At 49.2% G+C, this 57,671-nt stretch carries 47 protein-coding genes, 2 tRNA genes and 1 pseudogene (1 of these 50 running past the window's edge); 31 read left to right on the top strand and 19 right to left on the bottom strand.

What is annotated here, in order from left to right; genetic code table 11:
* Positions 1 to 53: 53 nt before the first annotated feature.
* A complete protein-coding gene (gene dapD, locus R3E63_08760; GenBank protein MEZ5540014.1) occupies positions 54 to 1,073 on the bottom strand; it encodes a 2,3,4,5-tetrahydropyridine-2,6-dicarboxylate N-succinyltransferase in 1,020 nt (339 codons plus the stop codon).
* 124 nt (positions 1,074 to 1,197) lie between these two features.
* Between dapD and R3E63_08765 the strand changes: the two genes are divergently transcribed.
* Positions 1,198 to 1,623 carry a universal stress protein gene (locus tag R3E63_08765; protein MEZ5540015.1) on the top strand — a complete coding sequence of 142 codons (426 nt, stop codon included), beginning with the start codon at positions 1,198 to 1,200 and terminating at the stop codon, positions 1,621 to 1,623.
* Positions 1,624 to 1,654: 31 nt separating this feature from the next.
* Here R3E63_08765 and R3E63_08770 read toward each other — a convergent pair whose 3' ends face one another.
* From R3E63_08770 to map, 5 genes are read right to left on the bottom strand one after another with little or no spacing between them, the layout of a single operon-like run.
* Positions 1,655 to 4,699, bottom strand: coding sequence for a sulfatase-like hydrolase/transferase (locus R3E63_08770; GenBank protein ID MEZ5540016.1), 3,045 nt, complete (start codon positions 4,697 to 4,699; stop codon positions 1,655 to 1,657).
* 7 nt (positions 4,700 to 4,706) lie between these two features.
* Positions 4,707 to 5,360 carry an endonuclease III gene (gene nth, locus R3E63_08775; GenBank protein MEZ5540017.1) on the bottom strand — a complete coding sequence of 218 codons (654 nt, stop codon included), beginning with the start codon at positions 5,358 to 5,360 and terminating at the stop codon, positions 4,707 to 4,709.
* 5 nt (positions 5,361 to 5,365) lie between these two features.
* The gene (gene dapC, locus R3E63_08780) at positions 5,366 to 6,589 is read right to left on the bottom strand and encodes a succinyldiaminopimelate transaminase (GenBank protein ID MEZ5540018.1); all 1,224 of its coding nucleotides are present in this window, start codon (positions 6,587 to 6,589) and stop codon (positions 5,366 to 5,368) included.
* Between the two features lie 20 nt (positions 6,590 to 6,609).
* Positions 6,610 to 9,291: a [protein-PII] uridylyltransferase gene (locus R3E63_08785; protein MEZ5540019.1), complete on the bottom strand. Its 2,682-nt coding sequence runs from the start codon at positions 9,289 to 9,291 to the stop codon at positions 6,610 to 6,612.
* Positions 9,291 to 10,061 carry a type I methionyl aminopeptidase gene (gene map, locus R3E63_08790; protein MEZ5540020.1) on the bottom strand — a complete coding sequence of 257 codons (771 nt, stop codon included), beginning with the start codon at positions 10,059 to 10,061 and terminating at the stop codon, positions 9,291 to 9,293. The genes R3E63_08785 and map overlap by 1 nt, the downstream gene beginning before the upstream one ends.
* A 124-nt stretch (positions 10,062 to 10,185) precedes the next feature.
* Between map and R3E63_08795 the strand changes: the two genes are divergently transcribed.
* On the top strand, positions 10,186 to 10,863 hold the full coding sequence (locus tag R3E63_08795; GenBank protein ID MEZ5540021.1) for a nitroreductase: 678 nt from the start codon (positions 10,186 to 10,188) through the stop codon (positions 10,861 to 10,863).
* A 23-nt stretch (positions 10,864 to 10,886) separates the two neighbouring features.
* Here the strand turns inward: R3E63_08795 and rnt are convergent, their stop codons facing one another.
* Both rnt and pyrC read right to left on the bottom strand, forming a co-directional pair.
* Positions 10,887 to 11,555 (bottom strand): ribonuclease T, encoded by a 669-nt coding sequence (rnt, locus tag R3E63_08800; protein ID MEZ5540022.1) that lies wholly within the window; start codon positions 11,553 to 11,555, stop codon positions 10,887 to 10,889.
* On the bottom strand, positions 11,552 to 12,595 hold the full coding sequence (gene pyrC, locus R3E63_08805; protein MEZ5540023.1) for a dihydroorotase: 1,044 nt from the start codon (positions 12,593 to 12,595) through the stop codon (positions 11,552 to 11,554). The genes rnt and pyrC overlap by 4 nt, the downstream gene beginning before the upstream one ends.
* Positions 12,596 to 12,709: 114 nt before the next feature.
* Here pyrC and R3E63_08810 point away from each other — a divergent pair, with 114 nt between their 5' ends.
* The 8 genes and pseudogenes from R3E63_08810 (at position 12,710) to R3E63_08845 (ending at position 21,377) form a co-directional block, all read left to right on the top strand.
* Positions 12,710 to 14,353: a class I SAM-dependent DNA methyltransferase gene (locus R3E63_08810; protein MEZ5540024.1), complete on the top strand. Its 1,644-nt coding sequence runs from the start codon at positions 12,710 to 12,712 to the stop codon at positions 14,351 to 14,353.
* The gene (locus R3E63_08815) at positions 14,343 to 15,386 is read left to right on the top strand and encodes a PDDEXK nuclease domain-containing protein (GenBank protein MEZ5540025.1); all 1,044 of its coding nucleotides are present in this window, start codon (positions 14,343 to 14,345) and stop codon (positions 15,384 to 15,386) included. The genes R3E63_08810 and R3E63_08815 overlap by 11 nt, the downstream gene beginning before the upstream one ends.
* 71 nt (positions 15,387 to 15,457) lie before the next feature.
* Positions 15,458 to 15,889, top strand: coding sequence for a nucleotidyltransferase substrate binding protein (locus R3E63_08820; GenBank protein MEZ5540026.1), 432 nt, complete (start codon positions 15,458 to 15,460; stop codon positions 15,887 to 15,889).
* A complete protein-coding gene (locus R3E63_08825; GenBank protein ID MEZ5540027.1) occupies positions 15,876 to 16,238 on the top strand; it encodes a nucleotidyltransferase domain-containing protein in 363 nt (120 codons plus the stop codon). The genes R3E63_08820 and R3E63_08825 overlap by 14 nt, the downstream gene beginning before the upstream one ends.
* On the top strand, positions 16,228 to 17,067 hold the full coding sequence (locus R3E63_08830) for a restriction endonuclease subunit S (GenBank protein ID MEZ5540028.1): 840 nt from the start codon (positions 16,228 to 16,230) through the stop codon (positions 17,065 to 17,067). Before R3E63_08825 ends, R3E63_08830 begins: the two co-directional genes overlap by 11 nt.
* Positions 17,068 to 17,292: 225 nt before the next feature.
* The gene (locus R3E63_08835) at positions 17,293 to 17,913 is read left to right on the top strand and encodes a transposase (GenBank protein MEZ5540029.1); all 621 of its coding nucleotides are present in this window, start codon (positions 17,293 to 17,295) and stop codon (positions 17,911 to 17,913) included.
* 45 nt (positions 17,914 to 17,958) lie between these two features.
* Positions 17,959 to 18,177 (top strand): annotated as a pseudogene (locus tag R3E63_08840) (transposase).
* Complete coding sequence (locus R3E63_08845; protein ID MEZ5540030.1) at positions 18,177 to 21,377, top strand: type I restriction endonuclease subunit R; 3,201 nt, start codon at positions 18,177 to 18,179, stop codon at positions 21,375 to 21,377. The pseudogene R3E63_08840 and the gene R3E63_08845 overlap by 1 nt, the downstream one beginning before the upstream one ends.
* 12 nt (positions 21,378 to 21,389) lie before the next feature.
* Here the strand turns inward: R3E63_08845 and R3E63_08850 are convergent, their stop codons facing one another.
* A complete protein-coding gene (locus R3E63_08850) occupies positions 21,390 to 22,145 on the bottom strand; it encodes a hypothetical protein (GenBank protein MEZ5540031.1) in 756 nt (251 codons plus the stop codon).
* A gap of 167 nt (positions 22,146 to 22,312) precedes the next feature.
* Here R3E63_08850 and R3E63_08855 point away from each other — a divergent pair, with 167 nt between their 5' ends.
* From R3E63_08855 to R3E63_08870, 4 genes are all read left to right on the top strand, one after another.
* Positions 22,313 to 23,968, top strand: a complete 1,656-nt coding sequence (locus R3E63_08855; protein MEZ5540032.1) for an FAD-binding protein — start codon at positions 22,313 to 22,315, stop codon at positions 23,966 to 23,968.
* 34 nt (positions 23,969 to 24,002) lie between these two features.
* Positions 24,003 to 24,629, top strand: a complete 627-nt coding sequence (gene cysC, locus R3E63_08860) for an adenylyl-sulfate kinase (GenBank protein MEZ5540033.1) — start codon at positions 24,003 to 24,005, stop codon at positions 24,627 to 24,629.
* A 37-nt stretch (positions 24,630 to 24,666) separates the two neighbouring features.
* The gene (locus R3E63_08865; GenBank protein MEZ5540034.1) at positions 24,667 to 25,464 is read left to right on the top strand and encodes an SDR family oxidoreductase; all 798 of its coding nucleotides are present in this window, start codon (positions 24,667 to 24,669) and stop codon (positions 25,462 to 25,464) included.
* A 114-nt stretch (positions 25,465 to 25,578) separates the two neighbouring features.
* Positions 25,579 to 26,028 carry a nuclear transport factor 2 family protein gene (locus R3E63_08870; GenBank protein ID MEZ5540035.1) on the top strand — a complete coding sequence of 150 codons (450 nt, stop codon included), beginning with the start codon at positions 25,579 to 25,581 and terminating at the stop codon, positions 26,026 to 26,028.
* A gap of 35 nt (positions 26,029 to 26,063) precedes the next feature.
* On the opposite strand, the gene R3E63_08875 is transcribed toward R3E63_08870, so the two are convergent.
* Both R3E63_08875 and R3E63_08880 read right to left on the bottom strand, forming a co-directional pair.
* Positions 26,064 to 26,510: a MaoC family dehydratase gene (locus R3E63_08875; protein MEZ5540036.1), complete on the bottom strand. Its 447-nt coding sequence runs from the start codon at positions 26,508 to 26,510 to the stop codon at positions 26,064 to 26,066.
* Entirely contained in the window at positions 26,507 to 27,547 is a 1,041-nt protein-coding gene (locus tag R3E63_08880; GenBank protein MEZ5540037.1) for a hypothetical protein, read from the bottom strand. Before R3E63_08880 ends, R3E63_08875 begins: the two co-directional genes overlap by 4 nt.
* 74 nt (positions 27,548 to 27,621) lie before the next feature.
* Here R3E63_08880 and R3E63_08885 point away from each other — a divergent pair, with 74 nt between their 5' ends.
* On the top strand, positions 27,622 to 29,328 hold the full coding sequence (locus tag R3E63_08885) for an AMP-binding protein (GenBank protein MEZ5540038.1): 1,707 nt from the start codon (positions 27,622 to 27,624) through the stop codon (positions 29,326 to 29,328).
* A 5-nt stretch (positions 29,329 to 29,333) separates the two neighbouring features.
* Here the strand turns inward: R3E63_08885 and R3E63_08890 are convergent, their stop codons facing one another.
* Positions 29,334 to 30,146: an RNA methyltransferase gene (locus R3E63_08890; GenBank protein ID MEZ5540039.1), complete on the bottom strand. Its 813-nt coding sequence runs from the start codon at positions 30,144 to 30,146 to the stop codon at positions 29,334 to 29,336.
* A gap of 138 nt (positions 30,147 to 30,284) precedes the next feature.
* Between R3E63_08890 and R3E63_08895 the strand changes: the two genes are divergently transcribed.
* The 5 genes from R3E63_08895 (at position 30,285) to rhlB (ending at position 35,303) form a co-directional block, all read left to right on the top strand.
* A tRNA-Pro gene (locus R3E63_08895) sits at positions 30,285 to 30,361 on the top strand.
* Between the two features lie 38 nt (positions 30,362 to 30,399).
* A tRNA-Arg gene (locus tag R3E63_08900) sits at positions 30,400 to 30,476 on the top strand.
* 73 nt (positions 30,477 to 30,549) lie between these two features.
* Entirely contained in the window at positions 30,550 to 31,653 is a 1,104-nt protein-coding gene (zipA, locus tag R3E63_08905; GenBank protein MEZ5540040.1) for a cell division protein ZipA, read from the top strand.
* Between the two features lie 53 nt (positions 31,654 to 31,706).
* A complete protein-coding gene (gene ligA, locus R3E63_08910) occupies positions 31,707 to 33,722 on the top strand; it encodes an NAD-dependent DNA ligase LigA (protein MEZ5540041.1) in 2,016 nt (671 codons plus the stop codon).
* Between the two features lie 237 nt (positions 33,723 to 33,959).
* Positions 33,960 to 35,303: an ATP-dependent RNA helicase RhlB gene (gene rhlB / locus R3E63_08915; GenBank protein MEZ5540042.1), complete on the top strand. Its 1,344-nt coding sequence runs from the start codon at positions 33,960 to 33,962 to the stop codon at positions 35,301 to 35,303.
* Position 35,304: 1 nt separating this feature from the next.
* Here rhlB and R3E63_08920 read toward each other — a convergent pair whose 3' ends face one another.
* From R3E63_08920 to R3E63_08945, 6 genes are read right to left on the bottom strand one after another with little or no spacing between them, the layout of a single operon-like run.
* Positions 35,305 to 36,387, bottom strand: a complete 1,083-nt coding sequence (locus tag R3E63_08920; GenBank protein ID MEZ5540043.1) for an acyltransferase — start codon at positions 36,385 to 36,387, stop codon at positions 35,305 to 35,307.
* Positions 36,384 to 38,729, bottom strand: coding sequence for a 7TM diverse intracellular signaling domain-containing protein (locus R3E63_08925; protein ID MEZ5540044.1), 2,346 nt, complete (start codon positions 38,727 to 38,729; stop codon positions 36,384 to 36,386). The genes R3E63_08920 and R3E63_08925 overlap by 4 nt, the downstream gene beginning before the upstream one ends.
* On the bottom strand, positions 38,726 to 41,644 hold the full coding sequence (locus R3E63_08930) for an ATP-binding protein (protein ID MEZ5540045.1): 2,919 nt from the start codon (positions 41,642 to 41,644) through the stop codon (positions 38,726 to 38,728). Before R3E63_08930 ends, R3E63_08925 begins: the two co-directional genes overlap by 4 nt.
* Positions 41,544 to 42,968 (bottom strand): sulfatase, encoded by a 1,425-nt coding sequence (locus tag R3E63_08935; protein ID MEZ5540046.1) that lies wholly within the window; start codon positions 42,966 to 42,968, stop codon positions 41,544 to 41,546. The genes R3E63_08930 and R3E63_08935 overlap by 101 nt, the downstream gene beginning before the upstream one ends.
* Positions 42,965 to 43,987, bottom strand: coding sequence for an SGNH/GDSL hydrolase family protein (locus R3E63_08940; GenBank protein ID MEZ5540047.1), 1,023 nt, complete (start codon positions 43,985 to 43,987; stop codon positions 42,965 to 42,967). Before R3E63_08940 ends, R3E63_08935 begins: the two co-directional genes overlap by 4 nt.
* 8 nt (positions 43,988 to 43,995) lie before the next feature.
* Complete coding sequence (locus tag R3E63_08945; protein ID MEZ5540048.1) at positions 43,996 to 45,246, bottom strand: AarF/UbiB family protein; 1,251 nt, start codon at positions 45,244 to 45,246, stop codon at positions 43,996 to 43,998.
* On the opposite strand from R3E63_08945, the gene R3E63_08950 reads away from it, so the two are divergent.
* Positions 45,183 to 46,985, top strand: coding sequence for a GNAT family N-acetyltransferase (locus R3E63_08950; GenBank protein MEZ5540049.1), 1,803 nt, complete (start codon positions 45,183 to 45,185; stop codon positions 46,983 to 46,985). The genes R3E63_08945 and R3E63_08950 overlap by 64 nt on opposite strands.
* On the opposite strand, the gene gltA is transcribed toward R3E63_08950, so the two are convergent.
* A complete protein-coding gene (gene gltA / locus R3E63_08955) occupies positions 46,982 to 48,268 on the bottom strand; it encodes a citrate synthase (protein ID MEZ5540050.1) in 1,287 nt (428 codons plus the stop codon). The genes R3E63_08950 and gltA overlap by 4 nt on opposite strands.
* Positions 48,269 to 48,616: 348 nt before the next feature.
* Between gltA and sdhC the strand changes: the two genes are divergently transcribed.
* From sdhC to gspE, 10 genes are all read left to right on the top strand, one after another.
* The gene (gene sdhC / locus R3E63_08960) at positions 48,617 to 48,991 is read left to right on the top strand and encodes a succinate dehydrogenase, cytochrome b556 subunit (GenBank protein MEZ5540051.1); all 375 of its coding nucleotides are present in this window, start codon (positions 48,617 to 48,619) and stop codon (positions 48,989 to 48,991) included.
* Positions 48,985 to 49,353, top strand: coding sequence for a succinate dehydrogenase, hydrophobic membrane anchor protein (gene sdhD / locus R3E63_08965; GenBank protein MEZ5540052.1), 369 nt, complete (start codon positions 48,985 to 48,987; stop codon positions 49,351 to 49,353). The genes sdhC and sdhD overlap by 7 nt, the downstream gene beginning before the upstream one ends.
* A gap of 3 nt (positions 49,354 to 49,356) precedes the next feature.
* The gene (gene sdhA / locus R3E63_08970) at positions 49,357 to 51,144 is read left to right on the top strand and encodes a succinate dehydrogenase flavoprotein subunit (protein MEZ5540053.1); all 1,788 of its coding nucleotides are present in this window, start codon (positions 49,357 to 49,359) and stop codon (positions 51,142 to 51,144) included.
* A 40-nt stretch (positions 51,145 to 51,184) separates the two neighbouring features.
* Complete coding sequence (locus R3E63_08975) at positions 51,185 to 51,889, top strand: succinate dehydrogenase iron-sulfur subunit (GenBank protein MEZ5540054.1); 705 nt, start codon at positions 51,185 to 51,187, stop codon at positions 51,887 to 51,889.
* 68 nt (positions 51,890 to 51,957) lie between these two features.
* Positions 51,958 to 52,434, top strand: a complete 477-nt coding sequence (locus tag R3E63_08980; GenBank protein ID MEZ5540055.1) for a peroxiredoxin — start codon at positions 51,958 to 51,960, stop codon at positions 52,432 to 52,434.
* A gap of 68 nt (positions 52,435 to 52,502) precedes the next feature.
* Positions 52,503 to 52,844, top strand: a complete 342-nt coding sequence (locus R3E63_08985; protein MEZ5540056.1) for a PilZ domain-containing protein — start codon at positions 52,503 to 52,505, stop codon at positions 52,842 to 52,844.
* Positions 52,845 to 52,874: 30 nt separating this feature from the next.
* Positions 52,875 to 53,693 (top strand): TatD family hydrolase, encoded by an 819-nt coding sequence (locus R3E63_08990; protein ID MEZ5540057.1) that lies wholly within the window; start codon positions 52,875 to 52,877, stop codon positions 53,691 to 53,693.
* A 165-nt stretch (positions 53,694 to 53,858) separates the two neighbouring features.
* Positions 53,859 to 54,521: a type II secretion system protein N gene (locus tag R3E63_08995; protein MEZ5540058.1), complete on the top strand. Its 663-nt coding sequence runs from the start codon at positions 53,859 to 53,861 to the stop codon at positions 54,519 to 54,521.
* A 28-nt stretch (positions 54,522 to 54,549) separates the two neighbouring features.
* Positions 54,550 to 56,622, top strand: coding sequence for a type II secretion system secretin GspD (gene gspD / locus R3E63_09000; protein MEZ5540059.1), 2,073 nt, complete (start codon positions 54,550 to 54,552; stop codon positions 56,620 to 56,622).
* A 33-nt stretch (positions 56,623 to 56,655) separates the two neighbouring features.
* Positions 56,656 to 57,671, top strand: the 5' portion of a protein-coding gene (gene gspE, locus R3E63_09005) for a type II secretion system ATPase GspE (GenBank protein MEZ5540060.1). Its footprint extends 505 nt past the window's final position; the window shows 1,016 of its 1,521 coding nt (coding positions 1–1,016); the start codon lies at positions 56,656 to 56,658; the stop codon falls past the right edge of the window.

A 57,671-nucleotide genomic window follows, 5' to 3' on the forward strand; every position in this document is an offset into this window, starting at 1 on the left:
GACAGGTGAGGGCAAGTGTCGGCGTCATTGTTGTCATGTAAAAATTCGCGTAATTAATTTTTATGCAATGCTTCGTTTAATTCGATGGCACTTTTATTGGTGAGGCATTCAACTGCGCCATTTTTTGAATTGCGTCTGAACAATAAATCCGATTTGCCTGCCAGCTCACGCGCTTTGCAAGTGCCAGCGCCGTGACCGGCGTGGTCAATCAAGGTCACGATGGAGCCTGCGGTGATGTAGAGCCCCGCTTCAATCGTGCAGCGATCACCCAACGGAATACCTACGCCTGCGTTTGCCCCAAGCAAGCAGCCTTCACCGATAGAAATCACCACATTGTTACCGCCGGACAGCGTGCCCATCGTTGAAGCGCCGCCGCCAATGTCTGAACCTTTGCCGACAAAAACACCCGCAGAGATGCGTCCTTCCACCATGCCTGGGCCTTCAGTGCCGGCATTAAAGTTGACGAAACCTTCGTGCATGATGGTAGTGCCTTCGCCGAGATACGCACCTAAACGCACGCGCGCGGTGTGTGCCACGCGCACGCCCGTTGGCACAACATAGTTGGTCATTTTCGGAAATTTATCGACGGAGGAGACTTCCAACACGCGACCTGCAACGCGCGCCGCGAGTTGGCGCTGTGGCAATTCGCGCACATCAATTGCACCTTCGTTGGTCCACGCCACATTCGGCAGCAAACCAAAAATACCTGCGAGGTTGATGCGATGTGGTTTGACCAAGCGGTGCGAGAGCAGATGCAGTTTCAAATATACCTCTGGCACAGAAGTGGATTGTTCATCGGTACTCAGCAGCATCACGACTAGCGGTTGCTGCGTGTCTGCCAGCGCAGCGAGCCACGGCAGGTCTTGTCCACCTTCTTTAAGCTGTGCGTCGAGTTGTCGAATTTGCGCAGCTTGCACGCTTATAGCAGCGTTGTCGCCGGTGTGATGTAACGCTGTGGCAATGTTGCGAAACAGTGTTTCAGAGGGATGCAGAATGGGTGTGGGGTAGAAAACTTCCAGCCATTCGCCTTGACTGTTTTGTGTGCCGATACCGATGCCGATTGCAAATGCCATGCTTGAAAAGCCTCTAAAAACAAACCGTTAGGATAACATTTCCCACTCCTTGACGCAGGGTATGCTCAGTGAGGAACGATAATGATAGAGTGGGAACATCATTCATAGAGGCGAGTTACATCTTATGTATCAGCGAATTTTAGTGGCGATTGATCTCAGCAACGAAGCGCATCTTGTACTAGAAAAAGCGAGTGCGTTGGCAAAGCAATACAACGCAACTTTGGATGCTGTGCATGTGCTGGATTGGCCGCTGACAGGCTTTGATCCGGTGGTGGGTTTTTCTCCCATGAATGACGAGTCCATGCTGCAGGAAATGGCGAATTCCGTGCAGAACTTTGTTAAAAAGTACGAAATCCCAGCTGAGCGTGCGCATACATTGTTGGGGCAGCCGTCCGGCATGGTGGCGCAGTTGGCCGAACAGTTGCACACGGATTTATTGGTGGTGGGTTCTCACGGACGGCGCGGTTGGCGCGCGTTGTTGGGTTCGACCGCGAATGCTTTAGTGCATGTGATTCAGTGTGATTGTTTAGTGGTGCGCATTCCGTCTTGAGAAAGCGATGCATTCTTGAGAAAGGAAGGTATTACGGCATCGGCATACCGACCAATTTTTCACAGACGACGGTGTTGGGTGTTTGTTGGCAAGCGCGCGCCACATCCAGTTGCTTGCCTCCTGTGCTGTACCACCAGTGCAGCACTTCACGGCGGTATTGCTCAACGCGAATTTTGTTTTCTGCCTGCATAGAAAGATTGTTTCTTTCGTAAGGATCATCCGGCAAATAAAACAATTCTTCGTCGCCACCTTTTTTTTCCGGGTAGGGCATCACGCCTTTCTGGATGGTGAGATCAAGATTGTCTTGTTCGCGCACATCGCGCAAAAAGAAAATGTATTTCCAGTCGCCGTCGCGTACATGCAGGGCAAAAATATCGCGTTCAGGTCTGGGTAGTGGGTCTGTTTTTAATGTGAAGGCCGGGTAGTTCGCGCCAAATAATTTTTCAGCAACAGGCGGTATTTTTTGCACGATCGTGGGTAACAAGCTGCGCCCAAATTTTGGCGTAGAAGGTGTTGTTACATTGGCAATGTCCAAAATAGTTTTATACAGATCGACGGTATCAACGCCAGCATCGATGCGCTGCACGGGAAAATGTTTAGGCCAGTAAAAAATAAGCGGGGTGCGTATACCGAGTTCATACGGTGTACTTTTGGAAGCGCCGCGATTGCTGTAGCCGTTATCGGCTAAGAAAACAAAAGCGGTATTGTCGAGTTGGTTTCTTGCAGCGAGTTGCTGATACAGTTTTTTGAATTCCGCATCAAACCACATATTCATTGCTAGCAAACGCTTTTCTTGTTCGCGAAACATTTCTTGTTTGTCTACAGGTACACCTTGAATATCAATAGCCTGCTCATCAATGGCATTCATGAATTCGGCAGGAGCATCGTGCGGGCGATGCGGCATCATGGGTGCCCACGAGATAAACATCGGTTGTTTGCCTGAATAATCATCAAGAAATTGCCATAACTTCTCTTGATCTTTTCTGGCAAAGTTTTCTTTGCTGTTATCGAAACGATCAAAGCCACGCAAATCGGGTTCGTCTTCCCAGAATTTGCCACCGCTGAATGTGATGTAACCATTCTGTTGCAAGCGTGTGGCGAGTGTTGCTGTGCCTTTGGGTAGTACGGGAACACCATTGTTTGCGTGTAAACGCGTTTGGTGTGGCCATTGGCCAGTTAATAGTGTGGCGAGAGAGGGGCGACAAAAAGCGGTAGGCACATAGGCGGTAGTGAATACCGTGCCTTGCTGTGCGAGTTGATCCAATGTCGGTGTGCGCGCTGCCTTATTGCCCATGAAGCCAAAATTGTCATAGCTCACATCGTCAGCAATCACCAAAACGATATTGGGATGGTTTTTTTTCGGTTCTGGTGTGATGGCTGGAATTTTTCCATCAATATCAGCAATGCCATATTGCGCGGCTAACTCTTTGCGTATCGCAATAAATAATTGAGATCCAATACCGCGCTGTGAAAATGTGCCTTGAATGTGTCGCTGCTCGAAATACACCGTGATATAGCCGTTGTCTTGCAGGGCTTGCTTGCGCATGTCATAGCCGAGATCGTACAAAATATCTGGCTTTTGTATGCCGCATTGGCGATTTAAGACAGGTAGCAGAGCAAAAAACTCATCGTAGCTGATGATGAGGCCGTTACTGGTGCGCTTGAAAGGCTTGAGTGGTGCGCAATCGGTTAACTCGCGTGAGCTCAATGCGCGCAAATCAAGAAAGCGTAAACGCTGCGGAAATTGAATCGCTAAATGGTAGGGAATAAATCCCATCTGTATGGACGCAATATTGATTGGCTTTGGATGCGTAGCCAATTTTTCTATCAGTTGTTTGAGTGATTCCAGTTGTGGAATATCGCGCAGGGCATCTTTGCTTTGCCACTCCGCATAGCTGTATTGATTGGCAATCTGGTCAGCATTAGGAATGAATTGTTGCACAGCGGCGGAGCGCTCATGGACAGCGAATCCCGTTGATTGTTTCTGTGCAAACTGCCAGCTTTCTAGCAGAGAAAATCCAGTGAGCGTGAAAGTTGCGAGCATCAGAAGTCGCGGCCAAGGTGCAAGAAAAAAAACAGCGCTGAGTAATAATGCGGGTAGAACGGGTAGCAGGAAGCGGCCGGCATCCATCCAATCCCCGCCTGTGGCTAAAATAAAACAGATCTGTGCAATAGCGAGTGTGCAACAGGTGATGATCTGCACGCGAAAACGGTGTTTCCACAACGGTAGCGCCAGTAGTGCGCTACAGAACCCTGCAATAAGAATGATTTTTGTATTGATCGATTTGCTGCTAATGATTAAGTAGTTAATGCCATTAAAGAGATTGATAATCCAATTGGATTCTTGCTTTGCTGTAACAGGCTGCGGAAACCAATCGTGAAAATAAAAGTAGCGCCAACCGGTTATGAGTGCGGCAGCAAGCGCAGTGGCGATCAATAAAATTAACCAAGTGCTATGTGCGGTGTTTTTGAAAGACCAGTGCAGCAAATATTGCAGCGGCCAAGCAGCCACAATAAAACATAACAGCACGACAAACGCTTCTGGACGATTCATCACAGCCATTGCACAGATGGCGACTAATCCCCAGCTTTCAGTTTTTGAAAGTTTTAGTTTTAAGCACAACCAAAGTACAGCGGTAAATAATGCTGTGCCGTTGAGCGTTTCCATGCCGCTGCTAGACCAAAAAATTACGCTAGTGGATGCGGCGAGCACCAAAGTCGCAGTGGTATCAATGGCGTGATCTTTAAGTGTGCGGGCAAATAGCAGCAGCGTGATAACACCTGCCAACATGGAGAAAAACCATGATGCTGTTGGAATAGCAATAAATGGCAGTAATTTCTGTGAAGCTGCGAGCAATACCGTGTGTAACAGTGTGGAAGATTGCTCAACACGATCACCACTGTAATTGAGAATTTTTCCGTACTCCGCTAGCGAATGTGCTGACCAATAGGTGAAAAATGCATCGTCGCGTGCGGTGTTGCCATACAAAAAAAAACATTGGGCAAGCAGAACGATAACGGCCAGTAGTGACCACGGTGTTCCTGTATGGCGAAAGATGGCCGAGAATTTGTTCACAACTTCGCTACGCCTTTAATGTGGTGACAGGTGATTTGCGCTGCGGAAAACAGTGGCGGCAGATCAAACAGCGCGTGCCATCACAACCGCGCGCCGAGCAATGCTCGCGCCCGTAATAAATAATCTGCAAGTGCAGCGCATTCCACTGTTCTTTCGGGAACAGTTTTTTGAGGTCGATTTCCGTTTGCGCGACATTTTTGCCGCTGGTTAACTTCCAGCGCTGCGCAAGGCGATGGATGTGCGTATCTACAGGAAAGGCCGGCACGCCAAAAGCTTGTGACATCACCACGCTGGCAGTTTTGTGGCCGACACCAGGCAGTTTTTCTAAATCAGCAAAATTATCGGGCACTTGCCCGTTGTGTTCATTGATAAGGATTTCTGATAAGCCACGAATGGCTTTGGCTTTTTGCGGTGATAAACCACAAGGTTTGATAATTTTTTCTATCGCGGCGACCGATTGCTTGGCCATGTCGTAAGGGTTGTCTGCTAATTGCCACAAAGCAGGAGTTACTTTGTTGACGCGCTCATCCGTGCATTGTGCAGAGAGCAACACGGCGACCAATAAGGTATAGGCGTCGGTATGTGTTAAAGGAATCGGTGGCTCTGGGTAGAGTTCAGCCAACTTTTGAGCAATCCATACCGCACGTTCTTTTTTCAGCATGTGCGCTACCTGGTTTGTAGAAAATGATGAATGCGATTGGCTGCTGCCATGCATTCATCGAGCGAAGCAACCAGCGCCATGCGTACAAAGCCTGCGCCTGGGTTGAAGCCATCAACTTCACGCGAAAGAAAGTTGCCAGGCAATACAGTGATATTTTGTTGCGCAAACAGATCGCGCGCAAAGTCTGTGTCACTGCCGTGTACATTCGCCCATAAATAAAAGCCGGCATCCGGTTTGCTGACGGTAATTTTTCCCTGTGCGATATCGCCTTTGAGTATGTTGAGTACAGCAGAAAATTTTTCTGCATAAAATCTGCGATTTTCTAAAACATGTGCCTCATCTTGCCATGCCGCGATGCTGGCATGTTGATGCTGCAAAGGCATCGCACAACCGTGATAAGTGCGATACAGCAAAAACTTTTCGAGAATTTTGGCGTCGCCTGCCACAAAACCGGATCGCAAGCCAGGGAGGTTAGAGCGTTTAGACAGCGAATGAAAAACCACACAGCGGCGATAATCCTTGCGCCCCATCGCACTGGCGGCTTGCAGTAACCCGATGGGTGGTGATTGCTCGTCAAAGTACAGTTCTGAATAACACTCATCGCTGGCAATAATGAAATCGTATTGATCGGCTAAACGAATGAGTTGCTGTATTTGCTCAAGACTCATCACGCTGCCAGTAGGATTTCCAGGTGAGCAAATAAATAACAACTGACAACGCTGCCAAATGTCTGCAGATACTTTGTCAAAATCAGGAATAAAGCGATTTTCTGCTGTGCAAGGCAGAAAGTAGGGCTCTGCGCCAGCCAACAAGGCAGCGCCTTCGTAAATTTGATAAAACGGATTGGGTGAAACAACGAGAGGCTTTTTATTAGGATCAATTTTGTTTGGATCAACAACAGCTTGCGCAAAAGAAAACAGTGCTTCACGTGTGCCGTTGACGGGCAGAATTTCTGTTTCAGCATTTAATGCTTGCGCGAGATGAAAGCGGCGCGTGCACCACTGTGCCATCGCTTCGCGCAAGGCGGGAATACCTTTTGTTGTTGGATAATTACTCAAACCATTGAGATGTTTAATTAGTGTTTGCACTACATGTTCTGGCGCAGGGTGCTGCGGCTCGCCAATAGATAGCGCGATATGTGGCAAGGATGCTGGCGGTGTAATGCCCGCTTTTAACTGCGCCAGTTTTTCAAAAGGATAGGGTTGTAAAGTATTCAGTAATGGATTCATTGTGATCTTGATAATGGTATTTACATGGCGGGTGCAGAGGTTTTTGCTACTTGCTGATCCAATTGTTCACACAAAGTGTTTTGTAAGGTTGTGCAAAACTCTGGATCAGACAGTGCATTGCCCTCGGAATCGGTAACAAAGAAAATATCTTCTACGCGTTCGCCCAGTGTGGCAATTTTTGCATTATTGACGCGAATGCCGAACTCGACAAAAACGCGCGCGATGCGTGCGAGTAGGCCGGGGCGGTCTGGTGAAATCACTTCCAACATAGTGGTGCCGCTGCGAATATCGTTAGACATACTGGTGCGTGTCGGCATGGTGAAGTGCTTCAATTCGCGCGGCGTGCGGCGTTGCGCGATGGAGGGGAAGTTGTCGATGTTATGCGCCAGCTCATCGTGCAGCGTTTGCCAAATATGGTTGCGGCGTTCATCGTCATTGCCGATGGGTTCTAGATTTTCATCCAACACAAAATAAGTGTCATTGGTGAAGCCACCACTGGAGCTATAAAGCCGCGCATCCTGAATATTGAGGTTCAGCTGATCGAGTAGCGTAACCACGGCGGCAAAGGCATGATTGTGCGCACGCATACGCACGAAAATTTGTGTCGCGCCTTCAAAAACTCCACCCTCAGGATCGCGAATCAAAATGAGTGGCTCATCAGGATTGGCATGGTGGGCGATGGCTTCTGTATGCCACTCAATATCCGTTGTGTTTTCGCGCAAGAAATAGTCTTCGCTACGGCCTTCCCACAACTTATTGACCTCTTTGTTTGAAAATCCTTTTTGTGACAATTTATCTAACACCTGTTGCTGTGCATCTTCAATCCATTCTGTTTTATCAATGGGATTTTCAAAGCCACGGCGCAGCATACGCTTGGTTTCAGTGTAGAGCTGGCGAATTAGCTGCGCTTTCCAGCTGGTCCATAAGGTGGGATTGGTCGCGTTAACATCGGCAACGGTCAACATCAACAAATAATCCAGATGCACTTGGTCGCCTACTTTGAGTGCAAATTCACGAATAATGTCTGGGTCTGAAATGTCTTGGCGCTGAATCGTACTGGAGATGAGTAAATGATTTTCAACCAACCAAGCCACGAGGTTGGTATCGCGCTTGCTGAGGCTGTGGCGTTCGCAAAATGCTCTAGCGTCAACAGCGCCGAGTTGTGAGTGATCGCCACCGCGCCCTTTGCCAATATCGTGATACAGACCAGCGATATAAAGCAGTTCAACTTTAGGTAATTTTTTTATCAGCTGCGCGATGAGCGGAAATTTTTCTTCTGACTCGGCATACCAAAAGCGCCGCATATTTTTAACACAGGCTAATGTGTGTGCATCGACTGTGTAGATATGGAACAAGTCATATTGCATTTGACCGACAATTTCGCCGAACTCTGGTAAATAGCGACCAAGAATGCCGTAGCGTTTCATGCGCAACAACTGTGTAACCAAGTTGCTGGAAGTGCGAATCAATTCCATGAACAGCGAGGTGTTGCGGATATCCGTACGAAAATTATCGTCGATAAGGTTGCGGTGTTCGCGCATGAGGCGAATGGTGGAGGCGCGCACGCCTTTGATTTTTGGCTCTTGTCCCATCAAGATAAAAATTTCTAACAATGCAGAAGGTGACTGTTTGAACACATTGTCTGATTTGACTTCGATATAGTCGTTATAAGTGCGGAAGCGGCGGTTGATGTCAACAATTTCTGCGATATTGTCGTCATCTGAAAGTGATTCATCTAGGAAGTTTAGCAGTACATCATTGAGTTCACGCAGTGCTGTTGCCGCGCGATAATAGCGCTTCATTAATTTTTCAACAGCTAGGCTTTTGTCCGTGTCGTGATAGCCAAACGATGCGGCGAGCGCGCGCTGAAAATCAAAGGAGAGTCGTTCTTCTCCCCGTCCTGCCAAGAGGTGTAAGCCGTAGCGAATACGCCACAACACTTCTTCGCCTTTGCGCAAAATGTTGTATTCACTTTCGGTTAAAAATCCTATTTTTACTAAATCAACAACGCGCTCTACGGCGAAGTGGCGTTTGGCTACCCAAATAATGGTTTGAATGTCGCGCAGGCCGCCAGGAGCATTTTTAATGTTGGGCTCTAAGTTGTATTCGGTGTTGTTGTGTTTGTGATGGCGTTCGCGCTGCTCTTGCCATTTGGCGTAGAAAAAATCGTGGCTAGGCCAAATACTTCTTTCATCCAGTGTTTTACGCAATGCGCTGCGCAGTGAGGGATTGCCCGCAAGAGTGCGCGATTCCAGCAGGTTGGTGGCAATCGTGATGTCTTCTTTTGCTGATTGTAAGCACTCTTCAAAAGTGCGCACACTGTGGCCGACATGCAAATTGATATCCCACAAAAAGGTAATGAAAGATTCAATTTTAGATTGCGTGTCGCTGTCGGGTTCTTCGGGTAATAAAATCAGTACATCAATATCGGAATACGGGTGTAACTCCATGCGGCCGTAGCCGCCGACGGCAATGAGAGCATTGTCGTCACCGAGCGCAAAGTGCAGCCATGCAAAATACAATAATCGATCAATAAAACGCGCGCGTTCATTGACCAGTGTTCTAACTTCTTCGCCTTCGTGAAAACGGTTGTCGAAGTGTGTGTTCGCTGCTTGAATGGCATCACGAAAAACGGTGACAGGTTTTTCTCGTGCCAACGCCTTCTCAAATCGCTGTTCGTCAAAAAACAGCAATGCATTCATCAAAATAATCCTGCGGGGCTTTTGGTCAAAATATCAACGCCATTGGCTGTCACTGCCATGGTGTGTTCCCATTGTGCGGAAAGGCGACCGTCTTTGGTTTCTACGGTCCAACCATCAGATTTTAATTTGCTGTGTGATTTGCCTGCGTTAATCATCGGCTCGATGGTGAACACCATACCTTCTTTGAGCGTTAAGCCTGTGTCTGGGCGACCGTAGTGCAAAATTTGTGGTTCTTCGTGAAACACTTTGCCGATGCCATGACCGCAATATTCGCGCACGATGCTGTAATGATTTTTTTCTGCCAGCGTTTGAATAGCGTGACCGATGTCGCCGAGTTTGCAGCCGGGTTTGACTAAACGAATCGCAGCCTCCAAACATTCGCGTGTGACTTCCACCAAGCGTTTGGCGTGCGGCGCAGGCGTGCCAACAAAATACATGCGGCTGGTATCGCCATGCCAACCGTCTTTAATCACGGTGACATCGATATTGATAATGTCACCGTCTTTGAGGATTTTTTTCTCGGACGGAATGCCGTGACAAATCACTTGATTGACGGATGTGCAAACCGATTTAGGGAAACCGCGATAACCCAAACAAGCGGGAATCGCTTTTTGTACATTGACGATATGCTCATGGCAGATGCGATCAATTTCTGCGGTGCTGATGCCTGGTTTAACGAATTCACCAATCATGTCGAGCACCTCGGCAGCCATGCGGCCAGCTTCGCGCATTTGCTCAATTTGCTCAGGAGTTTTGTAAGTGATCGACATAATGCAAGGCTCGTAAAATAACAGACGCTTGAGAGCCACCCATTCTACCGTAAGCCCTTCAATTTGCGCGTAGTTTCGGTTTGCGCCATGCTGTACAGCAGAATTTATGTTTATGGAGCGTTGTATGACTGCCATCTCAACACCATCCTTTGCCGATGTGATTAAAAGCCGCTTTTCTGTGCGGGCATTCAAGTCTGAACCTGTTCCAAAAAAGGTTCTTGATGAGGTGTTTGGTTTGGCCAATTGCACACCTTCCAATTGCAATACGCAGCCTTGGGCTGTGCATGTGGCGAGTGGCACCGCGTTAGAAACACTGCGACAAGCGATCCCGCCCTTGATGCTCGGCGGTACCACGACGATGGATTTTCCTTACGACGGTCAATACCACGGTGTTTACAAAGAGCGGCAGCGTGAAGCGGCGCGTGTCTTGTTTGAAGCGATGGAGATTGCGCGCGAAGACAAAGAAAAACGCGGTGCAGCTTTCATGCGCAATTTTTCATTTTTTGATGCACCGCATGTGGCTTTTTTATTTATGCCACAAGAACACAGTTTGCGTGAGGCGATGGATGTGGGGATGTACGCGCAGTCTTTGATGCTGTCTTTAACGGCCTGCGGTTTGGGTAGTTGCCCTCAAACTTCGCTGGGTTTTCATGCGGATTTAGTGCGCGAAGTCTTAGGTGTGGATGCCAGCTTCAAATTGCTGTTTGGTATTTCATTTGGTTATGTAGACGAAACAGCTCTCGCCAATCGTTGTCGCACTGCGCGCGCTGCGGTGGATGAGAACACTGTTTTTCATCAATGAAAGAAGTTCACGACTGAAGCGCATCAACGCGCGCTGGTTTTCTCGCGCCATTGGTTGACGATGTCGCAAAACAAATCCGCCGTTTTTTCGGCATCGTAATCGGCGTGGTGCGCTGCTTTGTTGTCGAAAGTGATATTGGCAGCTTGGCAGGCGCGTGCTAGTACAGTTTGCCCGTAAGCCAAGCCTGCGAGTGAAACCGTATCCAAACACGAGAATTGATGAAACGGATTTTTCTTCGTCAATTCACAGCGCAATGTGGCCGCGTTGAGAAAGCCCAAATCAAAATGCGCGTTGTGCGCCACCATAATGGCGCGGGTACACTCGTGTTGTTTTACCGCTTTTTTAATTTGCGAAAAAATATCACCAAAGGCTTCGGCTTCCGTGACAGCATTGCGCGCAGGGTCATCGGGGTTGATGCCGGTAAACTCCAGTGCCGATTGCTCGATATTCGCGCCGGGGAACGGCTGCACGGCGTGAATAATTGTGCGTTCGCGATGCAAATTGCCGTTGTCATCGTAGGCGAGAAAAACAGCAGCGACTTCCAAAATGCCATCAGTGTTGTTATTGAAGCCGGTAGTTTCTAGATCGATCACTACCGGTAAAAAGCCGCGAAAACGCGTGCTCAGTGTCGGCAGCGGCTCAATGTTGGCAAACGCTTCCGCAAAAGAAGAAAACTCTTTTGATTTACTCATGCGCGTGCGCCTTGCAGCGACCAGCGCAGCGTGTCGCCTGCCAGCAGTGGCACGAGTGCTTCATCGCCAAATTGCAGTGAGTTCACCACAGTTTGCTCTTGTTCAATCAGAGTGATGCTGTCTGTGTTGCGTGGCAAGCCATAAAAATCTGCACCAAAAAAACTGGCAAAGCCTTCTAGCTTGTCTAATTTTCCTGCGCGATCAAACACTTCGGCATACAGTTCCAGTGCGTGCAGTGCGGTGTAGCAACCCGCGCAGCCACAAGCCGTTTCTTTTTTGTGTTGTGCGTGCGGTGCGGAATCGGTGCCGAGAAAAAACTTTGGATTGCTGCTAGTTGCCGCTTCTAATAAGGCTTGTTGGTGGATGTCGCGCTTGAGTATTGGCAAACAAAACAGATGCGGGCGTATACCGCCGACCAGCATGTTGTTACGATTGAGTAACAAATGATGCGCAGTAATTGTTGCTGCGACTTGTTGCGACGCATCTTTTACAAAAGCAACCGCATCGCGTGTGGTGATGTGTTCCAACACAATTTTTAGCGCGGGAAAATCGCGCGTCAGTGGTTGTAGCGTGCGCTCAATAAATACCGCTTCGCGATCAAAAATATCGATGTAGTTATCCGTCACTTCGCCGTGTAACAGCAGCGGCAAGCCTGCTTTTTCCATCGCTGCAATTACGGGGTAAATCTTTTTGATGTCCGTCACGCCAGAGCTTGAGTTGGTGGTGGCGCCAGCGGGGTACAGCTTGCAGGCGTGCACAAAACCACTGGCTTTGGCGATGGCCATTTCGGCGGGATCGGTGTTATCGGTGAGGTACAACACCATCAGCGGCTCGAAATCAGAACCCGCAGGGCGCGCGGCATTGATGCGTTCGCGGTAGCTCTGCGCCTCGGCGGTATTGCTCACCGGCGGCACGAGGTTGGGCATCACAATCGCGCGATGAAACTGCTGCGCGGCATCCGCCACAGTGCGCGGAAGATACGCTCCATCGCGCAGATGGATGTGCCAGTCGTCGGGGCGGGTAATGGTGAGTGTGCGCATAAATTGAGAGCTAAAAACGGTGCCAGCATGCTAGCCGAAACGGGGGGGCGCGGCTATTGCTGGGCTACACTAGCGCCCGTGTTGCTGAAGGCGGTGCATAAGGACACGAACACGATGGCAAAAAATGATGTAAACAAAAACGGTGGCGATCTCGGCTTTGAGACGGAGCTTTTCAAGGCAGCCGACAAGCTGCGCGGCAACATGGAGCCCAGCGACTACAAGCACGTCGCGCTCGGCCTGATTTTCCTGAAGTACATTTCGGACGCCTTCGAGGCCAAGCACAAGGCGCTGTTGGCTGAAGACAAACAAGCGGCGGAAGATAAAGACGAATACCTCGCCGACAACGTGTTCTGGGTGCCCAAAGAAGCGCGCTGGTCACACCTGCAAGCCAACGCCAAGCTGCCCACCATCGGCACACTGATCGACGATGCGATGCGCGCCATCGAGAAGGACAACGAGTCGCTCAAGGGCGTGCTGCCCAAGGATTACGCCCGGCCCGCGCTCAACAAGGTGATGCTGGGCGAGCTGATCGACCTGATCTCTGGCATTGCGCTCAACGAGGAAGGCGACCGCTCCAAAGACATTCTCGGGCGCGTGTACGAATACTTCCTCGGCCAGTTCGCCGGTGCAGAAGGCAAGCGCGGCGGCGAGTTCTACACCCCGCGTTCCGTGGTGCGCGTGCTGGTTGAAATGCTCGAACCGCTGCCTGATCCCGCGCGGGGTGTGGCAGGCCGCGTGTATGACCCGTGTTGCGGCAGCGGCGGCATGTTTGTGCAGTCGGAAAAATTCGTGCAACAGCACGGCGGGCGCATTGGCGACATCGCCATCTACGGCCAAGAAAGCAACTACACCACGTGGCGGCTGGCCAAGATGAACTTGGCTGTGCGCGGCATTGATTCGGATATTCGTTGGAACAACGAAGGCAGCTTCCACAAAGACGAGCTGCGCGATCTCAAGGCCGACTTCATTCTCGCCAATCCGCCGTTCAACATTTCCGACTGGGGCGGCGACCGCCTGCGTGAAGATGTGCGTTGGAAGTTCGGCGCGCCGCCCGTGGGCAATGCCAACTACGGCTGGCTCCAGCACATCTACCACCACCTCGCGCCCAACGGCACGGCGGGCGTGGTGCTGGCCAACGGCTCGATGAGTTCCAACCAGTCGGGCGAAGGTGAGATCCGCAAGGCAATGCTCGAAGCTGACGCGGTGGACTGCATGGTGGCGCTACCCGGCCAGTTGTTTTATTCCACGCAGATTCCCGCCTGCTTGTGGTTCCTCGCCCGTAACAAGAACCCCGCCAATGGAAAGAAAGGCGGCTTGCGTGACCGGCGCGGGCAAGTGCTGTTCATCGATGCTCGCAAGCTGGGCGTGCTGGTGGATCGCACAAGGCGCGAACTCACCGACGAGGAAGTCCAGAAGATCGCCGACACCTACCACGTGTGGCGTGGTATTGACCGGACGGACGTTTCGACTGACATGATTGGCGGTAACGATGATCGTAGGGGCGGTTCGCGAACCGCCCCTACATATGTCGATATTCCGGGTTTTTGCAAATCTGCCACCATTGAAGAAATCCGCAAACACGGCCATGTGCTGACACCAGGCCGCTATGTGGGCGCAGCCGAACAGGAAGATGACGGCGAACCTTTTGAAGAAAAAATGGCGCGGCTCTCTGCGCAGTGGCGCGAGCAGCGAGCGCAAGCGGCCAAGCTGGATGCGGCGATTGAAGCCAACCTCAAGGAACTGGGCTATGGCAAATAAACCGCTGATCGACAACCACTACACCCCTTGGCTGGCAGCGCTCAAGCAGCGTTTTCGGCAGGTGCAACTCAAAGCAGCTGTCGCCGTCAACACGGAGCTGTTGCAGTTCTACTGGGAATTGGGCGCAGATATCGTTCGCCAGCAACAAGACACCCAATGGGGCAGTGGCTTTTTATCGCAACTGAGCCAAGATTTAATGGCAGAGTTCCCTGAGGTAAAAGGCTTTTCCAAGCGCAATCTGGAACAAATTCGCCGCTGGTATCTGTATTGGCAAGCGCAGCCCACAATTGCGAAGCAAGCTGCTGCGCAATTGTTCTGCATCCCTTGGTGGCACCATGTACTTATTGTCAGCAAATGCCAAAGCCATGACGAAGCGCTGTACTACCTGCAACAAACCCGGACTCATGGCTGGAGCCGTGCTGCGCTCACTCATCAAATTGAAAGCGGCTTATGGCAGCGTGACGGCAAGGCGCTGAATAACTTCGCCCAAACTCTGCCTGCGCCACAGTCCGATCTTGCTGTGCAGGTGCTCAAAGACCCTTACATCTTTGATTTCTTATCGCTGTCCCCGGAATACAACGAGCGCCAATTAGAAAACGCACTGATTGAGCACATCACCCAGTTTCTGTTGGAGCTGGGCGCGGGCTTTGCCTACATTGGTCGGCAAGTGCCGTTGCAAGTCGGCGAGCGTGATTTTTTTATAGACCTGCTCTTTTACCATACGCGGCTGCACTGCTATGTGGTGGTCGAGTTAAAAACCGTTGATTTTGAGCCTGAATTTGCCGGCAAACTCAATTTTTACCTGAAGGCTGTTGATGAACAGCTGTGCAGCGAGCAAGACGCCCCCAGCATCGGCCTTTTGCTCTGCAAGAGCAAAGACAAATTGGTCGCCGAATACGCCCTATCGGATATCCATAAACCACTCGGTTTAGCCAGCTACCAACTCTCGCACGAGCTGCCCGATGCCCTTAAAGACAAACTGCCCAGCGTTGAACAGTTGGAGCAAGAATTAAAAGGAGCTGAGCATGAGTAATCGGGCAGCCGCCAAGCTGGATGCGGCGATTGAAGCCAACTTGAACGCATTGGGATTTATGGAGATTTGAAATGGCATTGAACACCGAACACCTGCTGCGCACGGCAGCTACACTGGAACAGGCGCTATTGGCGATTGAACAGCACAACAACCGGGACGATGTGCTGTTTGATCTTTACCGCAACGCAGCCATCAAAAGTTTTGAGCTGTCGCTGGAAACGGCAGGCAAGTTATTGCGCAAGGCATTGAAAGCCTACGGCGGCAGCCCGCGCGAGGTGGACAAACTCGTGTTCAACGATGTGTTGCGTCATGCAGGCAAGCACAGTCTGTTGGATGCCGCTGCCGTGGAACGCTGGTTAGCCTATCGCGCCAACCGCAACAACACCGCGCACGATTACGGCGAAGGCTTTGCCAACGAAACCCTCAAACTGCTGCCGCAATATCTGCTGGATGTGCGGCAGTTGGCGCCACAACTACAGGCGGTGTTTGATGCCGCAAATTGAACTATCACGACTGCAACTGCCCGCACACCATTTGCACGCCTTGCAAACCTTGCTGGCGCAGCATGTGCCGCAGGCCGAGGTGTGGGCTTATGGCAGCCGCGTTACCGGCGGCGCACACGAAGGCAGTGATCTGGATTTGGTGCTGCGCCATCCGGCGGATCTAACGCAAGATGTGGAAGGCTGGGTAGACCTGACAGAAGCCTTGCAGAAAAGCTTGCTTCCAATACTGGTGGAAGTGCACCTGTGGTCGCGCCTGCCTGCCGCGTTTCACGCCAATATCGAAGCGGCCTATGTGGTGGTGCAGCGCGGCGGCGTGGCCAAGCTGAAGGAGCTTGGGTATGGCGAATGAGTGGCCCACTGTTCGCTTGGGCGATTATGTGAACGCAAACCTTGGGAAGATGCTCGATGCGCAGAAGAACAAGGGGGTGCCGCGCCCGTACCTTGGAAACAGCAACGTCCGATGGGGTTCATTCGACCTCAACGATTTGGCGCTGATGAAATTTGAAGAAGGCGAAGATGAACGCTACGGAGTTCGTGATGGCGACTTGATTGTTTGCGAAGGAGGAGAACCGGGGCGTTGTGCCGTATGGCGGGAACAGGTTCCCGACATGAAAATCCAGAAGGCGTTGCATCGCATCAGGCCGAAGGTTGGTCTGAATAACTACTACTTGTTCTACTGGTTCATGCTGGCCGGACGCACTGGTTGGTTGGAGCCTTTTTTTACAGGGACGACCATCAAGCACCTTACGGGGAAAGCTCTGAACGAGCTGGAGGTGCCGTTGCCCCCCATCGAAGAACAACGCGCCATCGCCCACATCCTCGGCACGCTGGACGACAAGATCGAACTCAACCGCAAGCAGAACGAAACGCTGGAGGCGATGGCCCGCGCCTTGTTCAAGGCGTGGTTCGTGGACTTCGAGCCGGTGCGCGCCAAGCTGGAAGGCCGCTGGCAGCGCGGCCAATCGCTGCCCGGCCTGCCCGCACACCTCTACGACCTCTTTCCCGACCGGCTCGTCGAATCGGAATTGGGGGAGATCCCGGAGGGGTGGGAGGTGACCTCTGTTGATGTCGCAGAAGTGACGGTCTGCGGCGGGTCGACACCAAGCACCCCAAGGAACCCGAGTATTGGGACGATGGGCAGCACTGCTGGGCCACACCCAAAGACCTATCTGCCCTGAAGTTTCCCGTTTTGCTGGACACGGATCGGAAGGTTACCGATGCACGGGCTTGCGAAGATCAGTTCCGGCTCTTGCCGGTTGGAAACCGTAAGTTGCTGTCCTCGCGCGCGCGCCCATCGGTTATCTGGCGATTGCCGAGGTTGCGACGGCAATCAAACTGGCTTCATCGCGATGAAATGCGACGGCGTTCGCCAAACGTCTGTTCTGGCGTGGTGCAGGGAGAGCATGGATGCCATCGTCGGCAATGCCAACGGCTCGACCTTCCAGGAGATCAGAAGAGCAATTTCCGGTTTAATCCCAGTCGTCGTGCCATCTGACCCGATATTGGAAAGTTATCGGAAATCGGCCGACTCAACAGGCTGTATCGGCAAATGGCAGAGAACGAACAGTGAGTCCCGCCCTCGCCCAACTCCGCGACACGCTACTGCCGAGGCTGATCTCCGGCGAACTGCGCATCCCCGACGCCGAGGTCTTTCTCAAGGAGCGCGGGCTGTGACTTTCAATCCGGACATCCATCACCGCCGTTCCGTGCGTTTGCGAGGCTACGATTACGCCCAAGCCGGGGCGTATTTTGTAACGATTTGCACGCAAAACCGCGAATGTTTGTTTGGTGAAATTGTGGATGGGATGATGGTGTTGAATGACGCGGGGCGGATGGTCAAGCATTCATGGCAATGGTTGGCCAGCCAATATGATTATGTCGGATTGGATGCATGGGTCGTTATGCCGAATCATTTGCATGGCATCATCGTGATTGCCGATGGTGACGGTAGGGGCGGTTCGCGAACCGCCCTAATTGACGGTGATGGTGGATGGCAAGGGCGGTTCGCGAACCGCCCTAATTGACGGTGATGGTGATGGCAAGGGCGGTTCGCGAACTGCCCCTACGAACTTGGGCGTTTGATTGGCGCATTCAAAACGGTGTCCACCAAACAGATCAACGAAATGCGGCAAACCCTCGGCGCTGTCATCTGGCAACGCAATTATTACGAACACATCATCCGTGACGAAAAATCGTTGGCGAGGATCCGCGAATACATCGCCAATAACCCGCAGCAATGGGCGCTGGATCGTGAGAATCCAGTGCAATTGATGCAAGGAGAAGGGTAATGGCATTTCTGTCTGAAGCAGCTGTTGAGCTAGCACTGCTGGAGCAATTGCAGGGCTTGGGCTATGCCGTTACTTCCGATGAAGTAATCGGCCCTGACGGCAATCACCCCGAACGCGAAAGCCACGATGAAGTCATTCTCAAAAAACGCTTCGAGGATGCCGTTGCACGCCTGAACCCGAGCCTGCCGTTGGAGGCGCGGCAGGATGCCGTGCGGCGCGTGACGCAGTCCGAATTGCCTTCATTGCTGGAAGAAAACCGCCGCATCCACAAGCTGCTGACGGAAGGCGTGGATGTCGAATATTTTTCACAGGGGCACGCCAACGACGGCACGCTGACGGCGGGCAAGGTTGCGCTCATTGATTTCGAGCACCCAGAGCGCAACGACTGGTTGGCGGTGCAGCAGTTTGTGGTAATCAACGGCCAGAGCAATCGGCGACCTGATGTGGTGGTGTTTGTGAACGGCTTACCGCTCGCCGTGATCGAGCTGAAAGCGCCGGGCAGCGCAGGGGCGCATCTGCTGGGTGCGTTCAATCAATTACAAACCTACAAAGTGCAGATTCCGGCATTGTTCAACACCAATGCGCTGCTGGTGACTTCCGACGGCATTGCCGCGCGGGTGGGGTCACTCTCGGCAGACCTTGAGCGTTTTATGCCGTGGCGCACAACTGATGGTGGCAGCATTGCCCCAAAAGGTGCGCCAGAACTCTCGACGCTGATCGAAGGTGTGTTCGAGCATCGCCGCTTGCTCGATCTGCTCTGTCACTTCACGGTCTTCGGCGAAACGGGATCGGGGCTGGCGAAGATCATCGCGGGCTACCACCAGTTCCACGCAGTGCAGCGCGCAGTGGTATCGACCCTTCGCGCCAGCATGGACAATCTCCAAGCGGAAGACCCAGCCAACTACGGTTTGCCCAGCGTGAAATCACAAGGCAAAGGTGACAAACGCGCCGGCGTGATCTGGCACACACAAGGTTCGGGTAAAAGTTTTTTGATGGCGTTTTACGCGGGGCAGTTGGTGAAGCACCCAGCGATGGCCAACCCCACCTTGGTGGTGCTGACGGATCGCAACGACCTTGACGATCAGTTGTTCGCCACCTTCTCCATGTGCCGCGATTTGATTCGGCAAACGCCGGTGCAGGCCGAGAGTCGCGAGGATTTGCAGAAAGTTTTGAACCGTGCATCGGGTGGTGTGATTTTCACGACCTTACAGAAATTTGGTGAAGGATCTGGGCCGCTCACCACGCGCAGCAATGTGGTGGTGATTGCCGATGAAGCGCACCGCAGCCAATACGGTTTCAAAGCCAAGGTGGATGCCAAGACCGGTGAGGTGTCTTACGGCTTTGCCAAGTACCTGCGCGATGCGTTGCCGAACGCCTCTTTCATCGGTTTTACCGGCACGCCTATCGAGGCCGACGATGTGAACACGCCGGCGGTTTTCGGGCATTACATTGATATTTACGACATCAGCCGTGCGGTGGAAGACGGCGCCACTGTGCCGATTTATTACGAATCGCGGCTGGCGCGCATCGAACTTGATGAAGCAGAAAAACCCAACATTGATGCGGAAGTGGATGCGCTGACTGAGGAGGATTCCGAGGCTGAGCAGGAACGCTTCAAGAAAAAATGGTCAACCGTTGAAGCGCTGGTCGGCAGCGACAAACGCTTGGCGCTGGTGGCCAAGGACATGGTTGCCCACTTCGAGGATCGTGTAGTGGCGCTCGATGGCAAAGCGATGGTGGTGTGCATGAGCCGCCGCATCTGTGTGAAGCTCTACGACGAAATCATCAAGCTGCGACCAGAGTGGCACAGCGCGGATGACAACACGGGTGCGGTCAAGATCGTGATGACGGGCGCGGCGAGCGATCCGCTGGACTGGCAACAGCACATCGCCGGTTCTTCTGGGCAAAAAGCACGACGCGATCTGCTGGCCAAGCGTGCGCGCGACCCGCAAGACCCGCTCAAACTGGTGATCGTGCGGGATATGTGGCTCACCGGTTTTGACGCGCCGTGCATGCACACCATGTATGTGGACAAACCCATGCAAGGCCACGGCCTGATGCAGGCGATTGCGCGTGTGAACCGCGTGTTCCGCGGCAAGCCCGCAGGGCTGATTGTGGACTACATCGGCATTGCGCAAAATTTGAAATCGGCTTTGCGGCAGTACTCGAAGAACGACCAGGAAAACACAGGCATTGACGAAGCGCAGGCCATTGCGGTGATGATGGAGAAGTACGAAGTCGTGCGGGATATGTACCACGGCTACGACTACGCCACCGCGTTGAGCGGCACGCCGCAAGAGCGCTTGGCGATGATGGCGGGAGCCATCGAGTGGATTCTCGACCTGCAACAGAAGCTGGCGGAGAAAGAAAAGACGAAGGATGGCAAAAAGAATGCTCACCGCCGCTATCAGGATGCTGTGTTGGCTTTATCTAAGGCTTTCGCTTTGGCATCCGCCTCCGACGAGGCGCGTGATATCCGCGAGGAAGTCGGTTTCTTTCAAGCGATCCGTGCTGCACTGGTGAAAAGCAGTACCGGCTCCGGCGTGACTCAGCAAGAACGCGAGCTGGCTATCCAGCAGATCGTCAGCCGTGCAGTGGTATCGACAGAGATTGTGGACATTCTCGCTGCTGCGGGAATCAAGAGCCCAGACATCTCCATCCTCTCTGATGAATTCCTCGCCGAAGTGCAGCAGATGGAGCGTAAGAACCTAGCGCTGGAAGCTTTGCGCAAACTCATCAACGACGGCATTCGCTCGCGCAGCAAGGCCAATGTTGTGCAGACCAAGGCATTCTCGGAGCGATTGGAAGATGCGGTGGCGCGCTACCACGCCAACACCATCACCACGGCTGAGGTAATACAAGAGTTGATTGAACTGGCCAAGGATATCCGTGCAGCGCGAGCGCGCGGCGAAGAGTCTGGGCTGAGTGACGAAGAAATCGCCTTCTACGACGCGCTGGCCGAAAACGACAGCGCGGTGCAGGTGTTAGGCGATGACAAGCTCAAGCTGATCGCCCACGAATTGTTGGTCAGCCTGCGCGCAAATGTGACCGTGGACTGGGCACACCGTGCAAATGCGCGCGCCAAAATGCGGGTGTTGGTGAAGCGCATCTTGAAACATTACGGTTACCCGCCCGATCTGCAGGACGCTGCGGTGCAAACGGTGTTGCAGCAGGCGGAAGCCTTGTTGTCGGAGTGGTGATCGCTGGCGCGGCTATTGCTGGGCAGGCAGCGGGGTGTAGGTGTACTGAATATTCACATCCTGCACTTTGCCTTTGTTGCCGAGGATATTGGATGGGCCTTGGTACACCTGTAGCAGATGGCTGTCGCGGTCATACGCCAGTTGCAGAGTGGGCAGCGCCCAGCGCGTGAGCACATTGCTGCCGTTCACCAAAAAATAGCGGTAACGCCCGCTGCGCTGCGGGATGTCAGTTTGCGCCGCACTGACCTCAGCGATGCTCATGGGTAGGACGACGAGGGGATCGGCAACCACCAGTTTGATCGGCAGTGTTTTGCCTGCCACCAGCTCGCTCCAATGCTGGCGGATATAGTTGTCGAAGCCTGCGTCGATGCTTGTCTGTGCATCGGGTTCGATCACTTTAGTGGTGCGTTTTTTATCGCCATTTTGTTGATAAATAAGGAAATATCCTTTGTGCCATTCACTGCCGCTGCGGCGCTGGTGAATCAAATCGTCCAATTGGAATTCCGGCAGCGTGCGCCCACGCGGGTAGTCAATTTGCTTGCGGGCGAGGGCGCGCCCCTGCGCATCGGTATACAGCACGCTGTGCTGCTGGCGAGTGATGTCGTGCTGCTCGTGGTAGAGCAGCTGCCCAAGGCTGCCGTCTTTATTGATGGCGGTAGCAATGCCTGCCACGCGCAGCGAGCTGGGCGATGCTTGCGCCTGCGCGTAAGCCATCTCCCCACCAAAAATGAGCAGCACGGAGAGCAAGGCGGCAAGCGTTGAAAGCATGGCGATGGTTCGTAATGAGATTGGCATGAGTGTAATACAACACGGTGTAGCGGAGTTTTCGCACGCTGTATAGCCGTATCGTTTCTGGTTGACGCTACTGCGTTATTTGCCCATAGTCTTTCGTTTTCCGAATAAAATTGTCCGTTTCGCGTGAAAGGAGTATTGGCATGAAACCACAAGACCCTAATTGGCATTCTGAAATTGAGTCGAGCATGGTGATTGCATCCCCTGACGCGATTCGATGGGATATAGAAACGGATGTCTTAGTAGTGGGCGCTGGCTGTGCTGGCGCCAGTGCCGCATTAGAAGCCAAAGCGCACGGCGCAAAAGTGTTGTTGTTGGATCGCTATATCGGCGGCGGTGCTTCAGCCTTGAGCGGCGGCATCATGTATTACGGCGGCGGCACGAAATATCAAAAACAAGCTGGCTACAACGATACGCCAGACAATATGTACAACTATTTGAAGTTGGAAACTTGCGGCGTTGTCAGTGACAGCACGCTGAAAAAATTCTGCGATGAAAGCGTGCAAAACTTGGAATGGTTGGAGCAACATGGCGTGGGTTTTGAAGCCAGTATGAGCCCCGTGAAAACTTTTTATCCCATCAATAAATATTTTCTGTATTACTCCGGCAATGAATTGGTAAAAGAATACAAAGATGTGGCGGAATCTGCGCCGCGCGGTCACCGTGTAAAGTGGAATGGTTTTTCGGGTGCGGGTTTGATGAAAGCACTGCTGAAAAGCTGTGATGATTTTCATGTTGATGTGATGACGCAAAGCCGCGTCACGCAATTAGTGCAAGATGGCAATGGCAATGTGCTCGGCGTCAAAATGTTGCAGATTGCGCCGGAATCCAAAGCCGCTAAACGCTTTGCTTTGTATTACCAAGTGTTCAGCAAAGTGCGTATGTATTTCCCGCCGCTGGCGAATTGGTTGCGCAAAAACATGAACCTCATCGAGCAAGAGCAAACGGTAACGCGTTTAGTGCGCGCTAAAAAAGGCGTGGTATTGTCTGCCGGTGGTTTTGTTTTTAATCGCGCCATGATTAAACATCACGCGCCAAAATACGCACCGGGTGCGCCACTCGGTTCGCCAGGCTGTAACGGCAACGGTATTCGTTTGGGTGAAAGTGCAGGCGGTGCCACCGGCAACATGGCGCGCGGTTCAAGCTGGCGTTTTATCAATCCGCCGAAATCGTGGGTGGAAGGCATCATCGTCAACAGTGCGGGTGAACGCATTGTCAATGAAGCGAGTTACGGTGCGCGTATCGGCGAAGCGATGGCAGAGCGACACGACGGCAAAGCCACGCTGATTTTTACGCAAGCGATGTTGAAAGATGTGTTGTTGCAATTGATGCCAGGAAAAGTGTGGCTGATGTTGCAAACCGCGCCCGCGCTGCTGAGCTTGATGATGAACACCAAGCGTGCAGCAACGCTCGAAGCGCTGGCAGAAAAAACGGGCTTGCCTGCATCTACATTGCGTGCCACGGTCGATCGCTACAACGGTTTTGTTGCAGCACAAAATGACGAAGATTTTTATAAATCGACCGATTATTTGCGCGCTTTAGATCAAGGGCCTTTTTATGCCATGGATGTTTCCGTGGGCAATAAAGTGTTTGTCTGCCCAACCATCACTTTGGGTGGTTTGTTGGTGGATGAGCAGACGGGGCAAGTAAAACGCGAAGACGGTTCCATCATGCCGAATCTGTACGCTGCAGGCCGCAGCGCAGTGGGTGTGGCGTCACACTCTTATGTCAGTGGTTTGTCATTGGCGGATTGTGTTTTTTCCGGTCGTCGCGCTGGCGAGCACATCACCAAATCGTAATTATTTTTTATTGAATATTTAGTAGGAGTTTGAAATGGCAGAGCAAAAAGCAACCAATGTGTATTGGCACCACGGCGAAGTAACACGCGATGATCGTTACGCTTTGTTAGGGCATAAGGGTGCAACGCTGTGGTTTACCGGTTTGTCAGGCAGCGGCAAAAGTACCGTAGCTGTGGCCTTAGAGCAGGCGCTCACCGCGCGCGGCAAATTGTGCTATCGCTTGGATGGCGACAATGTGCGTCTCGGCATCAATAAAAACTTAGGTTTTTCTGCGGAAGATCGCAAAGAAAATATTCGTCGCATTGGTGAAGTGGCGAAATTGTTTGTCGATACAGGCGTGATTGTATTGTCGAGCTTTATCAGCCCTTATCGTGAAGATCGCGACACGGTGCGCGCACTGCATGAAGCGGCAGGCATGGATTTCGTGGAAGTGTTTGTCGATTGCGCGTTGGCAGAAGCAGAAAAACGCGACCCGAAAGGTTTGTATAAAAAAGCGCGAGCCGGTGAAATCAAAGGCTTTACCGGCATTGATGATCCGTACGAAGCACCAGAAAAAGCGGAAGTGCATTTGCATTCCGACAAAATGGCGTTAGAAGACGAAGTGAATATTCTGCTGGCAGAATTGGAAAAACGCGGCGTGTTGACGGTCGCTAAAGCGTAAAGTTCTCCATATCAAGCTATCCAACAGGAGTCTGCGTATGTTGATGAAAAATAAAGTGGTGGTGGTTTCGGGTATCGGTCCTGGCTTGGGCATCGAGTTGGCATTATTAGCTGCGCGCGAAGGCGCAAAAGCGGTGGTACTGGCTGCGCGTACCGTTGAGAAATTGAACGCCGCCGCCCAACAAATCGCCGCACTGAATTTGGGTACGCAGACACTCGCGGTACCGACGGATATTTCCAAAGCCGACGATTGCAAAAACTTGATTGACAAAACCGTTGCTGCGTTTGGTGCAGTCGATGCCTTAATCAATAGCGCGTACATTCCAGGAAAATTTGGCGCGTGGGAGCGTTGGGATTTTGACGATTGGCGCAAAGCGATGGATGTGAATTTGTTCGGTTCGCTGATGTTGTCGCGCGAAGCTGCCAAGGTGATGAAAAGCCAAACCGAGCGCGGCGCGATAGTGATGGTCAACTCCATGTCCACCAAAAAAATTGTCGGCGCACAGGCGGGCTACGCCACTTCAAAAGCTGCGCTGGCAACAGCGACTAAAGCGTTGGCGATGGAATTGGCACCGCTCGGTATTCGTGTGAATAGCTGTTTTATGGGTTGGATGTGGGGCGCAAGCGTAAAGGGTTATGTCGATGGCATGGCTGCACAAACGGGCGCTGATCCTGCGGCAGTGAAAAAAGGCATCGAAAAGGATATTCCGATGGGCGATATGCCAACGGATGCTGAGTGTGCAAAAGGCTGTTTATTTTTAGTGTCGGATTACGCCAAAGTGATTACCGGCGCGTCGCTGGATATTAACGGCGGCGAATATATGTCGATGGGTTAAACCCCCTCGGCCTGCGGCCACTCCCCCTATTGTACATAGGGGGAGATACGCCTCCCCTGCGAAGTAGGGGAGGTGGTGCGTAGCACCGGAGGGGTCAAATGAGAGATAAAAATTATGCGCTACACGCTGGAAATGGTGGCTGATCGTTTAGAAATAGAAGATTTAATTACCGATTACGCTGCCGCTATTGATACGGGTGCTATCGACAAACTCGACGCTATTTTCACACCCGATGCGCAGATTGATTATTCCGCAATGGGCGGCGCGAAGGGCAGCTATCCCGAAGTCAAAGCGTTTTTACAGAAAGCGTTAAAAGGCTTTCGCGCCACGCAACATTTCATCAGCAATTTTGAAATTCGTTTAGACGGTGATCGCGCCACCGGCAAGATCATGTGTTTGAATCCCATGGAATTAGAAACGGGCGATAAGCCAGCTATTCCTGTGTTTTTCCTTGGGCTTTGGTATCACGACGAGTACATCAAAACAGCAGAAGGTTGGCGTATTGCTGTGCGCACAGAAAGTAAATCGTGGACGCACAACTTGCCCGGTTTTATGAAATTATAGTTTTGTAAAATTACAGCTTTGTGAATTTGTAGCTTTTACAATTCAAACGATACGCTGTCGGCACTCGCAATCACTTCCGCTTCGCCTTTCACCACGGTGTCGCCGTGCTGATTTTTTCCTTCGCATTCAATCGTCAGTAATTTCACGCGATCTTTTTTCTCTGTCACAGTGAGCGTGATGGTGATGGTGTCGCCCAGTTTTACCGGCTTAGAAAATTTTAGCGTTTGACTACGATACACCGCGCCAGGCCCTGGCAGGGTAGTGGCAATTGCCGCAGAAATCAGTGCGCCACTCCACATACCATGCGCAATGCGTTCACCAAACGTAGTCGTGGCGGCGTAATCCGCGTTCATGTGCACAGGGTTGTGATCGCCAGAAGTATCGGCAAACAGTTGAATATCGCGCTCGGTGAGTGTTTTGCTGTATTGGCGTTGCATACCAATTTCAATATCAGCAAAAGGAATATTTTGTACGGTCGTCATGGTGCGGTGTTTCCATTAGGTGTTGATAAAGAAGCAAGGGCTTGATGGCTGAGTTTGATAAACGCCATCACAAGAAAAATGGGTACCCACAGACGAATTTCCCAAGGATAAGCGACACAAAACATCGCTAACCAGTAGGGCAGTGAAGCCAGTAAGAAAATCTTTAGCGATGTTTTGCCGTCGCTATCAGTGAAAAATAAAGCCAACACAGCGGGGAAGAATATTGCGCCGATGATAGGCAGGGGGTCGTTGCTGAAATTGCGCAGCAGTCGAAAACTTTTGTGTGTAGCATCTTCCATGCCCAAGTGCCAGCGCAGCAGCCAATAAGCCAGTAAGAAAATAACAATCATGCACAGCAGGCGAATTTTTTCTGGCGTGATTTTCCTGCTGAGGATCTGGCGATAGTGCACGGTGAAATAGAAAGACAAGGTGAGTGCGGCGGTTTCTCGCGTCAGCGTTGCTAAGATCAAAGTGACACCGAGCAGTAAATCATCGAGCCAGGTGGGTTGTGCTTTCATGCAAGGTAGCAGTGATAGTGCCAATAAAAAATAAGACAGCGTGTCATACGGCGTAATCACAAATTGCGCAAAACTCATCATCAATGCCAGAAACAATACGGGCAGATCGATATGCAGAAAATCTTTTTGCGGCACATAACGCAGCAGCGCAATCACCAGTGTGCTGCAAGTGGCAATCAAAAAAGCGGTATTAGTGAAGAAGTAAGCGTAGTAAAAATTAGCGTCACCATTTTTATCGACAGACTTTAAGCCGTAGGGCGCAAAATCAGCCAGCGGCCAAGTTTTTATCTGTTCATAGACCCACAGCAAAGTATGGCTGCCGAGTACACGAAAACGGTAGATGCTACTGTGCAAATACTGTTGCTCAAAACCAGCTTGTGAAAAAACAGCAGTGGTGTAGTTGGTGAAAAAACCGACATAAGTGAAGATGCCGAGCAGTGCAGGAATAACAATGCCTAGTAAAAGCAGGCGTAACAGGGGCGCATTGTTGTGTGAGTTGTTATGGGTAGGGATGGGCACGGTGTGCGTCTTGGTATGAGTGGGAAGTCGTCACTATAATCATGATATTAGGGAACGCCAAGCGTAGGTGATGTATGTCAGCAATAGAAATGGAAAAGCAGCAAGATGTGATGATTCCTATTCGTGCGGCGCAAGCGGCACTGGGCTATCCCACAACATTGGATCATCAATCGGATGCTGCGCAAACCATGCCGGATATTCTTGCGCAGTCATTAGCAAAGTACGCTTCTCGCCCTGCTTACAGTTGCATGGGGCAGACAATTAACTATGCGGAGCTTGATTGTTTGTCGCGGAAGTTTGCCGCTTTTTTGCAAAACACTCTGCGTTTGCAGCCCGGTGATCGCGTGGCGTTGCAGTTGCCGAATGTATTGCAGTATCCCGTTGCTGTGTTTGGTGCGCTGCGCGCGGGGATGGTGGTTGTCAATGTCAATCCGCTGTACACACCGGATGAAATGCAACATCAGCTATCTGATTCTGGCGCAACGGCGATTGTGATTTTGGCGAACATGGCGAGCAAGCTGGAATCTATTATTGCCAAAACACAGTTGCGTCACGTGGTTGTCACAGAACTGGCTGATTTACATCCATTTCCCAAAAGATTTTTTATCAACGCGGCGGTGCGCTACCTGAAAAAAATGGTGCCTGCTTACCATCTGCTGCAGGCCATTTCTTTTCGTAATGCGTTGGCGCAAGGCGATGAAAAAAATCTGCAAGCGACATCCATCAAGGCAAACGATATTGCTGTATTGCAATACACAGGCGGTACAACGGGCGTGGCAAAAGGCGTAAAGCTCACGCACGCCAATTTGCTGGCAAATATGCGCCAGTGCAGAATTTTTATGGAAAAAGCCGGCGTGAAAAATGGCGGCGAAGTGGCGTTGGCGCCGCTGCCGCTGTATCACATTTATGCTTTTATGCTGCACACCGTGTTATTGGTGGAATCCGGCAGTCATTCCGTGTTGATACCTAATCCGCGCGATTTGGATAGTGTGGTCGATGCGTGGTCAAACAATCCCTGTTCGTTTTTTGTTGGTATCAATACTTTGTTTGTTGCGTTATCAAATCACGCCGCGTTTCAAAAACTCAATTTTTCTGCGTTGAAACTAACATTTTCTGGTGGTATGGCGCTGACAGAAACTGCTGCCAAGCGTTGGAAAACCGTAACGGGTTGTTCTGTTTTGGAAGGTTACGGCATGACGGAAACATCGCCTGTGGTAACGATTAACCCTTACGGCGCTGCCAAATTGGGAACCATCGGCATTCCTGTGGCTGATGTAACAGTAAAAGTGGTTGATAACGACGATGTCGTGCAGCCTGTGGGTGAAGCGGGTGAATTGTGTGTGCAAGGTCCGCAAGTGATGCAAGGTTATTGGCAACGCGATGATGAAACGCAAAAAACGATTATTAACGGTTGGCTGCACACGGGTGATATTGCGGTGGTAGACCCTGATGGTTACATCCGTATTGTGGACCGCAAAAAAGACATGATTATTGTGTCAGGCTTCAATGTTTATCCGAATGAAGTGGAAAATGTGATGAGCGCACACCCTGATGTGGTGGAATGTGCGGTTGTGGGTGTGCCTTCAGAAAAAACAGGTGAAGCGGTGAAGTTGTTTGTGGTGTCGCGCAATCCTGCGTTAACGAAAGAAGATTTGAAGGCTTACGCGCGCGAACATTTAACGGGCTACAAAGCGCCAGATGCCATTGAGTTTCGCGACAGTTTGCCAAAATCCAATGTCGGAAAAAATTTGCGCCGTGAATTGCGTGATGGCAAAGCGTAAAAAAATTAAATATTGTCGGATGTTTTTTTATCTGTCAGCAGCTTTTGGTTTTTTTGCACGATATGCTGCGTGCCAGTGAGGACGCCGTGCAAAATACTCAATTCCATTTGATCGGGACGAATACGCGAAAATAATCGCCGCAGACGCGGCATGGTTTGGCGTGGGTTGTCACGATTATGAAAACCGATATCTACCAGCGTTTGTTCTAAATGGTTTAAGTAGTAATCCAGTTCTTTTGCGGTTGCGGGTTTGATGTCCCAATCGCTCCAGTTTTGCAGCTCAGGGATTTCGGATTGCGCGTGCGCCGCCATGCGCAGTTCATAGCTCACCACTTGCACAGCCGCTGCAATGTTTAGTGCGCTGTAAACAGGGTTGGATGGAATGTGCAGATGCGCGTTGCAGCGATGCAATTCTTCATTGGTGAGACCGCGATCTTCGCGTCCAAATAAAATTGCGACAGGATGTTGCGCTGCTTCGCGCACCGCGCTGATGCCTGCGTCACGCACCGAGTGCAACATCCACGGAATGCTGCGCTCGCGCGCACTAGTGCCTAGTACCAAGCCGCAATCTCCAATCGCTTCATCGAGCGTGTTTACCACGCGCGCCGCTTCAACCACATCGGTAGCGTTACCGGAACGCCAGATGGCTTGCTCGTGCGGAAAGTTTTGTGGCTCCACTAAATACAACTGCGACAGCCCCATGTTTTTCATTGCGCGCGCTGCTGCACCGATATTGCCCGGATGCTGCGTGTTAATCAGCACAATGCGGATGTTGTCGAGCAGGGCGGCGAGTGGGTCGGTGGCGGTGATTTTAGACATCGTTGTTTAGTCGTAGTTTTTCTGAAAGGCGCGCAGTCTAGCAGAAGCAAAAACAGGCTATTTTTCAGATTGACGCTCTTGGGGGCAGTCAGTAGAATGCCGCCCCTCAGTAGGGGCTTCGGCTCACGCTGTTTGAATCGGGGTATAGCGCAGTCTGGTAGCGCGCCTGCTTTGGGAGCAGGATGTCGGGAGTTCGAATCTCTCTACCCCGACCATCTTTTTGCCCCTTACCTGTATCCTCTTTTCTGTATCTGCGCCCGTAGCTCAGCCGGATAGAGCATCCGCCTTCTAAGCGGATGGTCGGGGGTTCGAATCCCTCCGGGCGCGCCAGTTTTCAGCTTTTATAAGTGCTACGCCTGTGTAAAATAGTTGCAGTTTTGACATGGGGTAGGGACTTGCTGGCATGCCTGAATCGCTAATAGCTCTTGGAATTCTTGTCGTTGCGGCAATCTTGCTGGACGGTTTGCGTCGCGCACGCAATGCGCGTCGTGATTCGCTGTTGATGAGTGACAAAATGAATCAAAGTATGGATCGCAATGATCCAGACGATTTTGGTGATGATTTTTCTGTGGGAAGAGCGCGTGTTGTTGCACAACCCCAGCAAGACAATGAAGAAAGCAAAAAAGATTTATCTGAATCTTGGACAAAAAAAGCTAGTCGTGATCCTGCTGATCTTGCGCAAGTGGCTCCTATTTTGTTGGATGTAAAAAAAGAAGAACGCACAGAACGCATCGAGCCAGAATTAGGTTTGGGTGATGATGTTGATGAAGATTTTGGTGTCGTTGAAGAAAAGAGCGATAAAGAAATTCCAGAAGTTCGACAAGAAAAAAACATTCCTGATGCGCGAGGCGTGCGCAATGCTTCTCCGGTTTTTGATACTGCCACGCAGCCATTGGGCTTGGGTGAATCAGAAGTGGTGAGTGAATCGAGAGTATATAAAAGGCCGCCCGATAAACCTGCACCACGCCGTGAGCCGACCATTCAAAAACCAACCAAACCTATTTTAGAAGCAAGAAAAGATAAAATAGGTGCGCAGGCTGTTGCTGCAGAGCCAAAGAATCAACAATTACCTTTGGATGATTTAATCATTATTTGTGTGGTGGCCCGCGATCGCAACGGCTTCAATGGTGCGGTACTACTGGATATGTTTTTAGAACGCGGTTTGCGCTACGGGCATTACAATTGGTTTCACTATTACACCGGTGAACAAACGGAAAATGATTCATTGTTTAGCGTCGCTAATATTGTGAACCCTGGCTCATTTGATTTGAATCAGATGAGTGACTTGCAAACGCCAGGTATCACCATGTTTTTGTCGATGAGCGCACTGCGCGGTAATGCGATGGAAGTGTTTGATACTATGCTGGATACAGCGCGTGCTATTGCCACACGATTAAATGGCGAATTGCGCGATGATCAACGCAGTGTGCTAACCAATCAAACGATCGAGCATAACCGTCAGCGTATTCGTCAATTTGAAATGCAAACCCGTTTGCGTGCTCGCTGATCGAGGCGTGCTGCGTGTCGCAAAGTGATTTATTTGGTGAGCAAGACCACGCTATCACTCGCCAGCAATACGATGCGTTGAAGGAAGAGCTGCATCAACACAGCCATCGCTATTATGCGTTGGATGCACCAGAAATCACTGACGCGGAATACGACCGCCTCTTACAACAATTATTACGCGCTGAGGCGAATCATCCCGCGTGGGTAAGTGCGGATTCTCCTAGTCAGCGCGTTGGCGCTGCGCCATTATCACAATTTGCAACCGTGCAGCATGAAATGCCGATGTTGTCCTTGGATAATGCTTTTTCTGATGAGGATGTGATGGCGTTTGATCGCCGCAATCATGATCGCCTCAAATCAGAATTGGTTATTGAGTATTGTTGCGAACCAAAGTTAGATGGCTTGGCAGTTTCACTGTTATATCGCAATGGTATTTTTGTGCGCGGCGCAACGCGTGGCGATGGCAGCAGCGGCGAAGATATTACGGCCAATTTGCGTACGATTGCAGTGATTCCTCTGCGCTTACACGGCAAAAATATTCCTGCACTGTTAGAAGTGCGCGGTGAAGTATTTATGCCGCTGAAAGGGTTTGAAAAAATGAATGCTGCTGCAGTAGCGGCGGGTGAAAAAACTTTTGTCAATCCGCGTAATGCTGCGGCAGGTAGTTTGCGTCAGTTGGATTCACGCATCACCGCCCAGCGCCCACTCAGTTTTTTTGTCTACGGCGTTGGTGCAGTGGAAGGCGGCAAGTTGCCAGAGAAACACGCGGACATTTTGCGCGTACTGGGTTCATGGGGTTTACCAGTTAACACTGAATTGCAAGTAGTTTCTGGCGTAGATGGTTGTATTCATTTTTACAATGCGTTGTCAGAAAGACGCGCAAGTTTGGATTACGATATCGACGGCATCGTTTATAAAGTGAATGATATTTCGCTGCAAAAAACATTAGGTTTTGTTGCGCGCGCGCCGCGTTGGGCAATTGCACGAAAGTTTCCCGCGCAAGAAGAAATGACGATAGTGCAGGCAGTTGATTTTCAAGTGGGTAGAACGGGTGCAATCACACCCGTGGCGCGCTTAGAACCGGTGTTTGTTGGCGGTGTGACGGTGAGCAATGCGACTTTGCACAATATGGATGAAGTGGCGCGTTTAGATTTGCATGTGGGCGACACAGTGATTGTGCGCCGCGCAGGTGATGTGATTCCACAAATTGTGCAAGTATTACCGCAGCGCAGACCATCAAATGCACAAGTTGTTTTGCTGCCAACCGTTTGCCCTGTGTGCTCGTCGCCCGTCGAAAAATCAGACAACGAAGCCGTAGCGCGTTGCAGTGGTGGTTTGATTTGTGCTGCACAGCGCAAAGAAGCGATCAAACATTTCGCGCAACGCCGAGCGATGGATATTGATGGCTTGGGCGATAAATTGGTTGAGCAGTTGGTGGATAACGACCTTGTGCAATCGCCTGCTGATTTGTACGCACTGACGCTTCCTGTTTTGGCGGCCTTAGATCGCATGGGTGAAAAATCAGCCGAAAATTTGTGCGCAGCCATTGCCGCTTCTTGCGACACTTCGTTGCCGCGCTTTTTGTACGCTTTGGGTATTCGCGAAGTGGGCGAGGCGACAGCGCAAACACTGGCGCAGCATTTTGGCTCTCTGGAAGCGCTGGCTGCTGCTGATGTGGTGCGTTTGCAGCAGACGCCGGATGTGGGGCCAGTGGTGGCGCACTACATCGTGGAGTTTTTTGCTGATACGCGCAATACCGCAGTGATTGATGCGCTGCGTCATGCAGGTGTGCATTGGCCACCTATTACTGCAGTAGAAAATGCGAGTCCTTTGCAGGGCATGACTTTAGTGCTGACTGGCACATTGGAAAATTTGGATAGACAAACAGCGAAAGAGCGCTTACAGGCGTTGGGAGCAAAAGTAGCAGGTTCTGTTTCTGCTAAAACCAGCGCAGTGATTGCGGGCAGTGATGCAGGCTCTAAATTGGCAAAAGCGGAGCAGTTGGGTGTGCCGGTGTGGGACGAAGTGCAGTTGTTGGCGCTGCTTGCGGAGCATGAGAGCAGCACTTAAACCTCACTGGAACCGCTGTTTTTGTTATGCTGACCGCCGCTTTTACCCTAAATGGCGGATACCGCGTTGTTTTCTAAGATACTTTCTAAAATTCCTTTTCGTTCCAAGTCTACACATACGCCTGTCGCGGAACATAAACCTTCTGCGCAGAGCAGCAGCGACACAAAAAATAATAACAATCACTCAGCCACAAAAAAGCGTCGCAATCGTGGTGGCAAAAAACAACACGACGAAAAAATGCTTGCAAAAAACACGCCGGTTTCTACATGGAGTCGTGATGAATTTATTGTTGAAGCGATAGAAGGGAAAACGCGCTTCCATGATTTTGATTTGCCTGATGCTTTGATGCATGCCATTGCTGATCTGGGTTTTAGTTATTGTTCGCCGATTCAAGCGCAATCTTTGCCTTATACCTTGCGCGGTGGTGATGTGGTTGGCAAAGCGCAAACTGGTACGGGGAAAACAGCCGCGTTTTTGATTTCTGTTATTTACGATTTATTAAAAAATCCTATCGAGCATCAGCGCTATGCGGGTGAAGCGCGCGCGATTGTGTTGGCGCCAACGCGCGAGCTGGCGCTGCAAATTGGCAAAGATGCTGAAGCATTATGTAAATATTGTGATTTGTCTGTGCAGACTTTAGTGGGCGGTATGGATTACCAAAAACAGAAAAATCATTTGCATTCAAAATTGGTAGATATTTTGGTGGCGACACCTGGGCGTTTGATTGATTTTTTAGAAAGCCGTGATGTGCATCTCGATGAAGTCGAATGTCTCGTTATTGATGAAGCGGATCGCATGTTGGATATGGGTTTTATCCCACAAGTGAAACGCATTGTGCGCGCCACACCACCAAAAGAAAATCGTCAGACTTTATTGTTCAGTGCGACATTTAATTACGATGTGCTGAACTTGGTGAAGCAGTGGACCTGCGAGCCTGCGCACATTGAGATTCAACCTGAGCGCGCAGCGACAGACAATGTCGAGCAGCGTGTTTACATGATGAGCCGTGATGAAAAGTTCACAGTATTGATGAACTTATTGCGGGCACAGGATGTGCAAAGCCTGATTGTGTTTGCCAATCGCCGCGATATTTGCCGCGATTTATTTGAGCAATTGCGCGCCTGTGGTGTCGCTTGTGGCATTTTGAGCGGTGAAGTAGATCAAGATAAACGTATCAAAACACTGGAGCGTTTTCGCAGTGGGCAGATGCAGGTCTTGGTGGCTACCGATGTTGCGGGTAGGGGTATCCATGTCGACGGCATCAGCCATGTCATCAACTACACCTTGCCGGAAGTGGCGGATGACTATGTGCATCGTATCGGGCGTACTGGCCGCGCGGGAGCCAAAGGTGTCTCCATCAGTTTTGCCAGCGAAGATGACAGTTTCTTGTTGCCAGAGATCGAAAAGTTGTTGGGGCAGAAATTGTTGTGCGAAATGGCGCCAGTCGAATTGATGAAACGGCTACCGGAAGATGTGATGCAAAAAGCGGATAGAGCCAAGCGGGAGAGTCGTCGTGAGCGCCGTGCTGCGAATAGTAAGGCTGGAAATGGAAAGTTCTCACACGGTAAGCCGCGCCGTTAGTTTAGCGTCGACGAGTTCTTCCTATCTGTAATAGTGGTTTTTCTATATAGCGGTAAGAAAGTACGCCAACTATTAACGCGCAGGTAAATAAACTTGGCCAAAACCAAAGGTGGTTGAAAAGGGAGTCCTCAAATCCTTGCAGTTTCCATAGTTTTCTACCGATAGATAGCACGATGATGTGTGTGAGATACAAGGAGTAAGAGGCATCACCAATCATGTGTAATACAGGATAAAAATAAATTTTTTGTTGCTCCATGGTGACTGCGCCGACCATCAATAATGTACAGGGTAATAAGAAATACAGAACTCTGTCATCGGCGATGGGGAATTCATAATTATTTTTACTTGTCCAAAGTACCCAACTGATAACGATTGTGATACAGCCTAATAAAAAAATAAGACGTGGGTTGTAGCTAATCGTCGTGATGCGGCGCAGTAGAACGGCAAGAAAACAACCGGTGGTGAATTCCAATGTTAGAGGGTTGCAGAGTAGATAGCTGATTGGTTGGTACTGCGTTGGTTTCAATGCTAGCCAAAAGAGTAAAGTTGCCAAAGACCAAGCCAATAAAACAGAGCAGCGCAATCTGTTGGGGATTAATAAAAGAAAAGTAAAGGCACAATAAAAATACACTTCATGGATGAGTGTCCAGCTAATCATCAATGGAGGTAAGTTGACTTGCGGTAATAGCAGGGCGGATTTTAATAAGTAAATGGGCAGGTCTTGTACGCGTTGTACAGCATCTGGGTTGAGTTTGAGTGCTGCTAATACTTCGCGACTGCCAAAAAATAAAAGATAAGCAATCGGAATACTGACGACCCAATACATGGGATATATACGCAGTGCTCTGCGTTTAAAGAAGTGACCGGCGGCTTTTGTGTTAGGGCGTATTTCTTGTGTGATGGTCATCATCAAGAAACCGCTGATTAGAAAGAAAATATCAACGCCTACTGCGCCAAACTGTAATATTTCTGGCAGTGGGTAATTGACGCTGGATTTAATTTGTACACCGGTGATGTGAAAAAAAATGACTAGTAGTACAGCGATGCCACGCAATGCCTGAATGTTATAAAAATGCTGATTCATTGTTTGAGCGTGGTAAATAACTGGCTGAGGTCGTCTATCGTAATAGGTTTATGTAACACATGAAGGCCAGCAGGTAAGCCGAGTTCATTGGTGCTGGCCTTATCGTGAGCCGTGAGTATAACAGTGGGAATGGGGGTGAGGTTCTGCTCTTTTTCAAAATTGCGTATTAACAGCGTAGCAGCGCTGGCATTGCAAATGGGCATATTCCAATCTAAAAAAATAGCGGCGATCTGGTGGTGGTTTTTTATGTAGTCATCAACCAAGGGTTTGCCGTTAGGGAAAACGCGAAATTTTTTCCCTAATTGTTCTAACTGGGAAGCAATAATCATTTGCAGGGTCTCGTCGTCTTCTGCCACGAGAATAGTATCGCGGGATGCAGAGAACTCCGTTGGCGTTAACTTGGTATGACTCTCTGTTGAGAGAGGATTATCTTTTAATGGTCTGCATGGAATATGGCACCAGAAAGCCGTGCCATGTAATGGGTTAGATTCGCAGCCCATGTCGCCACCCAGAAAATGACATAGTTTACTGGCGAGAGAAAGATTGATTCCTATGCCACGCTGTTCGCGCGTTGTTGATTTGTCTTGTTGTTCAAAAATTTCAAAAATAGTAGCTCTTTGTTCTTCAGAAATTCCATCGCCTGTATCGATGATGTCCAACCTAATAGCATATTGCTCATTGAATTTTTCAGGTTCAACTTTTACCAAAATATTTCCATGGCTCATATTGCCGATAGAGAAATCTAGTATGCAGTCTACAATTTTCTGGATAATATTTTTTTCTCCATCAATCATGGTGGGTGTGTTTTGAGCTATTTGCGTGTTGATGCGGATGCTTTTTTTCTCAGCAAGTTGTGCGTGTGCAGCTAGCGTATCGTCAATCAGTTGCTGCAAGCTGAAGATAGAGTGGTTGGTTTTCCATTTGCCAGCGTCCAGTCTTGCATGGTCAAGAAGCATATTGACGGATGACAGCAAGACTTCTGCAGAGTCGTGTATGCCTTCTATGAGTTGTTTGTTGTCTGTGTAGATAGGGTTTTTTCTGGCTATTTCTGTGAGCCCAATAATGCCAGCTAAGGGTGTTCTTAATTCGTGTGAGACATGTGTAAGAAAATTTTTCTTAGCGGAGGATTCCGCTCTGGCCTGCAATGTGGTTGCGATGGATGCATTTTTTTGATTTTTAATCCATCGAATACGCTCACCAATAGCATAGCCCAACAATAAAATTTGTATGGCGGTGCCTACCAGAGGAAGAATGCGTGTTATTTGAGAAGAAGGAAGAACGCCTGCATACATCAGAAAAATAATCAAACCAGCTATTACAGGCGCTGAAAGTGCAAAGAGATAAAGTTTGGCTGGTGAATACCCTTGGCGCATTCTGGCTACGCAGGCAACAACAAGGCAGGGCAGAGTAATCGACACTGTGGGTAGTGCATACAGCAGATAGTACAGGGTGTCGTTTTGTAAAAGTGGTAAAGGCAGCGCCGCTATCGTGTACCAAAAAAGAATAACCAATATTTTTTCTATTTTTGGCGTGTTGTTTTTTGTTAATAAATAGCTTCTCGCTAGAGCAATGCCGTAGATTGTGCTGGTTATGGCAAATAGTCCAGAACAAACATTGTTCCAGTACAGGGATTCTGGCCAGACAAGGTACAGCAAGCCCATATCATTGAGTTGAAGTAAGGTCACACAAGCAGTGGAGCCAAAGAGAAATAAATAAGTTTTTTCTTTTGATATAAACCCGAGAAAGGCAGAGTAAAGAACCAATGCACCAATAAACCCAGCTAAAACACCAGCAATAGACTGTTGAACCAGAATTAGATGGAGTTTTTTACTGGTGTCATGGATTTTTACGAGGCTGTTATAAGAAAAAATTGATCCAATACTTAACTTGAAAGTTTCAGTTGTATTCGCTGGAACAGTGAGATCAAAAAATAATTCCGCGCCTAGCTGCTGCCAGTTTTTTAGCGGGTATTCCATACCGTTAATGCCGATTAGGCTAGGTATTGAATGTGTGATATTGAGTAGCTCGACATGCCTTACGCGAGCATTTTCTAGGTAGATGCTGATTTTTTTTTCTGAGGCGGATGGATTAATTAGACTGAAGCAAGTGCTGCCTTGATGGTGAAAGTTTTTATCCGTAGCTGCTAATAAGCTGGCTTCAGAGTGCTCCTTGGTTGTTAAGCTTATGTTGGCATTAGTGTTGGTGCTTAAATAAATTTTCTTACAAGAGTTGATGTTTGAAGTTTCTTGTGAGGTTGCGGAGATTGAGTATGTTGGAAATGTGAGTAATAAGAACGCCAGCAACAGTACGGAATACACGCTTTTTGTCTGGATGATATTCATGCCAGACCTCTCATGTGGTTTTCAATGTGTTGAGTCAGTATGTCTGCGCGGACAGGTTTGGTGAGGTAGATGTCCATACCGGATTGTTTGCTGCGCAAGAGGTAGTCTGCTTCTGTGTGCGCCGATAAAGCAATAATCAATGCGGGTGTAAGTTGGTTGCTTTTCTCGTATGCGCGAATTTTTTCTGTTGCTTCGAAGCCATCCATAATGGGCATTTCGCAATCCATAATGATCGTACGAAACGGCACTCCTTTTTTGTGGTATTGATAAAATGCATCGAGTGCTTGTCTGCCGTTACTGTGAGTAATGGGCTTTAAGTTAATTGATTTAATAATTTCTTCAATAATAAGTTGATTGGTAGGTATATCTTCCGCAATCAGGATGTTTTTTGATGCGTCTGGCAACTTATCTGGTTTGATATGAAAGATTCTATCTTTTTTAATCAATGATTCTGCGATGTTTAATGTGAAAGTATCGATTGAAGGCTTTCTAAAAATAAAGTCATAATTTTGATGTTCAGAAAGATATTCACTGGTATTTCCCAGCTCGTCATAGTCTTCATAGATCAGTAATGCGATGTTGTTATTGTTGATAAACTTTACAATGCTGTCTGTGGCAAAGTTTTTGTGTAGCACAATAAGATCAGCTGGTTTTTTTGTGATAAAAGAATCTTGTATTGTGTGGCCGTATATTGCCTGATTCACTTGTTCGTTAGTGCAGGCTGCCACTACATCTTCAGCAATATCAACTATTTTTTGGGCAATGCCATTAACAAGGTTGGCGTCTGGGTCTGCTAAAACTACCCTTAGGCCTGTGAATGCTCCGTGCGCTTTTCTGTGTGTGCTGTGATGTATTTTTACTTTTGCGCTGAACCAGAATGTACTACCTGTAGTAGTATTTTTCTTGTAACCACAGTTGCCGCCCATTGTGTGACTTAATTCTTTTACGATGCTAAGGCCTACGCCAGACCCTTTGGGATTACTTGTTGAGTGGTTTGATTCAAAAATTTGAAAAAGTTTTTCTTCATCTTCTTTATTGATGCCTTGCCCGCTATCGATGACTTCAAAAGTATAGATATGCTCGCTGCCGCCAATGGCAGCATCTTGCCTAACATGTAGTCCAACAATGCCATTGGCAGTAAATTTACAGGCATTACCAATTAGGTTGATGAGCATTTGCCTCAATCTATTGGCATCAGTTGTGATGTCGCTGGTGACATTGTTATCCATCTGAAAATACAGACGAATTTTTTTATCGTGAGCAATCAATAGGAAAATATCAATACATTCTTGCAGGAGATTGTGCAGATCAAAGCGTGTGTTTTGTAATTCGTTTTGATTCTTCTTGATGGATTTTTCGCTCACCATGTCTTCGATAAGGTGTTTTAGTGGCAGCGCGGTGTGATAGATCATGCTAAACACACGGCGATCTTTGGGTATGTGTGATTTGTGCATCAGTATTTCAGATGCACCCAGAATGCCATTCAATGGTGTTCGTAATTCATGGTTCAGGTGGGATAGTAGGTTGCTGTGTGCTGTACTGGTAATGCTGGCTTCAGCTGCCAGCTGAGCTTGTACTTCATTTTCCTCTTGTAGGCGTCTGATGCTGAGGAGGATTGCTATAGCAAACAGAGTGGCTGAAACAACTTCTACTGTTTGCGTAAGAGCCATGAAATTTTTAGGTGCATTGATAAAACCTAGCGTAATAAGTATGGCGATAATGCAGTTAATCAGTGGAATCAATAATCCGACACACATCAAGGTATTGCTGAGTTTGTACTGATCTTTCTGCGAGAGACACAGATAGATAAAATACAGTAAGCCAGCGAATGATATTGTGTCGTAGATAGGAATAAGAAGTATGGTCTGTGTATTAAGTAGAAATGCAACAATAACTAAAATGTTAATCGATAGATAAATGACTAAAAATAATTTGACTCTGTAAGGGAGATTTTCGTGATAGATGTGATGTGCAATAAAAAAAGCAAGGCTGCTACCAACAATCAATGGCATGATGATGGAGAGGTTGGTCAAAGATGTATCTGATATTACGCCAAGAAATGGATAGAGAAATTCTTGATGGATAAATAAAGTCCCAGCCAAGAAAGTTCCATAAACATAATAGGCAAAGTAGGCTTTTTGATGAATTTTAATGGCGAGTATTAAGGAGTAGAGTGCCAATCCGCACAATATTCCGTTGATTAGCCCAAAGTAAAGGCGCTGACGATATTGCTGGCTAATGTACGCATCAGGCGAGGTTAATGACAAAGTAAAAAATTGCGAGTGAAAGCCGGTGCTTTGTGTCAGTAGCACAACAGATTGCCCTTGCTGTAACGAAAAAGACTGCAAATTTTTTGCTAAAGATAAATCAGCTGCAGGATTACAGGAATGCGCGTCATCGGGTTGTAGGCATACAAAGGTAGTGGTCGTGTCTGTGATTGGGTTGCTGTCTCGCAAATAGAGTGTCCGCGCTTCGTGTGTATCGTTTTTTATAAATGTGCGATACCAGATGGCGTGGCGGCGGTGTAGTGCTAAGGTGAGCGGTCTTTGGTTCAGCGCCCCCCAATGTGAATCAGGTAATTGCATCACATCAGTTAGTTTGGGCTCTTGTAATCCGGGATCGTAAAAAGTGGTGTGTGATTGCAGCGAATATTTTCCAGCAATATCACTGCTTAGTAATAAAGTGTTGGGTTCGTATTGCGTAATGGTGTCTGCGCTTACTGCATGCGGTGCGGTTGTGAGTAAAAAAAATAGTGAGCAGATTAACGCAAACAGTTTGTTGGCTGTTGAATGCGATGGCTTTGGGGTGAAGATGTTAACGAGCAGTATGGTTTTGTAAATACTGATCCATTGCTGCTGTAAGGTTTTTACGCACAGTCTGGTACTCGGCCTTATTGATGCTGTTGTGCCATTCATGAGGGTCCACTTCATGGTCGTAAAGCTCTTCTGTTCCGTCGGCGTAGCGTATCAGGCGAAAGCGTTCGTCGACTACTGCTACATGATTCTGCCCATGCATTTGCCACACAGTGAACGCTTTGTTTTGCCACGGTGTTTTTGCGTTGTGTAGTAATGGTGTGAGCTTGTTGCCGTCTACTGAATGGGGCAAAGGTAGGTGAGCGTACTCTGCCAATGTGGGGTAAATATCTAACAGACTGACCGGTGCATGGCAGCGTTGACCTGTCGCCACGCCAGGGCCACTAAAAATTAGCGGAATATGCGTTGCCTCCTCCCACAGTGTTAATTTCCGCCACTGCATTTTTTCGCCGAGATGCCAGCCGTGGTCAGACCACAAGACAATCAGCGTGTTATCGGCCAGTGGTGAGGCGCGTAATGCATGCAATACGCGTCCCAGTTGTTCGTCAGCGAACGAGATGGAGGCGAGATAGGCTTGCACGGCATTTTTCCATAGGCCATCACGAATCATGTCGCCCTGTAAGTAGGTGTTGATCAATTCACGACCGGCAGGAGGAATGTCGTCGAGGTCGTTTTGCAACACAGCGGGCAGCTGCAGTGTATCGAGTGGATAGTGATCAAAATACTTTTTGGGCAAATACCAAGGCAGATGAGGTTTGCCGATACCGTAACCCATAAATAATGGCTGCTTACTAGACTGTGATTGGATTTGTCGAATAATCCACTCGCTAGTTTGGTAATCGGGCATTTTTTCTATAGGTGTATCAATGGCTCCCCAGTCAAATTGCAAATCTGCTTTGTAGGAGTAGGGCGCACCTTTGCGCGGATGGTTGTAATCCGGCTTGATGGGGTCGTCGGGTTCACCGTGTAGATTGTCGGGCCAAAAATCATCCCAAGATTGCGCATCGTGAAAATGAAATATTTTTCCTGCGCCAATGGCGCGATAGCCATTGTTGCGAAATAGCTGCGGAATTGGCACGGCATTTTGGGTGCTTGGCAATGTGCGCCACTGCGTGTTGTTGTAAAACGCGCCTGTTTGTAGCGGTGACAAACCTGTGAGTGTGCTGGTGCGCGAAGCATTGCACAGCGGTACAGCGCAATGCGCATTGGTGAAAAGTGTACCGCTGGCGGCAAGTGCATCAATATTGGGTGTGTGTACCGTGCCAGCGTAACCACCCAAACAGCCTACCCAATCATTCAAGTCATCAAAAGCAATAAAAAGAATATTAGGCTTCTTAATTTCTTTGCTAAAACTAGTGCATGAAAGACCTGCTGCCATCGTAGCCAGCGAGGCTTGTAGAAAGCGGCGGCGTGATAAAGGCATCATGGTGTCGTCGCGGCTTCTTCAAAATTGTAAAAATGATTGTTTTTTATTGCGGTATAGAGTGTTTCAGAAAATAGCAAATGCGCCTTGGTGTCTGGGTGGCTGTCGAGTAAATGTATGCTGTAGTCATCAATGCGTGTGCCACGAAATGGCTGCGTGGTATCGACAAAAGCGATGTTGTATTTTTTTGCTAGGGCAGAGAGTGTGTTGATGTCACTTTCAGAGTGCTCGCGATTATCAAGGTAAGCTAAAAGTATCGGCATGTCTGGTTTTATATTGTTGGCAAGGCGACGCATTTCTTTTAACTGGCCGTCAATAAAATCCCAATTTCTTTGATTGTATTGCGTTGTCGAACGATCCTGAAATGCACGCTTACTGGCTTTCTGCATAGTAAAGTATTCACGCACATAAGAAGTGTTAAAGCCGTTGATGATGCGTGGCATGAATAAAGGAACGGTGCCGGTTTTTGGTGGTAAAGCTACTTGATCGTTAAAGGCGCAAAACCCTAATAAGATGGCATCCGGCTGCCAAGCGGGAACAAGGTGCTGTAGCGTAGCGTTGTAGCGCTCCAAACCAAAGCCGCCAAAAGCAAAGTTAACCAACTCATAAGGTTGTCGGCTGTGTGTATTCATTTTTTTTTCGAGCAGGGCGTGATAGCTTTTATCTGTATCAACGCCAGATGCCATGCTGTAAGAATCACCCAGAACCGCAATGCGGTAAGTATTGGCAGGTTTTGCTTGTGCATATTCTTTATCGGCAAGCCCAAAACTGTTGGTGGTGAGCTGCGCCAATTTGAACGAAGTGTTTAAGTTAGGTTTTAGCGCCCAGTAGATGTCATCAAAGGGTGATTGCTGGATAAAATCTGTATTGTTGATAGGCGCATTGTTTTTCATGGCAGAATAATCAAACGCTTTCCAACCAAACAGCCACCAGCGAAAGCCTTGTTCTAGCATTAACAGTGATAATGCGGTGAAGATAATCAGAAGCAGAGTGTTAATCAAAAAGGCTTTTATGGTTTTCATTGCGTAAATTACATCCTGCCAAGAAAAATGCGCTCATCATCAAAAATATCCAATGATGGTGAAAGCAGGCGAATGTAGCGATCAAAATACAAAAACTGTTTTAACAATAGCGTAAATTCTCGTGGGAAGCGGATGCCGTACTTGCGTCCGATATTAGAAACTTGCAGGGTAATGCTGTTTAAGAAATCACTGTTGCTGTCATCATTTTCAAATTGCTGGTAAAGCTGCTTGAGATCTTTGGCTAAGGCTGCCACATTGACAACACGAGTGGTTGCACCCATGCCTGCCATGGCGGTGGCGATAGCGTGAAAATCTTTCATGGGTACGGATGCAATCAACGCGAGTAGTGAAGCCCAAGTGTCAGCAGAGATGCGGCCGACGATGCCAAAATCAATAAAGCCTATGCGGCCATCATTGAGCATCATGACATTGCCCGCGTGTAAATCCGCGTGATAAATCTGACACTGCGTCAAACTCAAAAACCAAGTGTTGAGCGCGTCAATCAGCGCTTGCTCAGGATTAGCAGAAATACTGTGTACAGCATCAGTGTTGGAGAGTGGTGTTCCGTAGAATCTTTCCATGCTCAACACGCGCTTGCTGGAAGCCGTTTGGTACACCTTAGGTACAGTCACTTGCGTGATGGCGTTATCGTCGAGAAATTTTCTGTATTGCGCGATGTTGCTGGCTTCGCGTTTGAAGTCGCATTCTTCCAACATGCCGTTGCGAATTTCATCCACCATATCAGTGATAGAAGATTCTGGAATGTGCTTGCTGATTTTTTCCAGCAGCGCAGCAGAAAGATGCATGAATTGAAAATCAGTGGCGAGTATGTGTTCGACATCTGGCTTCTGCACTTTGATCACAATGTCTTCACCGCTAGCGAGTCGCGCAGCATGCACTTGTGCAATGGAGGCTGATGCTAAGGGGGTTGGGTCGATATCACGAAAATGGCGCGATAATCGTGCGCCTAAATCTTGTTTCAAAACTTTTTCAATCACGCTGAAAGGCAGTGGGCTGGTTTGATCCAAACAGCTTTGAAATGCTTCTACATAATCGTGTGGAAACAGAGAAGGTGAACTGGCGATAAATTGCCCAAGTTTGATGTAAGTCGAGCCGAGCGCTACTGCTGTGTCGCGCGCTAATTCAGGCAGTGGTGTGTCGCGATCTCGCAGCCAGCGCCAGCCACTTTTTTGCAGTGCAAAACTGGTTTGTCCGATGCGGCGGGCGGCGTGATATCCGGTGCGAAGTCTGTCGAGCACGGTGCTTGTCTCACGAAAGGCATCTGGCCATTATGCACGGCAAGCACAGAGGGGCAACCACAGGTTTGAAAACCAAAAATTTTGCAGAAGCATTGCGTACAGCACGGCAAAAACAACATCGTGTGTTGCTGGTGCTATCTGGCACTCACGCGTGGTGCAAAGAATACGCATCGGTGTGGTATGGCAATGCAACACAACGCGTTTGGATTGGTGATGCTGCTGATCATCCAGAAGCCATCACGATTGCTAAAGCCAAACAAGTGTTGGGCAGCGAATACGCGATGGCTGTGTTGGATGCACACGCAGGTTTGTCACCGGATTGTCTTGCTGCGGTGTGTGGCACGGTGGTAGTGGCGGGTGGTGTGCTGATTATCCTGACACCAACATGGAATCAATGGGGAAAGACACCGGATATCGATTACGCGCGTTTGGCGAGTTATCCGCACGATAGCGCAAATCTTTCTGCGCATTTTCTTGCGCGCCTTCGCACTGCGTTGGAAAACTTCTCAGAGAGCAGTGCTGTGTGTTTTCACTGGCGAGAAGAAGAAGATAATGACGAGTTTTTATCATCAATCGTTGTTCCTCAGTCAGTAAAAAAACAACGAACTACTGCAATTCCGACAGCGGAACAGCAGCATTGTTTGCAGCAATTACAAGCACATAATGGCATATCTGTTTTATTGGCGGATCGAGGCTGTGGAAAATCCGCAACCTTGGGCTTTGCCGCAAGAGATTGGATGGAGCAAGGCGAATCGGTATTGTTGGTGGCTCCTTCACGAGCCGCTGCAGCGAGTGTATTTCGTTACGCGGGAAACGATTTGGCGTTTTCTTCACCCGATAATTTATTGGCCGATAAAAATGCAACAGCAGATATTTTATTGATTGATGAAGCAGCGGCAATTCCTCTACCTATGCTGTTGGCTTTGTTAGAGCGATTTCCTCACGCTGTTTTAGCGACCACAGCGGATGGTTATGAAGGCACAGGGCAGGGTTTTGTACTGCGTTTTTTGCACGAATTGGATAAGCAGTTTCCTGCATGGCAGCGTTTGACTTTGGATGCACCAATTCGTTGGGCGAAGAATGATCCACTGCAACAGTGGCTGTATGACACTTTGCTGTTGAATGCTCAAGCTCCGGTATTCAAAGAGGTAGATATCAATGTCTCCTCAGTGATTTTTGAATCCATTTCTCAAGCGCAATTGGCTCAAGATGAAGTTTTACTGAATGAAATTTATGGATTACTGCGTTCTGCGCATTACCGGACCACGCCGGATGACCTGCGTTTTTTATTGGACGCGCCGTCTGTGTCAATTTATCGCCTAGTGCTGCAAGGGCGCACACTGGCGGTGGCTTTGCTAGTGGAGGAAGGTGAAATCGATACGGCCATGGCGAGTGAAATTGCAGCAGGAAAGCGCCGTCCACGCGGGCATATGCTGGTGCAGAGTTTGGCGATTCATTTGCAGCAGCCGCAATTTTTACAACAGCGTGTGGCACGAGTGGTGAGGATTGCAGTGCATCCACAATTCCAAGCACAAGGTTTGGGTTCGCAGTTGCTACAGGAAATTGTACAGAGGAAAAAGGAGGAAGGCGTGAGTGCGGTGGGCAGCAGTTTTAGTGCGTCGCCCGAAGTGGTGCGGTTTTGGCAAAAAAATGGGTTTGAGTTATTGCGCGTGGGGCATCGCCGCCAAGCAGCCAGTGCCGAACCTTCGGCACTGGTGCTGATGACTTTTGATAATTAGCGTTTGTTGACGGGAACAAATTCGCGCTGTGGGCTGCCGGTATACAACTGGCGTGGACGGCCAATTTTGTAAGGCGAAGACAGCATTTCGTTCCAATGAGAAATCCAACCCACGGTGCGTGCCAGTGCAAAGATTACCGTGAACATGCTGGTTGGAATGCCGATGGCTTTCAAAATGATGCCTGAGTAGAAATCAACATTCGGGTACAGCTTTTTCTCGATGAAGTAGCTGTCAGAACGCGCAATTTCTTCTAGCTTCATTGCCAACTCTAATTGCGGATCGTTGATGCCGAGTGCGCCCAAGACTTCGTCACAAGTTTTCTTCATTACTTTGGCGCGTGGATCAAAGTTTTTGTACACGCGGTGACCAAAACCCATCAACTTGAAGTTGTCATTTTTGTCTTTTGCTTTCGCGATGTATTTATCCACATTTTTGACAGAGCCAATTTCGCCCAGCATTTGCAACACGGCTTCGTTCGCGCCGCCGTGTGCTGGCCCCCACAGTGCCGCGATGCCGGAAGCGATACAGGCATAAGGGTTGGCGCCGGTTGAGCCAGCCAAACGCACGGTAGAAGTTGATGCGTTTTGCTCGTGATCGGCATGCAAAATAAAAATACGATCCATGGCTTTCGCGAGGATTGGGTCGACTTGGTAATCGCCAGCAGGTACAGCAAACATCATGTTGAGGAAGTTAGCTGCGTAGGCCATATCGTTTTGTGGGTATACAAAAGGCTGACCTACATTGTATTTGTAGCACATCGCTGCCAGTGTCGGCATTTTGGCAATCAAACGAATGGCTACTGACTCGCGGTGTTCCGCGTCAGCAACATCTAATGAGTCGTGATAGAAAGCTGACAGTGCACCGACCACGCCACACATTACTGCCATTGGATGAGCGTCGCGACGGAAGCCTTCAAAAAATTTGTGGATTTGATCGTGCACCATGGTGTGTTGTGTGACGCGCGCATCGAAATCTTTTTTCTGTTGCGCGTTTGGCAGTTCGCCTTTCAGTAGTAAGTAGCAAGTTTCTAAATAGTCAGATTCTTCAGCGAGCTGCTCAATTGGGTAGCCACGATGCAACAAAATACCTTTATCGCCATCGATAAAAGTAATTTTGGATTCACACGCCGCCGTAGACATAAAGCCCGGGTCGTAAGTGAAATGCCCTCCCTGTGCAAGAATACTTTGTACATCAATTACATCAGGGCCAACGGTGCCTGATTGAACGGGCAGGGTGATAGGTTGGCGGCCATCAATCGTCAGCGTGGCTTTCTTCTCGGTCATGGGGGGCTCCTGTACAGGAAAAATAAAATGCAGAAATAACGAGGTAGGCGCAAAAAATAAAATCAGAGACCTACAAAAAATGCATGCGAATGACGCGTGCAGAACCTTGTTAACTATAGGGCGATTCCTCGAATTGTCAATAAATTACCGTGGTTCCAGCGTGTTTTCGTGTGATCCCACAGAAAAAATGCTTGTTTTATTTATTGGAAATTTTGCTTGTGGTTTTTGTTGATATGCACGATAGGTTCGATAGTGCGGATTGGGATTTGTCATATAAATGCCGTAGTCCTATAATGCGCGCCGTACTTAGGTACCCCTCCTTTTTGATCCTTAATTTGAGGACTTCCTGTGATAGATAAGCGTCCCGTGAACCTTGATATAGGCACGATCAAGCAGCCCATCTCTGCCATCGTTTCCATTCTGCACCGTGTTTCAGGCGTAGCGCTCATCGCTGCTATTGCTATTTTGCTGGGGCTGCTGGATTACTCCTTGCGCTCTGCAGAAGATTTTGCGGCTGCCGTTGCCTGCTTAGATTCTGTACTGATGAAACTGCTGATGTTGGCGGTGCTTGCTGCCTTTATCTACCACTTGTTTGCAGGCATCAGGCATTTGATTATGGAATTCGGTATTGGTGAGTCACTAGAAGGCGGCAGAAAAAGCGCTGTGCTGGTGGTGGTATCGACAGTTATCGGTGTTGCGCTGGCGGGAGTATGGTTATGGTAAGGTCGGTTACGAGTTTTGGTCGCAGTGGCCTATCTGATTTCTTGCTACAACGCGTATCGGGCGTTGTTATCGCTGTGTATTTCTTCTTCATTGTTGGCTGGTTGCTGCAACACGACGCAGTGGATTATCCCACTTGGTTGAGCCTGCACCAGCTCACCAGCATGCGCATCTTTAATACTGCAGCACTCCTGTCGGTCGTCGCACACGCATGGATCGGTATTTGGGTGGTGTTGACAGACTATGTCACTACGCGCTTGCTGGGCTCTAAGGGCACAGCCTTGCGTTTGACGCTGGAGATCCTCGCCATTGGCGTTTTGATCACCTATACCCTCTGGGGTCTTGCTATTGTTTGGAGAGTGTAAGAGATGGCTGCGGGTAAACACATCAATAATATTCGTACGCTGACTTTTGACGCTGTTGTCGTCGGCGGTGGCGGTTCAGGTATGCGCGCTTCCTTGCAGTTAGCGCAAGCCGGCTTGAAGGTAGCGGTGCTGACCAAAGTATTCCCAACGCGCTCGCACACGGTGGCAGCGCAGGGTGGTATCGGCGCTTCACTCGGCAACATGAGCGAAGACAACTGGCACTACCATTTTTACGATACCGTGAAAGGTTCCGATTGGTTGGGTGACCAAGACGCCATTGAATATATGTGTCGCGAAGCGCCCAAAGTGGTGTACGAGTTGGAACACATGGGGATGCCGTTTGATCGCAACCCTGATGGCACTATCTATCAACGACCTTTCGGCGGCCATACTTCTAACTATGGTGAGAAACCAGTGCAGCGCGCTTGCGCCGCAGCGGATCGTACGGGTCACGCACTGCTGCACACCCTGTATCAGAAAAACCTCGAAGCCAACACGCAGTTTTTCGTTGAGTGGATTGCGCTAGATTTAGTGCGCGACGCCGATGGCGATGTGCTCGGCGTGATTGCGATGGAATTGGAAACCGGTGAAATCTCCGTGTTTCATTCCAAGTGCACGCTGTTTGCCACTGGCGGCGCGGGTCGTATTTATGCGGCATCCACCAACGCTTACATCAACACGGGTGACGGTTTGGGTATCGCAGCGCGCGCGGGCATTCCTTTGCAAGACATGGAATTCTGGCAATTCCACCCAACGGGCGTAGCCGGAGCGGGTGTGCTGTTGACCGAAGGCTGCCGTGGTGAAGGTGCGATTTTGCGCAACGCAGCGGGCGAGCGTTTCATGGAGCGCTACGCACCTAACTTGAAGGATTTGGCACCGCGCGATTTCGTTTCGCGCTCAATGGACCAAGAGATCAAAGAAGGTCGCGGTTGCGGTCCGAACAAAGATTATGTGGTGTTGGATCTCACGCACTTGGGCGTAGAAACCATCATGAAGCGTTTGCCTTCCGTGCATGAGATTGGTTTGAACTTCGCTAATGTCGATGTCACCAAAGAGCCAATTCCTGTGGTGCCGACTATCCATTATCAAATGGGCGGTATTCCTACCAATATTCACGGCCAAGTGGTCGCGCCTAAAAATGGTGACTACCGCAGTGTAGTAAACGGTTTTTATGCCATCGGTGAGTGTGCTTGCGTATCGGTGCACGGCGCTAACCGCTTGGGTACTAACTCGCTGCTGGATTTGATCGTGTTTGGCAAAGCAGCGGGCAACCACATTATTGAAGCGATACACGCAATGCCGTCTGCACATAAACCGTTACCGAAAGATGTGTTGGATGTCACTTTGGCGCGCGTTAATCGCTTGAATAACTCTAAGTCGGGCGAGTACGGACAAGACATCGCGAATGATTTGCGTCGTGAAATGCAATCACACGCCGGTGTGTTCCGTACACAAGCTTTGTTAGATGAAGGTGTGCAGAAAGTGCTGGAAATTGAAAAGCGCATTCCGCACATTCATCTCAACGATAAATCACAAGTGTTCAACACCGCGCGTATTGAAGCGTTGGAAGTTGAAAACCTGATTGAAGCGGCGAAGGCGACGATTATTTCTGCTGCTGCGCGTAAAGAATCTCGTGGTGCGCACGCGCACAACGACTTCCCAGAGCGCGACGATCAGAATTGGATGAAGCACACGCTGTGGTACAAGGATGGCAACCGTCTGGAGTACAAGCCTGTGCAAATGCAGCCACTGTCGGTGGATTCCGTGCCGCCAGTTGCGCGTACGTTCTAACGAATATTCAACCTGATTCTGAATTCGAGAGAGCATTGAAATGAGCAAAAGAATTTTTGAAGTTTATCGCTACGATCCAGACAAAGATAAAGAACCGTACATGCAGCGTTACGAATTGGAACTCGATGGTTCCGAGCGTATGTTGCTGGACGCTTTAATTAAATTGAAACAGCAAGACGAGACGCTGAGTTTCCGTCGCTCTTGCCGCGAAGGTATTTGCGGTTCAGACGGTATGAACATCAACGGCAAAAATGGTTTGGCTTGCCTCGCCAGTCTCAGAAATTTGCCAGAGAAAATTGTGATTCGCCCACTGCCTGGTTTGCCCGTGGTGCGTGATTTGGTGGTGGACATGAGCATGTTCTATCGCCAATACGAAAAAATCCAACCGTACTTGATTAACAACACACCGCCGCCTGCCAAAGAACGCAAGCAATCACCAGAAGATCGTGAAAAAATTGATGGTCTTTACGAGTGCATTATGTGTGCGTGCTGTTCAACGGCTTGCCCCTCTTTCTGGTGGAACCCCGATAAATTTATCGGTCCATCAGGTTTGTTGCAGGCGTATCGTTTCTTGGTGGATAGCCGCGACACTGCGCGCGAAGAGCGTTTGTCTAAATTGGACGATCCGTTCAGCGTATTTCGTTGCCACGGCATTCAAAACTGTGTGGATGTTTGCCCCAAAGGTTTGAATCCAACACGCGCCATTGGTCATATTCGCAACATGCTGCTAGCTAGCGGTGTGTAACGAGTGAAGATAAACGCCGACACAGTTCGGCGTTTTTTTTGTGTCATTATGAATGAGAGGAAATTATTATGAGTATTGCAGTAGGTCAAAAAATCCCTTCAGTGAAATTGAAATACGCTTCTGAAAAAGGCCCGGCCGATATCACCACCGATGAAATTTTTGCCGGCAAAAAAGTAGTGTTGTTTGCCGTGCCCGGTGCGTTCACGCCGACTTGTTCCAATGCACATTTGCCCGGTTTTGTGGTGAATGTGGATGCGATTAAAGCGAAAGGTATTGATACCATTGTGTGCATGGCTGTTAACGACGCGTTTGTGATGGGCGCATGGGGCAAAAGCCAAAATGCTGAACATATTTTGATGCTGGCGGATGGAAATGGAGATTTAACGCGCGCACTGGGTTTGGAGTTGGACGGCACAGGTTTTGGCTTGGGTATCCGCAGCAAACGCTTTGCCATGATTGTGAACAACGGCACTGTGGAATTGTTAAATATTGATTCATTGAACTTAGAAAAAACGAGCGCTGAGGTTATTCTCGCTGCGCTGTAATGTTTGACTGCATCGGTTGAGCCCGCTAGGCTGAACCGAATTGTGTTTGCCCTAATGGAGAGGTGTGTATGGCGGGTGTAGGTGGCGGTATTTTATCCCCCGTGATGAAAGATAAAGCCGTGCTGTACGCGGCGTATATGCCTTTTCTGCAGGGTGGCGGTTTATTCATTCCTTCGACGAAATCGTACAAGCTAGGCGACGATGTTTTTATGTTGCTCGCGCTGATGGATGAGCCGGAGAAAATGCCGGTGGCGGGCAAAGTGGTTTGGATAACACCGAAAGGCGCTCAGGGCAATAAAGCAGCGGGTATCGGTGTGCAATTCAACGATCCCGACAATACCGTGCAGCGCAAAATTGAAACTTATTTGGCCGGCTCACTGGAATCTGACCGCGCTACCTACACCATGTAACCCTGTAATTAGTATCGTTCCGTTATTACATTGTTCCTCGATTCGCACTGCCATCTCGATAGATTAAAGCTCGACAACCCTGAACAAGGGTTGTCGCTAGCCATTGCTGCCGCACGCGAACGCGGCGTGCAGCGCTTTCTCTGTATTGGTATCGGCTTGGGCAATCTCGAACAAGTCGTGGCGATTGCTAATACATATCCCGAAGTCTACGCCTCGGTTGGCATTCATCCGAGTGAGTTTGTCGAGTCCGAATACCGCAGCTCTGATCCGGCACTGTTAGCAGATACCTCTGGCGTGATGGCTAAATTGCGGGAGCTGGCGCAGCAGCCCAAAGTGATCGCCATCGGCGAAACAGGCTTGGATTTTTACCATGAAGGCCATGAAGATGCCGGCGCGCAACGCGCACAATTGCAGAGTTTTGAAGCGCATTTGGCTTTGGCGAAAGACTTGCAGTTGCCAGTGGTGGTACACACGCGCAACGCCAAGCAGATGACTTTGGATGCCATCCGCACGGCAGATTCACCCAGCACAGGCGTACTGCATTGTTTCACAGAAGATTGGGCGATGGCGAGTGCCGCGCTGGACATGGGTTACTACATTTCCATTTCTGGCATCGTGACTTTCAAGAATGCCGACAATGTGCGTAAAGTGGCTGCCAAAGTGCCATTAGACCGTTTGCTGGTCGAGACAGACTCTCCTTGGTTGGCCCCTGTGCCGCATCGCGGTAAGCCTAATCAGCCGAGTTTCGTGGTGGATGTCTATCACTATCTTGCCGAGCTACGCCAGCAGCCTGTCGAGCAGTTGGCTGAGGCGGTCTGGCAGAACTTTCATCGCTTATTCAAGTGCTAATTGGCGGTTTTGCTATCTATCTTCTTTGTTTTTCTTCATAATTTTACGGTTGTGTAGAGAACTTTCTTTCCGTGGCATGGTCGCACTGATACTGAAATGAGTTAGAAATTATGAATAGCGCTCCATTTTTTGAGCATGGGTGTAACCTCTTGCGGAATATTTTGCGTGCTTAGCGCTGCGGTGGATGTACTTCAGATGCCCGTGATCCGTGTGCGTCTGGTTTTAGCGGTTTTGATTGCACTAGTTGCTACGGTGTTTATATGGCAAGGGTTTCATTTAGTGGCTGTGTGGCAAGGGAAAGGCATTGACAGCGCGCAAGTGACGATGCGAACAAATAACGCTAACACTGGAAATGGAATCGGTTTAGAACAAGTGGCCAAGTTGCACTTGTTTGGTGAGAAAGCAAATAACGCGACCTCAGCTCCCATTGCACCAACAGACATACCCAGCACAACGCTTAAACTGGTTTTAGTAGGAGCTATGACAAGTAGCGATACTCGTAAAGCGAGCGCACTGATTACCACCGACAAACAAACAAAGCGCTTTTTTATTGGAGACAGTATTGCGTCTGGCGTAGTTTTACATGAAGTGCATGCAAACTCTGTCATTATTCTGCGAAGTGGAAAAATGGAGACGCTATCTTTTCCGCGAGCTAACGAACTGCCAAATAATGTCGCACCTAGAAGAAATAACATAAAACCAGGGGCGCCAACTTTCTCTCCCGTGACTCAGCAACGAGAGCGACCAGTAAATACATCGCCACTTCGCCCTCTAAATAAAAATATACATTGGCAAAATGGCTCAATGTCCTCGCCGCCAAATAATTAGTTTAAATAACAGTTAGAAGGATTCCCTAGTGCCTAAAACAACACAAACAACACAAACAACACTCATGACTCGCGTATTGGCTGCAATCATATTGGTGACGGTCGCTGTATTTTCTATGCAAAGTTATGCACAAGCTACAAAACCAGCTAATCAAGTGGCTGCTGGGCAAGAGCAAATGATTTCTGTGGCTTTTGATAATGCAGATGTCAAAGATGTGATTCGCTGGGCATCGGATCTCACAACCAAAAATATTATTGTTCATCCAAGCGTCACCGGTAAAAAAATTACTATCGTCGCTGGCGAACCTATGACCTACGACGCTGCTTGGCAGGTATTTCTCTCTGCCTTGCAGGTAAATGGTTTGGCAGTAGTGGAGAGTGGCGACACCGTAAAAGTGCTTCCCGAGCCAGAAGCAAAAACTAACCAAGTGCCTGTGGTGAGCAGTGATTTAAAAACAGGCAAAGAAGATATTGTTGTTCGTATCGTAAAAGTAAAAAATCTTTCTGCGCAGCAATTGATTGGCCTGATAAAACCATTGACACCGAATAGTGCGCATTTAGCTGCATATCCAGAAAATAACACACTGGTGATCGCCGATCGTGCAGGCAATATTGATCAGATAGTAGGTATCATCAATCGTATCGATCAGTCGGGAACAGTAGATGTTGAAATTATTAAATTAGAATTTGCAAGTGCAAAAGATGTTGCTAAAACTGTCACTGAATTGATTCAAAAAAGTGGTAGTGGTGCGCCTAAAGCTGGAACAGCGCCTCCAGGACGCGAATTGAATATTACGGCAGATGAACGATCTAATAGTATTTTGATGACGGGTGATCCGGTCATGCGCGTACAGATGCGCAAATTGATTCAGCGTTTAGATTTGCCGCTGTCGGGTGAGGGTAATACGCAAGTGGTGTACCTCAATTACATTACAGCAAAAGATATGCAACCAATTTTGGAAGGCGTTGGCAGTAATTCTAAAAGTGGCAGTGGGAAAGAAGGTGGCGCCGCGCAGGATGTCGTTGTTAATGTTCAGGCACTAGAGCAAACCAATGCCGTGGTTATTACTGCGCCCCCATCGGTGATGAACACCATGAAAGGCGTGATTGCTAAATTGGATGTGCGCCGCCAACAAGTATTGGTTGAAGCATTGATTGTTGAAGTAAGTGACGAAGTAGGTCGTGATCTCGGTGTGTTTTGGGAAGGTAAAGGAAACAACTCGAAAGCAGTGGGGTTATTTGGTACGCAAGGCGCACCAATTCAGTCGACGGATATAACGGGAACAGGCAACCTTACTCTGGGTGGTTTGAGTTTGGGTTTTTATTCCAGCGGCGACATGGTGGGTTTGATTCGTGCGTTGGAAAAAAATACCAATGCCAATGTTTTATCGACACCGACCGTCATTGCCTTGGATAACGAAGAAGCCAGTATCTTGGTGGGTGAAAGTGTACCGTTTAAAACGGGCTCTGAACGAATCAACAACACGCCGGTTGTTGGCAATAACAACGCCAACAATAACAACTCTATCTATAACAACGATTATGTGCAGATTGAACGAAAAGATATTGGTGTTGAATTAAAAGTAACACCAAGAATCAATCAAGAAGGTATTCTCACGCTAGAAATTGAGCAGAAAGTAGAAAGTATTAATGAATCTGCCAATGTCGGTGGCTCTTCAGGCGCAGCCGATATCATCACTAACAAGAGAGAAATTAAAACGAAGGCACTCGTGAAAGACAACAGTGTTTTAGTGTTGGGCGGATTGATTCGTGATGAGATCGAGGCGACAGATAGCGGTGTGCCTTTCCTCAGCAAAATTCCTTTCCTCGGCCGCTTGTTCAAAGGCACATCAAAGCATGTCGTGAAAAAGAATTTGATGGTATTTATCCATCCGCGTATTTTGCATGATGATGCAGATGCGGCAGATGACAGTAGCTATTACTACAACAATATGCGCGACACGCAGCGCCGCTTTAATAAGCAGGAGCTAGATGATGGCTTGCGCGTTGATCGTCGTTTGCCAGAGTTGTCGCCATGGCAACCGCCTCGTACAGGCATGGAGGCTGAGAAATTAACGCAGCCTTCGTCGCAGGGGCAGTAATCCTCTATGGAAGATTTGCTGGGTCAAGAAAATATGACACAGAACAGCGAGTCCGATCAGCTATTGACAGCTGATTCTGAAGCTACCGGCTGTCGTTTGCCGTTTGGTTTTTCAAAGCGGTTTGGGGTATTGGTTGTGCCTGGCACAGCCAATCCTGTGGAACTTTTGTACCGTGAAGATGCCACGATGCAAGCGTTGCTAGAAGCGCGTCGCGTTGTCGCTCAAGCAGTTGTTTTCACCAAAACAGATGTTGAAAGTTTTAATGCCCAACTGGCGCGCGCTCATGAAAATAGCAGCGGCGCAGCCATGCAAATGGTTGAAGATTTGGGTGATGAACTCGATCTAACCAGTCTTGCTGATTCAGTGCCGGATACAGGTGATTTGCTAGAGCAGGAAGATGATGCACCTATTATTCGCTTAATCAACGCATTGTTGACGGAAGCGGTGAAACAAAATGCTTCCGATATTCATATCGAAACATTTGAAAAGCGTTTGATTGTGCGTTTGCGCACAGATGGCATTTTGCGCGAAATCGTGCAGCCTAAACGCGCGCTCGCGCCTTTGTTGGTGTCGCGCATTAAAGTCATGGCGAAATTAGATATTGCTGAAAAACGCGTGCCACAAGATGGTCGTATTTCTCTGCGTGTTGCTGGGCGTGAAGTTGATATTCGTGTATCCACCATGCCGTCTAGTAATGGTGAGCGTGTGGTGTTGCGTTTGCTGGATAAGCGTGCAGGGCGTTTAGATTTGAATGTGTTGGGTATGCAGTTGCGTGATCTGACACTTTTTTCTGAATTATTGAGAAAACCTCACGGTATTATTTTGGTAACGGGGCCAACGGGGTCTGGTAAAACCACCTCGCTTTATGCAGGGCTCAGTAGTATTAACGATGCCACCAAAAATATTTTGACGGTGGAAGATCCGATCGAATACAACTTGGAAGGCATCGGTCAAACACAAGTTAATATAAAAGCGGATATGACTTTTGCGCGCGGTTTGCGGGCAATGTTGCGTCAAGATCCCGATGTGGTGATGGTTGGTGAGATTCG

This window comes from Pseudomonadales bacterium, assembly GCA_041395665.1.
Taxonomy (GTDB): domain Bacteria; phylum Pseudomonadota; class Gammaproteobacteria; order Pseudomonadales; family UBA7239; genus UBA7239.

Coding starts and splice junctions, on each gene's coding strand:
- cysC (MEZ5540033.1), top strand. CDS start 24,003: ATGGCAGAGCAAAAAGCAACCAATGTGTATTGGCACCACGGCGAAGTA.
- R3E63_08885 (MEZ5540038.1), top strand. CDS start 27,622: ATGTCAGCAATAGAAATGGAAAAGCAGCAAGATGTGATGATTCCTATT.
- R3E63_08815 (MEZ5540025.1), top strand. CDS start 14,343: ATGGCAAATAAACCGCTGATCGACAACCACTACACCCCTTGGCTGGCA.
- R3E63_08985 (MEZ5540056.1), top strand. CDS start 52,503: ATGGCGGGTGTAGGTGGCGGTATTTTATCCCCCGTGATGAAAGATAAA.
- R3E63_08975 (MEZ5540054.1), top strand. CDS start 51,185: ATGAGCAAAAGAATTTTTGAAGTTTATCGCTACGATCCAGACAAAGAT.
- R3E63_08785 (MEZ5540019.1), bottom strand. CDS start 9,291: ATGAATGCATTGCTGTTTTTTGACGAACAGCGATTTGAGAAGGCGTTG.
- rnt (MEZ5540022.1), bottom strand. CDS start 11,555: ATGAGTAAATCAAAAGAGTTTTCTTCTTTTGCGGAAGCGTTTGCCAAC.
- R3E63_08835 (MEZ5540029.1), top strand. CDS start 17,293: ATGGATGCCATCGTCGGCAATGCCAACGGCTCGACCTTCCAGGAGATC.
- rhlB (MEZ5540042.1), top strand. CDS start 33,960: ATGCTTGCAAAAAACACGCCGGTTTCTACATGGAGTCGTGATGAATTT.
- R3E63_08765 (MEZ5540015.1), top strand. CDS start 1,198: ATGTATCAGCGAATTTTAGTGGCGATTGATCTCAGCAACGAAGCGCAT.
- pyrC (MEZ5540023.1), bottom strand. CDS start 12,595: ATGCGCACACTCACCATTACCCGCCCCGACGACTGGCACATCCATCTG.
- dapD (MEZ5540014.1), bottom strand. CDS start 1,073: ATGGCATTTGCAATCGGCATCGGTATCGGCACACAAAACAGTCAAGGC.
- zipA (MEZ5540040.1), top strand. CDS start 30,550: ATGCCTGAATCGCTAATAGCTCTTGGAATTCTTGTCGTTGCGGCAATC.
- R3E63_08795 (MEZ5540021.1), top strand. CDS start 10,186: ATGACTGCCATCTCAACACCATCCTTTGCCGATGTGATTAAAAGCCGC.
- R3E63_08930 (MEZ5540045.1), bottom strand. CDS start 41,644: ATGAATGGCACAACAGCATCAATAAGGCCGAGTACCAGACTGTGCGTA.
- R3E63_08825 (MEZ5540027.1), top strand. CDS start 15,876: ATGCCGCAAATTGAACTATCACGACTGCAACTGCCCGCACACCATTTG.
- sdhA (MEZ5540053.1), top strand. CDS start 49,357: ATGGCTGCGGGTAAACACATCAATAATATTCGTACGCTGACTTTTGAC.
- R3E63_08980 (MEZ5540055.1), top strand. CDS start 51,958: ATGAGTATTGCAGTAGGTCAAAAAATCCCTTCAGTGAAATTGAAATAC.
- R3E63_08940 (MEZ5540047.1), bottom strand. CDS start 43,987: ATGAAAACCATAAAAGCCTTTTTGATTAACACTCTGCTTCTGATTATC.
- R3E63_08810 (MEZ5540024.1), top strand. CDS start 12,710: ATGGCAAAAAATGATGTAAACAAAAACGGTGGCGATCTCGGCTTTGAG.
- gltA (MEZ5540050.1), bottom strand. CDS start 48,268: ATGACCGAGAAGAAAGCCACGCTGACGATTGATGGCCGCCAACCTATC.
- R3E63_08845 (MEZ5540030.1), top strand. CDS start 18,177: ATGGCATTTCTGTCTGAAGCAGCTGTTGAGCTAGCACTGCTGGAGCAA.
- nth (MEZ5540017.1), bottom strand. CDS start 5,360: ATGCTGAAAAAAGAACGTGCGGTATGGATTGCTCAAAAGTTGGCTGAA.
- map (MEZ5540020.1), bottom strand. CDS start 10,061: ATGTCGATCACTTACAAAACTCCTGAGCAAATTGAGCAAATGCGCGAA.
- sdhD (MEZ5540052.1), top strand. CDS start 48,985: ATGGTAAGGTCGGTTACGAGTTTTGGTCGCAGTGGCCTATCTGATTTC.
- R3E63_08870 (MEZ5540035.1), top strand. CDS start 25,579: ATGCGCTACACGCTGGAAATGGTGGCTGATCGTTTAGAAATAGAAGAT.
- R3E63_08925 (MEZ5540044.1), bottom strand. CDS start 38,729: ATGAATATCATCCAGACAAAAAGCGTGTATTCCGTACTGTTGCTGGCG.
- R3E63_08935 (MEZ5540046.1), bottom strand. CDS start 42,968: ATGATGCCTTTATCACGCCGCCGCTTTCTACAAGCCTCGCTGGCTACG.
- R3E63_08890 (MEZ5540039.1), bottom strand. CDS start 30,146: ATGTCTAAAATCACCGCCACCGACCCACTCGCCGCCCTGCTCGACAAC.
- R3E63_08855 (MEZ5540032.1), top strand. CDS start 22,313: ATGAAACCACAAGACCCTAATTGGCATTCTGAAATTGAGTCGAGCATG.
- R3E63_08865 (MEZ5540034.1), top strand. CDS start 24,667: ATGTTGATGAAAAATAAAGTGGTGGTGGTTTCGGGTATCGGTCCTGGC.
- R3E63_08830 (MEZ5540028.1), top strand. CDS start 16,228: ATGGCGAATGAGTGGCCCACTGTTCGCTTGGGCGATTATGTGAACGCA.
- R3E63_08875 (MEZ5540036.1), bottom strand. CDS start 26,510: ATGACGACCGTACAAAATATTCCTTTTGCTGATATTGAAATTGGTATG.
- R3E63_08850 (MEZ5540031.1), bottom strand. CDS start 22,145: ATGCTTTCAACGCTTGCCGCCTTGCTCTCCGTGCTGCTCATTTTTGGT.
- R3E63_08920 (MEZ5540043.1), bottom strand. CDS start 36,387: ATGAATCAGCATTTTTATAACATTCAGGCATTGCGTGGCATCGCTGTA.
- dapC (MEZ5540018.1), bottom strand. CDS start 6,589: ATGAATCCATTACTGAATACTTTACAACCCTATCCTTTTGAAAAACTG.
- R3E63_08820 (MEZ5540026.1), top strand. CDS start 15,458: ATGGCATTGAACACCGAACACCTGCTGCGCACGGCAGCTACACTGGAA.